Here is a 56,790-nt window from a genome sequence, read left to right as displayed (position 1 = left end):
CGGTGCGGTTCGTGCCGTGGGGCGCGCTCGCGGCCACCGCCGGGGCGGGGCTCGCGGCGCTGGGCGCCTGGTGGGGCGTACGACGTCACAGGCGTCGTACGACGGACGGCGGGACGACTGAACGGCCGCGTACGGAAGTCGAGTGGACGGGAGCGGTGTCGTGAGCGGAGTCCTGAGCGGCAAGGCGCGGATGTCGGCGCTGGTGGCGGCGCTCGCACTCGTCCTGGCCCCGCTGGCGGGACCGGTGTCCCCGGCGTCCGCGGCCGGGAAACCCGGTGTGAGCCTGTCCAGGTCCGAGGCAGGGACGGGCGGTTCGATCACCGTGACCGGCAACGGATGGCGGCCGAAGACCCTGCTGATGATGCTGATCTGCGGGCAGGCCGTGCCGTCCCGCGGGGTGATCGGCGGCACCAACTCCTGCGCCAACGCCGACGGCCGGGCCGTCACCACCGACGCGCAGGGCCACTTCAGCAAGGCACTGCCGGTCACCGAGCCGCCCAAACCGTGCCCGTGCGTGGTGCATGTCGCCACGGTCACGGGGGAGCAGGCGGAGGCCGACGCGATCTTCATGGTTGCCGGGCACTCGGTCGAACCACTGCCGAAGGAGGTGGGCGGGGGGCGGCTCTCGGTGCTCACCGACACCCGTCTCGACGGGTCGAGCGGGCTGCTGACCTGGTTCGGCGCGCCGGCCTCGCGCGAGCTCGTCTTCACCGTCGGCAACGTCGGTACCGCCGCCGTCAAGGACCCCGTCTTCCAGATCGGCACCTCCCACGGCGTGTTCGCGCCGCAGTGGGAGGAACAGGACTGGCGCGGCACGATCGCACCCGGCAAGAAGGCGCAGATCAAGCTGCCGGTCGAGCTCGCGGCCGGGGCGCACGGCGACTACACGGTCTCGCTGCGGTACGGCGGGAAGGTCCTCGCCGAGCAGCCCTGGGGGGTGGGCCGCCCCTGGGGGGTGACCCTCTTCTGGATCCTGCTCGCCGTGGTGGTGCCGGCCGCGGTCTTCCGGGTCGGGATGGCCGTGGTGGACCGGGTGCGCCCGCACAGGTCGGCGGGGCGGGCGGGGCGCCACCGGAGCCTGCGCCTGTCCGGACTCGCCTCCCGTGTGCCGAGGCCGGCCCCGTTCCGCATGGTCGGGGCGAGCCCGTCCCGTGTGCCCGGAGCGAGCGCCTCCGCGGCCACGCCCGTGCCACCCGGCACCGCTACGAACCCGACCCTGCCGTGGTTCGCGCCGGACAACGTTCCGGGGACCGCGGCGAACGGTCAGCTCTCCGCACCGCACGACACCAGTCCGACGACGAAGGGGAACACGTGAGCATGCGACGGAGAGTTGTGCCCGGAGGCCGCAGAACGAGTGCGGCCGGGGTGGCGCTGATGCTCGGCGGCGCGGGCATCCTGTTGGGAGTGGCCGCGGTCCCGGCGCAGGCCGCCGAGGTGTCGTACAAGACGGAGTGCATACCGCCCGCGGCCTCCGGCCTGGGCCCCGTCGAGGGCACCACCAAGGTGGAGATCACCGCACCGGCGACGGCGAAGGTGGGCGACGAGATCCAGGTCGTGTGGAAGTTCGTCCAGGCGGCGTCCAAGAATCCGGACCTCATCGTCCTGCCGAAGGATTCGGTCAAGCCCACGGGAACTCTCAAGGCGTCCGGTGCGCAGACCGCGGACATCGCGATGGAGGGGCCGCAGAAGAACCCGGAGATTCCCAAGGGCGGCGACATGGTGCTGTCCGACATGACGGGCAAGGTCAAGCTGACGACGGCGGGTGATGTCACGTTGACCCCGGACGCGTACACCATCACCGCCTACTCGACGGACACCAAGTGCACGCCCCAGGAGGCGGTGCCGGCCGCTGCCACCATCAAGGTGACGGCCGCCGAGGGCGGTTCGACGACCTCGGGCGGCTCGACCTCCGGCGGGACGACCACCTCCGGAGGCACGGCGACGGGTGGCGACACCGGCGGCACGACTTCGGGTGGATCCACGACCGGCGGTGGCACGACGTCCGGTGGCACGACGTCCGGTGGCACGACGTCCGGTGGTTCGACGTCCGGTGGTTCGACCTCCGGCGGCGATGACGGTCAGACCGACTTCGCCGGCAAGACCGTGACCACGTCCTTCGCCTGCACCTCGCCCGGCCCCGCCAAGATCGACTCTTCGGCGACGATCAACGCCAAGAAGAGCGGCGGGAGTTACGTCCTCACGGTGAAGACCGCCAAGGGCGTGATGAACAGCCCCGCCCCGTTGCCCGCGGGCGCGCTGAAGCCCTCCATGGTGATCACGGTCGGCGGCGATGACAGCGGCTCCCTCAAGGTCGAGGGCCCTGCCAACAAGGACGCCCTCAACACGGGCGACCCGGTCTCGCTCGGCGATATGACGGGCACGTACAAGCCCGGAGCGGACGGCAAGGCCACGCTCAGCCCAGGTGATCTGACGATCGTCGTGACGCTGAGTGCCGGATCCGATCCGATCACGATTCCCTGCAAGGCGACAAAGACCGCTGTCTCACTGGAGCTTGACGTCCAGAAGCAGTCGGGCGGCGTCTCCGGCGCGACGACGTCGGGCTCCGGGTCGTCCTCCGGGTCGTCGTCGTCCTCGTCCTCGTCGTCGTCTTCCGGCGGAGGCCTGGCCGAGACCGGTGCGAACGACCACGGCGGGCTTCGGGCACTCGGCTTCGTGGCCGGCACGGCGATCCTGCTCGGCGGAGCGGTCTTCGTCTTCCTGCCGCGCCGCCGCGTGCGCTGACGCTCCCTCGTACCGTCCGCACCTCGGGGTCCGCTTGGCCTGGACCCCGGGGTGCGGGTTTGGCGTCGGGGCATGCGGGTTGGCGAGTTGGCGCGCAGGACCGGAGTGACGGTCCGGGCGTTGCGTTATTACGAGGCGGCGGGGCTTGTCGTGCCCCGGCGGCTGACCAACGGATACCGGGACTATGCGCCAACGGCGTTGCGGCAGGTCGAGGAGATCCGGACGCTGACCGGGCTCGGGACCCCGCTCCAGAACGCGTCGTCGAGCGGGGTCCGCCGTCTCCTCCTCACCCGCCGTGCTCCTGCCGCAGATGCGCCCGCATCCGCACGTTCGCGTCGCTCACCGCGCTGTGGTCGAACACCGCGCGCGCCGCGTGGCGCCGTGCGGCGAACTCCCGGCAGGCCTCGCAACCGTCGACGGGAACGGGGGAGCGGCTCACGTCGTACGTCGGCCCGGTCATGGAGTACGCCCCTCTCCGTGTCTGCCGTGCGCCCGCAATTCCCGGTCGCATTCGGCGACTTCGCCTGTGCGGCCCGCCTCCTTCGCGGCCGTCCGCTGTGTCAGCAGCGCCGCGCACACGTCGCAGCCGCCGCCGTACGGGGGCCCGGGCGCCGCCACCGCCGTACGCGCCGTCATGCCGACCACTGCGCGAGCGCCGCCTCGATCGCCCGCAGCGCCGCGGGGGTCGGACGCGCCCAGCCGCCGGGCGGGGTCCAGGAGGAGGTGGTGCCGTGGGTACGGGTACGGGTGCGGCGGGGGAGTCGGGGGAGGGTCGTGGTGGTCATGGGGCTCACTCCTTGGTTGCGTGGTCGCGGACATGCCTGTGCGGAGCGCACCGGGTGAATTACGGTGCGTGTTCAGGCAGTACGAGCATGCCGCGTGAGCAGGGCGGAAATGCCGTGGAAGGACGCTGGTTCCACACCGGGCACTCCAAATTCCACAAATTCCACAGCCGCCGGAGGGGGAGGACGGGGATGCCGCAGAGACGGACGGTGACGAGCCGCAGCCAGGAGCCGCGCAGGCGATTCGCCGAGGAGGTGAGGGAGTTACGTGAGCGGAGCGGCGTCAGTCTGCGGCAGCTCGCGGAGCGACTGGGCTGGGACTGGTCGACGCTCGGGAAGCTGGAGACCGGGCACACCCTGGGAAGCCCCGAGGTGGCCCAGGCGCTGGACCGGCATTACGGGACGCCGGGGTTGCTGTTGGCGTTGTGGGAGCTGGCGGTGGGCGATCCGACGCAGTTCAAGGAGCAGTACCGCAGGTACATGCTGCTGGAGGCGGAAGCGGGGAGCTTGTGGCACTTCGGGGTCACGAGGGTCCCTGGCATGCTCCAGACCAGGGGGTACGCGACCGAGGTGCTCGCGGTGGGGGACATCCGGGGAGAGGAGCTGGTCCAGCAGGTTGAAGCGCGGCTCGGCCGCACCGGGTTGCTGACCAGAGACGGGGGGCCGAGCTTCCGAACCATCCTGTACGAGGCGGTGCTGCGCATGGCGCTGCGGGACACGGAGGCATGGCGCGAGCAACTGGAGTACCTGCTGGAGGCCGCCGAACGTCCGAACATCACCGTCCAGGTACTGCCGTTCAGCGCTGGGCCGTGCAGCCTGGACAGCACCGATGTGATGTTCCTGTGGTTGCCGGACGGGCGTACCGTGGCCTACACGGAGACCGCTTACCGGGGTGAACTCATCGAGGAATCAAGCTCGGTTGGGCGGTTGCAGCTCGCATACGATTCGCTGCGCGACCTGGCGCTGTCCCCGGCCGAGTCGCGGAAGTTCATCGGGCAGATGCTGGAGGAAGCACCATGCGATCCGTCGACCTGACAGCCGTGACATGGCGCAAGAGCAGCTACAGCAATTCGGACGGCGGCGAGTGCGTCGAGGTCTCCGACGACCTGCTGGCCACTGCCTCCTGGCGCAAGAGCAGCTACAGCAATTCGGACGGCGGCCAGTGCCTCGAAGTCGTCGACAACCTCCCCACCCCCACCCCCCTCGTCCCCGTCCGCGACTCCAAGAACCCCCACGGGCCCGCCCTCATACTCCCGGCGGCGGCCTGGGCGTCCTTCGTCACGGCCGTGCGACATGACGAGCTGCCCGGCGCCTGAGGCTCAGGGCTTGCCGATGCCGACGGCCCACACGCCCGTACGGTCGTAGGCCTCGATCGCGGCACGCCATGACCGCGTTCCTCGGCGAGCGTGCGCAACGCCGAAGGGCCGCCGCACCCCCAAAGGATGCGGCGGCCCTCCGGCAAGCCCTGGACCTACGTCAGTGGACGTCGCCCATCAGGACCTTGACCTTCTTGCGGTACATCCACACCGCGACACCGGCGATCACGGCGAGCGTGGCCTCCAGGGCGACGATGCCCGTCTTGTTGAGGTCGACGTTGGCGATGGACAGCAGACCCGTCGTGGCGTCACCGGCGGTGACGGCCAGGAACCAGACACCCATCATCTGGGAGGCGTACTTCGCGGGAGCCATCTTCGTGGTGACGGAGAGGCCGACCGGGGAGAGCGTCAGCTCGCCGACGGTCTGCACGAAGTAGATCGCGACCAGCCACATCGCGGCCGCCTTGTGACCACCCTCGGCGATCGTCAGCGGAGCCAGGAACAGGAAGAACGAGGCACCGATCAGGATCAGACCCGACGCGAACTTGGTGGCCGTGCTCGGCTCCTTGCCGCGCTTGTTCAGCGCCAGCCACGCCCAGGCGAACACCGGCGCGAGCGCCATGATCATGACCGGGTTGACGGACTGGTACCAGGAGACCGGGAACTCCCAGCCGAAGATCGTGTTCTCGGCGGAGGAGTCGGCGAAGATCGACATGGTCGAGCCGCCCTGGTCGTAGATCATCCAGAAGACGGCCGCGGCGACGAAGAACCAGATGTACGCGGACATCTTCGACTGCTCGGCGCGGTCGAGGTCCTTGTCCCGCTTGATCCGGGCGATGACCAGGACCGGGATGATCAGACCGGCGATGGTGATCGGGACCAGCAGCCAGTTCAGGGTGTAGTGACCCGAGAAGCCGACGATGCAGTAGAAGACCACCGCGACGGCCGCCCACAGCGCGGACTTGCGCAGCGTCGCGGCCTTCTCCTCGGCCGACAGCGGCGTGGGGACCTCGTGCGAGCGCGGGTTCAGGTGACGGCCGCCGAGCAGGTACTGGGCCAGACCCAGCGCCATGCCGAGCGCTGCGAGCGCGAAGCCCAGGTGCCAGTTGACGTTCTCGCCGACGGTGCCGATGACCAGCGGAGCGGCGAAGGCGCCGACGTTGATGCCGATGTAGAAGAGCGTGAAGCCACCGTCACGGCGCGCGTCGTCCGGGCCGTCGTAGAGGTGACCGACCATCGTGGAGATGTTGGCCTTCAGCAGACCGGAACCGATCGCGACGAGCCCGAGGCCGCCGTAGAAGGTGCCGGACGACGGCAGGGCCAGCGTGAGGTGGCCCAGCATGATGATGACGCCCGCGACGGCGACCGTCTTGCGGGGGCCGAGGACACGGTCGGCGAACCAGCCACCCGGCAGGGCGAGCAGGTACACCAGGGACAGGTACACCGAGTAGATCGCGGTCGCGGTGGCCGCGCTCAGGTGCAGGCCGCCCGGTGCCACCAGGTACAGCGGGAGCAGAGCCTTCATGCCGTAGTAGGAGAATCGCTCCCACATCTCGGTCATGAAGAGAGTGGCCAGTCCGCGGGGGTGGCCGAAGAAGGTCCTCTCGGAACCGGGGGTGCCCGGAGTCACCGAGTCCTTCGTCAGGCTGGACGCCATGGTCGTTCCTTGCTGGTCGGGACGCGCTGCTTGAGCGTTACGCGCCCGGTGGGGGGCGGCCGGCACCGGCGGGATTCGCCCGTCCTTCCCCACGCCCACGGGGAGTCCGCTCCGGATTGCGAAGCGGTGGACGGCGACCACCGGGATCCACGCCCATCGCGCATTGATGCGCTGGGGCCCGGCCACAGGTCATTCCTTTCAAAGGCTGGCGAACACCAGCCCGCACATGAAAGAGACCTTCAGCGGCAAGTACGCGCCAAAGGTCCCCTAGTGGTGCTACAGGCGTCTGGTCACCATACGACATCTCAATGTGGCATATGGAAGGACTTGAGACATGGATCACAGGTAATAATGGAACCACGGACACCTATTCGAAGGTGTCGGGCAAGATCGCTTCCCACAGCCGCAGGCAAGAAACCGTACAGCCCCGGGTAAGAATTACGGTTGGCGATCACACCACAGGCGCTGTCCGCGGCGGACTACCATCACCCCATGACCCGTGTACTGCTCGCCGAGGACGACGCGTCCATCTCGGAGCCATTGGCCCGCGCCCTGCGCCGGGAGGGTTACGAGGTCGAAGTGCGCGAGGACGGACCCACCGCGCTCGACGCCGGAATGCAGGGCGGCGTCGACCTGGTCGTCCTGGACCTGGGCCTGCCCGGTATGGACGGCCTCGAAGTGGCCCGCCGCCTCCGTGCCGAAGGCCATACCGTTCCCATCCTCATCCTGACCGCGCGCGCCGACGAGGTGGACACCGTCGTCGGTCTCGACGCGGGCGCCGACGACTACGTCACCAAGCCCTTCCGCCTTGCCGAACTGCTCGCCCGTGTCCGGGCCCTCCTGCGGCGCGGCGCCGCGGAGCCGCAGCAGCCGCCCGCCACGCACGGGGTGCGCATCGACGTCGAGTCGCACCGGGCCTGGATGGGCGAAGAGGAACTCCAGCTCACGGCGAAGGAGTTCGACCTGCTGCGGGTCCTCGTCCGCGATGCCGGCCGGGTCGTCACGCGTGACCAGCTGATGCGCGAGGTCTGGGACACCACGTGGTGGTCGTCCACCAAGACCCTCGACATGCACATCTCCTGGCTCCGCAAGAAGCTCGGCGACGACGCGGCGAACCCCCGCTACATCGCGACGGTACGAGGAGTCGGCTTCCGCTTCGAAAAGAGCTGAGGCCCCGCGGCGGCGGGTGGCGGGGGGACAGGGGGCGGCTCCGGGCGGGCCGGGGATGCGGGGCGAAGCCCCGCCCCAGGGGCGCGGGGAACTGCGCGCCCAGCCCCCACCGGCCCGCGGACAGGGAACGACCTCACCCGCACCCCACCCACCCGCGGCCGAAGAACCCCGGGTTACCCGAACGCCGTCCCCTGTCCCAGCCCAGCGCGGCGTCAAGGCACACTGGTCCTCGTACAGCCACCCGCCCGGAGGACCCCGTGCGTCGCCGTCTCATCCAGTCCACGCTCGCCGTCGTGCTCGTCGTGATCGCCGTCTTCGGCGTGTCCCTCGTGATCGTCGAGACCCGCACGATCAGCAACAGCGCCCAGGAACGCGTGGACTCCGAGGCCCTGCGCCTGGCCAGCATCGTCGACAGCCGCATCCTCGGCGACGAGCACATCAACGCGGAGATCCTCAAGAACCAGGTCGCGGAAGACCGGTACGCCGTGATCCGCATCCCCGGCCAGGCCCCCGTCGAGCTCGGCCTCCAGCCCAGCGGTGACGTCATCCACTCCACGGCCAAGGGCGAGGAGGGCGAGACGGTCACCGTCCAGGAGCCCCGCTCGGCCGTGACGCGCGAGGTCGGCCGCACCCTCCTGATCATCGCCGCGGTCGCGCTGCTCGCGATCGTCGCCGCGGTCCTGCTGGCCGTACGGCAGGCCAACCGACTCGCCTCCCCGCTCACCGACCTCGCGGAGACCGCGGAGCGGCTCGGCTCCGGCGATCCCCGCCCGCGCCACAAGCGCTACGGCGTCCCCGAGCTGGACCGTGTCGCCGACGTCCTGGACAGCAGCGCGGAGCGGATCGCACGGATGCTCACCGCCGAGCGCCGCCTCGCCGCGGACGCCTCCCACCAGCTCCGTACGCCGCTGACGGCCCTCTCCATGCGCCTGGAGGAAATCACCCTCACGGATGACCCGGACAACGTGAAGGAGGAGGCGACGATCGCCCTGACACAGGTCGAGCGCCTCACGGACGTGGTGGAGCGACTGCTCACCAACGCCCGCGACCCTCGTACCGGCTCCGCCGTCACCTTCGACCTCGACGAGGTCATCAAGCAGCAGCTGGAGGAGTGGCGCCCGGCCTACCGCAGCGCGGGCCGCGCCATCGTCAGCTCGGGCAAGCGGCATCTGCAGGCCGTCGGCACCCCGGGCGCGGTCGCTCAGGTCCTTGCCGCGCTCATCGAGAACTCGCTCATGCACGGAGGCGGCACGGTCGCCCTGCGCACCCGTGTCACGGGCAACCAGGCCGTCGTGGAGGTCACGGACGAGGGCCCCGGTGTCCCCACCGACCTGGGCGCCCGCATCTTCGAGCGCACGATCAGCGGCCGCAACTCCACGGGCATCGGCCTCGCGGTCGCCCGCGACCTCGCGGAGGCGGACGGGGGCCGTCTGGAGATGCTCCAGGCACAGCCGCCGGTGTTCGGCCTGTTCCTCTCCCGCACCCCGCTGAAGAGGCCACCGCTGGTGGAGGACGAGGAACCAACGGTCAGATAGCCCCGGACGGTCGGACAGCCCGGGACGGTAGGACAGCCCTGGACCGGCCCTGGACGGCTCAGTTCGCCCGTGCGCGTGCCCGGGACCGTCGAGACTCCGACTCCTCGTCGAGGAGCGCCTCCGCGCTCTCCAGGACCTCACGCGCCTCGTCCGGGACCGTACGGAACACCCACGTGCGGTACGACCAGAACCGGAACAGCGTCGCGATGCCGATGCCGAGGAACTTGAAGATGTTGCTCTGCAGCGGGCTGTCCCAGCCGAACCCGTACGTCGCCACGTACAGCACACCGTTCTCGATGACCAGCCCCACCGCGCTGAACAGCACGAAGAGGCCCATTTCCTTGGTGCGTCCGCCACGGTCACGGTCCCGGTACGTGAAGTAGCGGAACCCGATGTAGTTGAAGACGATTGCGACGATCGTGGCGATGACACTCGCCCGTACGACCTGCAGCCCGGTCGCGCTGCGCACCAGGTTGAAGGTCACCAGGTTGACGAGAAGCCCCGCTCCGCCGACTGCCCCGAACTTCGCGATCTCCCGGAACAGCTGGTCGAACCGGCGGCGAACCGCGCTGCGAGGCCGTACGTGAAGCCCCGAAGAAGCACTGCCCATGGTGTCGCCAGCCCCCGTAGGTCGGACATCGGTCGAAAAATTCAACCCAGCCACTCTAACCAGCGGGCCGCCCTCGTGCCTGTGGACGGTCCCACGGGACCGGAAAGAGCGTGTCACAGCGGGGAAAAAAACCGGGGCCGCGGCCGGGGCCGCAGACGGGATCACAGCCGGACCGCGGGCGCGGAAACCGGCCCCCATGGCGCGACCGATACCCTTGGAGCGTGACGTTCCCGGTAGTCGGCATGGTCGGCGGTGGCCAGCTCGCTCGTATGACACACGAGGCGGGCATCCCGCTCGGCATCAAGTTCAAGCTCCTCAGTGACACCCCTCAGGATTCCGCGGCGCAGGTCGTCGGTGATGTCGTCATCGGCGACTACCGCGACTTCGACACGCTGCGTGAGTTCGCGCGGGGCTGCGATGTGATCACCTTCGATCACGAACACGTACCCACCGAGCATCTGCGTGCCCTGGAGGCGGACGGCATCCCCGTCCGTCCCGGCCCGGACGCGCTCGTGCACGCCCAGGACAAGGGCGTGATGCGCGCGAAGCTCGACGAGATCGGCGTGCCGTGCCCACGGCACCGGATCGTGACCGACGTCGAGGACGTGGCCGCGTTCGCGGCGGAGGGCCTCGCCGAAGGGGCCGAGGGCGACGGTTTCCCGATCATCCTCAAGACGGTCCGCGGCGGCTACGACGGCAAGGGCGTCTGGTTCGTCCGGTCGATCGAGGAGGCGGCCGACCCCTTCCGGGCCGGCGTGCCCGTCCTCGCCGAGGAGAAGGTCGACTTCGTACGGGAACTCGCGGCGAACGTCGTCCGCTCCCCGCACGGCCAGGCGGTCGCGTACCCCGTGGTCGAGTCCCAGCAGGTCGACGGCGTCTGTGACACGGTGATCGCCCCCGCGCCCGGCATACCGGACGAGCTGGCCCTCCAGGCCGAGGAGCTCGCGCTGCGCATCGCCAAGGAACTCGGTGTCGTCGGTCACCTGGCCGTCGAGCTCTTCGAGACCGTGAGTGCCGACGGCGCCCGCCGCATCCTGGTCAACGAACTGGCCATGCGCCCGCACAACTCGGGCCACTGGACCCAGGACGGCGCGATCACCTCCCAGTTCGCCAACCACGTCCGCGCGGTCCTGGACCTCCCCCTCGGCGACCCGCGCCCGCGCGCCAAGTGGACGGTCATGGTCAACGTCCTGGGCGGCGACTACCCGGACATGTACTCCGCGTACCTGCACTGCATGGCCCGGGACCCCCAGCTGAAGATCCACATGTACGGCAAGGACGTGAAGCCCGGCCGCAAGGTCGGCCACGTCAACACCTACGGCGAGGACCTGGACGACGTCCTCGAGCGCGCCCGCCACGCAGCCGGTTACCTGAGAGGCACGATCACCGAATGAGCCCCGTCGTAGGCATTGTCATGGGGTCGGACTCCGACTGGCCCGTCATGGAAGCGGCCGCGCAGGCGCTGGACGAGTTCGAGATCCCCTACGAGGTGGATGTCGTCTCCGCGCACCGCATGCCGCACGAGATGATCGCGTACGGCGAGCAGGCCGCGGAGCGCGGGCTCAAGGCGATCATCGCGGGCGCCGGCGGGGCGGCCCATCTGCCCGGCATGCTCGCGTCCGTCACCCCGCTGCCCGTCATCGGCGTGCCGGTCCCGCTGAAGTACCTCGACGGCATGGACTCGCTGCTGTCGATCGTGCAGATGCCGGCCGGTGTCCCGGTCGCGACCGTCTCCGTCGGCGGCGCGCGCAACGCGGGCCTGCTGGCCGCCCGGATGCTCGCCGCGCACGACGAGGAACTCCTCACCCGCATGCGGGAGTTCCAGCAGGAGCTGAACGACCAGGCCACCGAGAAGGGCAAGCGGCTGCGTGCCAAGGTCGAGGGCGCCGGCGGCGGCTTCGGCTTCGGCTCCGGGAAGTGACGCGCATGGCCTCCTCCACGCCGTCCGCCACGTCGTCCGTCACGTCCACGGCACCCCTCGACGAGGCCCGCGCCCTCCTCGCCGACTTCCCCGTCGTCGACGGCCACAACGACCTCCCCTGGGCGCTGCGCGAACAGGTCCGCTACGACCTCGGTGCCCGCGACATCGCCGCCGACCAGAGCGCCCACCTGCACACCGACCTGGCCCGGCTGCGCGCCGGCGGCGTCGGCGCGCAGTTCTGGTCGGTGTACGTCCGCTCGGACCTGCCGGGCGCGGTCACCGCGACACTGGAACAGATCGACTGCGTACGGCGGTTGATCGACCGTCACCCCTCCGACCTGCGGGCCGCGCTGACCGCCGCCGACATGGAGGCGGCGCGCGCGCAGGGCCGTATCGCCTCCCTGATGGGCGCGGAGGGCGGCCACTCCATCGACAACTCCCTCGCCGTGCTGCGGGGGTTGTACGCGCTGGGTGTGCGCTACATGACCCTCACCCACAACCACAACATCGCGTGGGCGGACTCGGCGACCGACGTGCCCGCCGTCGGCGGTCTGTCGGCCTTCGGCCGTGAGGTCGTGCGGGAGATGAACCGCGAGGGCATGCTGGTCGACCTCTCGCACGTCGCGGCGACGACCATGCGGGACGCGCTCGACACGAGCTGCGCGCCGGTGATCTTCTCCCACTCCTCCTCGCGCGCGGTGTGCGACCACCCGCGCAACATCCCGGACGACGTGCTGGAGCGGCTGCCCGCCAACGGGGGAGTGGCGATGGTGACGTTCGTACCCAAGTTCGTCCTCCAGGCGGCGGTCGACTGGACGGCCGCGGCCGACGAGAACATGCGCGCGAACGGCTTCCACCACCTCGACACCACCCCCGAGGGCATGAAGGTCCACCGCGTCTTCGAGGAGTCCCACCCGCGTCCCGTCGCCACGGTGTCGACGGTGGCGGACCACCTCGACCACATGCGCGAGGTCGCCGGCGTCGACCATCTCGGCATAGGCGGTGACTACGACGGCACGGCGTTCACCCCGGACGGCCTCGACGACGTCTCCGGCTACCCGAACCTGATCGCCGAACTGCTGGACCGCGGCTGGTCGAAGACCGACCTCGCCAAGCTGACCTGGCAGAACGCGGTACGGGTGCTGGGTGCCGCGGAAGACGTGGCGCGCGGTCTTCAGGCCACCCGCGGTCCGTCCGTCGCGACGATCGAGTCCCTCGACGGCGACGGGGCCTGAGCGTCCAGGGCGGGGTAGTCGGTGTAGCCGTCCGCCCCGCCCACGTACATCAGGTACCGGTCCCGGACCGGGTTGAGCGGGGCGCCCAGGCGCAGCCGTCGCACCAGGTCCGGGTTGACCAGGCTCGCCGAGCTGGGCGCGGCGGGCGGCCTGTGCATGGTGCCGCTGACCGCCGAGCAGACCGGCCCGACGGTCCGGGACGTCGCCAACCACCTCGACCATGTCCGCGCCGTGGCCGGCCCCGGGTGTGTCGGCCTGTCCGGCACCTACGACTCCGGCGCCACCCACCCCCGCGACCTCGGGGACGCCTCCCGCTATCCCCACCTGATCGCAGAGCTGCTCCGCCGGGGCTGGTCCGAGTCGGAACTGTCCCTGCTGACCTGGGGCAACGTCCAGCGCGTCCTGCGCGGCGCGGACTTCACGGCCCGCGCCGCGCAGTGCCGCCGGGAACCGTCGACCGCGAGGATCGCCGAACTGGACGGCTAGGTCCCCTCGGCCGCGCCCGCGCGCTTCTCCTGCTCGTCCTCAGCAGGCGCAGGGAACACTCGTCCTCAGCAGGCGCAGAGACAGAAGGGGTGCCCCGCCGGGTCGGCGTACACCCGCCAGGTCCGTGAACGGTCCTCGGTGTCGAGTGCCCGCGCGCCGAGCGCCAGCACGCCCTTCTCGGCGGCGTCCAGGTCGTCGACGGTCAGGTCCAGATGGAACTGCTGCGAGTCCTCGGGCGCGGGCCACTGCGGCGGTACGTGGCCCGGGGCGGCCTGGAAGGCCAGCGAGGGCCCGTCGGACACCTTCAGGTCGACCCAGTCCCCGTCCCCCTCGACCGTGCCGCCGAGCACCTCGGCGTAGAACCCGGCGAGGGCGCGCGGATCGGGACAGTCCAGGACGACGACACCCAGCTTGGCGAGAGCCATGACTTCCTCCGAGGGGTTGGCAACGACACCGACGAGTTACCTCTAGACCTCTTCAAGAGGTAACGGTTACTGCATGCTCCCGCATAGGAGGTAACGTCGCAACCATGAATGACCGTGCGCCCGCACCCGGCGGTCTGGCTCTGATCCAGTCGCTGGTGAACACCCTGGACATCGAGTCGGGCGCGGACTTGCTGGACACCGCCGAGGGCCGGGCGTCCTTCGGCCTCACGGAGAGCGAGGCCGAGGCGGCCCGCGAGCTGCGCGAGTCGTTGCGCGCGGCCTGCCTGGCGCACGCGGGCCACCCGGCGCACCGCGCGGTGACCCCCCTCGGCGAGCTGCTGGCCCGGGCTCCGCTGCACGTGACGGTCGACGAGCACGACGGCGCGGCGCGGCTCGTCCCCGCGGCGGCCTCACTCGCGTCGCGTGTCGCGGCGGCCCTCGCGCAGGCGCTCGTCGAGGGCACCTGGCTGCGGTTGAAGGCCTGTGAGGCACCGACCTGCCACTGGGCGTACTACGACCGCTCCCCGGCGGGCCGCGGCCGCTGGTGCTCGATGTCGGTCTGCGGGGCGCGCGCGAAGATGCGCCGGTACCGCGCGAAGTAGCCCGTCCGTGGGCGCGAAGTGGGACAACCGGCCACACCGGTCGCCGGGAGCGTGGAGAATGTGTGCTGACGGCGGTCCGGCCGACTGAGCCTCGGCCGGACCGCCGTCACCTGCGAAGCGCTACGGGGTCACCCGCGAAGCCCCACCAGGGCCACTGGTAGGGACTGTTATCAGGGACTGTCCGGCCCTAGGCGGTCGGGCGACCCATCGCCCGGTACGTCCATCCGGCCCGGCGCCACACCTCGGGGTCGAGCGCGTTGCGGCCGTCCAGGAGAACCCGGGCCGAGGCGGCCTCGCCCAGCACCGCCGGGTCCAGCTCGCGGAACTCCTGCCACTCGGTCAGGTGCAGGACGACGTCGGCGCCGCGTACGGCCCCGACCGCGGAGTCGGCGTACCCGAGCGTCGGGAAGAGCCGCTTGGCGTTGGCCATGCCCTTCGGGTCGTAGACGGTGACCTGGCCGCCCTGGAGGTGGATCTGCCCGGCGACGTTCAGCGCGGGCGAGTCCCGGACGTCGTCCGAGTCGGGCTTGAAGGTCGCGCCGAGCACGGCGATCCGCTTGCCGAGGAACGATCCGCCGCCCAGCGCCTCCCGGGCCATCTCCACCATCTGGCCGCGACGGCGCATGTTGATGGAGTCGATCTCGCGCAGGAAGGTCAGCGCCTGGTCCGCGCCGAGCTCACCGGCGCGCGCCATGAAGGCGCGGATGTCCTTCGGCAGGCACCCGCCGCCGAACCCGATCCCGGCCCGCAGGTACTTGTTGCCGATCCGCTCGTCGTGCCCGATGGCCTCGGCCAGCTTGGCCACATCGCCGTCGGCCGCCTCGCACACCTCGGCCATGGCGTTGATGAAGGAGATCTTGGTCGCGAGGAAGGAGTTCGCGGAGGTCTTCACCAGCTCGGCGGTCGGGAAGTCGGTGACGACGAAGGGCGAGCCCTCGGAGACGGGCGTCGCGTACACCTCGCGCAGGATCTTCTCGGCCCGCTCGCTGCGCACGCCGGCCACGAGACGGTCGGGGTGCAGCGTGTCCTGGACGGCGAAGCCCTCGCGCAGGAACTCCGGGTTCCAGGCGAGCTCGGCGTCCTCACCGGCGGGGGAGAGCTCGATGAGCGTGCGCGCCAGCCGCTCCGCGGAGCCCACCGGCACGGTGGACTTGCCGACGACGAGGGCGGGCCCCTTCAGGTGTGGGGCGAGTGTCTCGAACGCGGCGTCGACGTACGACATGTCGCACGCGTACTCCCCGTGCTTCTGCGGCGTGTTCACGCAGACGAAGTGGACGTCGCCGAACTCCCCGACCTCGGCCCAGTCCATGGTGAAGCGCAGCCGGCCGGTGGATCCCTCGATGCCCGCCACATGCTTGCGCAGCAGTTCCTCGAGTCCCGGCTCGTACATCGGGACCTCGCCCCGCTGCAGCATCTCGATCTTCTCGGGGACGACATCGAGCCCCAGCACCTCGAACCCGAGCTCGGCCATGGCCGCGGCGTGGGTGGCGCCGAGATAGCCGGTGCCGATCACGGTGATCTTGAGGGCCATGGGTGCTCCTGGGGTGAATGGCTTCAGTGCGCTGCCCGAGCATAGTCGGGGCATGTTCGGGCCCCTCATCGGGCAGGTTCCCTCCTGTCGCCAAGCTCACGTATCCCTCCCGTGGGCGGACCCCTAAAATTTGGGTTACTTAACGGTAATTAGCGTCTTTGGAGCGTGAGAGACCTTGGCCGGATCGGCTGATTTCGACCTGTACCGCCCGTCCGAGGAGCACGACATGCTCCGTGACGCGATCCGCTCGCTGGCCGAGGCGAAGATCGCGCCGTACGCGGCCGTGGTGGACGAGGAAGCCCGTTTCCCGCGGGAGGCCCTGGACGCTCTGGTCTCCTCCGATCTGCACGCCGTGCACGTACCGGAGACGTACGGCGGCGCGGGTGCCGACGCGCTCGCCACGGTGATCGTGATCGAGGAGGTGGCGCGTGTGTGTGCCAGCTCCTCCCTGATCCCGGCCGTGAACAAGCTGGGCTCGCTCCCGGTGATCCTCTCCGGTTCCGAGGCCCTGAAGCAGAAGTACCTGACCCCTCTCGCCAAGGGCGAGGGGATGTTCTCGTACTGCCTCTCGGAGCCGGACGCGGGCTCGGACGCCGCGGGCATGAAGACGAAGGCCGTCCGCGACGGCGACGACTACGTCCTCAACGGTGTGAAGCGCTGGATCACCAACGCGGGCGAGTCCGAGTACTACACGGTGATGGCGGTCACCGACCCCACCAAGCGCTCGAAGGGCATCTCGGCCTTCGTCGTGGAGAAGTCGGACGAGGGCGTCTCCTTCGGTGCCCCCGAGAAGAAGCTCGGCATCAAGGGCTCCCCGACGCGCGAGGTCTACCTCGACAACGTCCGCATCCCGGCCGACCGCATGATCGGCGAGGAGGGCACCGGCTTCGCCACGGCCATGAAGACCCTGGACCACACCCGCATCACGATCGCCGCGCAGGCGCTCGGCATCGCGCAGGGTGCCCTCGACTACGCCAAGGGCTATGTCCAGGAGCGCAAGCAGTTCGGCAAGGCGATCGCCGACTTCCAGGGCATCCAGTTCATGCTCGCCGACATGGCCATGAAGATCGAGGCCGCCCGCCAGCTGACGTACGCCGCGGCGGCCAAGTCCGAGCGCGGCGACAAGGACCTCACCTTCCAGGGCGCCGCGGCCAAGTGCTTCGCCTCGGACGTGGCCATGGAGGTCACCACGGACGCCGTCCAGCTCCTCGGCGGCTACGGCTACACCCGCGACTACCCGGTCGAGCGCATGATGCGCGACGCCAAGATCACCCAGATCTACGAGGGCACGAACCAGGTCCAGCGCATCGTGATGGCCCGCAACCTGCCGTAACCCACGTCCGCACCACGGACTTGAGGGGCACCCCGCCGGGGTGCCCCTCGTTCTTGTCCCCGGGCGGCCTCACAGGCCGTTCAGGGCGCCCCGCAGATCCTCCGGCGTGCGGTAGTGGACGGTCCGCATGCCGAGTGCGGCCGCCGCCTCCACGTTCTCCAGGGTGTCGTCCACGAACAGGCAGCGCTCCGCCGGGACGCCGGCCCGTTCGACGGCGATGTCGTAGATGCGCCGGTCGGGCTTGGCGATGCCCACCCGCGCGCTGCTGACCACATGGTCGGCGAGGTCCGTCAGACCCAGGGCCTCCAGGTCCTCCTCCAGCTGGACCGAGGTGTTGGTGACGAGGACCAGGGGCATGTGGGCGCGGGCCCGGCGCAGCAGCGCCACCACCGTCTCGTCGGCGTGGAACGGCGAGCGTACGAGCGCCGTGCTCAGCTCCACCGCCGTCCCGTCGGGCACCAGCCCGGTCAGGCCCTCCAAGATCGACCCCGCCCACTCGTCCGGTGTGATCCGGCCCAGCACCAGCGGAAGCACCGTCTCCGGTGCGAAGGCCACCTTCATGGTGGTGCCCTCGGCCAGCCCGGCGGCGCGCTCCAGCGCGTACAGGCGGTCCGGTTCGTAGACGCGGATCACGTTGTCGACGTCACAGAGCACCGCGTCGAAGAGGCGTCCGCCGGAGGCGGACGGGGTGGCGGGGGAGAGGGTCATGACGTCACCCTGACATCCGCCCGGGAGCCACTGTCGGCCAGGGCCACCGGCCAGGGTGACTTCCCGGCCCGGTCCTCGGGCGTCCGGCATCACCGAACCCCTGGTTCTTCCGGCCCTCGCATCCCTACTAGTCCAGCCCCTCCGCCGCCCGCTTCTCCCGGAGCTCCATGATCGCCCGGCGGCGTGCCAGCCGGTGGGTGCGCCGGATCTGCGCCTCCTGGTAGCGCCGCTCGTCGCGCTCGGTCTCCGGGTGGACGGGCGGCACGCGCCGCGGCTTGCCGTCGGCGTCGACCGCGGCGAAGACGAGATAGGCCGAACCGACCTGCTGGGGCGGCGTCGACTCGTTCCAGCGCTCGGCCAGCACGCGCACGCCGACCTCCATGGACGTCCGCCCCGTCCAGTTCACCTGGGCCTTCACATGGACGAGGTCGCCCACCCGGACGGGCTCCAGGAAGACCATCTCGTCCATGGAGGCGGTGACGGCGGGCCCGCCGGAGTGCCGCCCGGCCACCGCGCCCGCCGCGTCGTCGACGAGCTTCATGATCACTCCGCCGTGCACCGTGCCCAGAAGGTTGGTGTCGTTGTGGGTCATGATGTGGCTGAGGGTGGTCCGGGACGCGGAGGTCGGCTTGCCCGGAATATCGGATTCCGGGTTGGGCGCCAGGTCTGTCATGCCGTCCACCCTATGCGGGGGCATGCGGCGGTCTCTTTGCATCAGCTCTGCAACAGGCGTGACCCAGATCTCCCCGGTCTCTTGTTAGGCACACCGTGTGGACCTGCACACTGGTCCGCATGAACGATTGGCCCGACGGGTGGTCCGACAGCAACCGCAGCGACCGTTACGGACGCGGCAGCGCAGGCGCTCAGCCTGAGGGTGCCCGCGTCATGCGGCAGGTTCAGCGTGGCCCGGGAACGCCCGGTCCGCGCCCGTCCGCCCCGCCGTACGGCGGGGTGCCCCAGCAGCCGACGTACGACGACGGCCAGGGGTATGACAACGGGTACGGCTCCGATTACAACACCGGGCAGGTCTACGGTTCGCCGGGCGGCCCCGGTGGTCCGCAGGGTCCCGGCGGCCAGGGCGGCCGTGGCCCGCGCCCCGCGCCGAACTGGCGGCGGCGGATCAAGTGGACCGCGATCACGCTGGTCACGCTGCTGGTCGTGGTCTCCGTGGGCACCTACTTCTGGGCCGACTCCAAGCTCCACCGTGACGTGGATCTCTCGCAGGTCATAGACCGGCCCGAGGCGGGCAAGGGCACCAACTACCTGATCGTCGGTTCCGACAGCCGCGCGGGCATGTCGGCCGCGGACAAGAAGAAGCTGCACACCGGGTCCGCCGAGGGCAAGCGCACGGACTCGATGATGATCCTGCACGTCGGGGACAACGGCGACACGCTGCTCTCCCTGCCCCGCGACTCGAACGTGACGATCCCCACGTACAAGGGATCCGCGTCCGGCAAGACCTTCCAGGGCACGGGCCGTCAGGTGAAGCTGAACGCGGCGTACGCGGAGGACGGGCCGACGCTGCTGGTCCGCACCATCGAGTACAACACCGGCCTGCACATCGACCACTACGTGGAGATCGGTTTCGCCGGGTTCGCGAACATCGTCGACGCGGTCGGCGGCGTGGAGATGACCCTCGACCAGGGCTTCAAGGACAAGTACTCCGGCGCCGACTTCAAGGCGGGCAAGCAGACCCTCAACGGCGAGCAGGCTCTGGCCTTCGTCCGTACCCGCCACGCCTTCGCGGCCTCCGACCTCCAGCGCACCAAGAACCAGCAGAAGTTCCTGTCCGCGCTGGCCCACCAGGTCGCGACCCCCGGGACCGTCCTGAACCCCTTCAAGCTCTACCCGACCATGGGCTCGGGCCTCGACAGCCTCACCGTCGACAAGGACATGAGCCTGTGGGACCTCGGCAGCATGTTCTGGGCGATGAAGGGCGTCACCGGCGGCAGCGGCAAGTCCATGAACATGCCGATCTCCGGCTCCACGGGCGGCAACCTGGTCTGGGACAAGGCCAAGGTCAAGACGCTGGTCGACGAGCTGAAGAACGACCAGACGGTGACCGTGTCGGGCAACTGACCCGTACCACCACGAAGGGCCCCGCCGGACGAATCGGCGGGGCCCTTCGCATGTCCCCTGGACGCGCGCGCCACCTACGTACACACCACCTGATCCCCCGTCACCACCCGGGTCGCCCCCTGGTAGGGATCCTGCACCCGGACCCGTGTGACCTCCTTGAAGTCCGCCCCGGCGATCACCTTCAGCAGCGGCCCCCGCCCCTTGACCTCGTGCAGCTCGCTGCCCGGGAGGGCGGCGGCGAGGGACTTCGCGGAGCGGTCCCAGCGCGGGTCGTAGACGATGACGTTGTGCCGGGCGGTGCGGTCCTGGGCGTTGACGGGCCGGCCCGTCGTGCGGAACCCGGTGGCGGCCAGGGCGCCGTCCATGCGTTTGCCGAGGCCGTCCGTGGGCGTCCCGTTCTCCACCTGGACCTGGATCTGCTGCGGGTCCACCTCGACGCGCACGGTCCTGGCGGGCGCCGCCTTGTGCGGGGGAGCGAGCGGCTTGTCGTCGCGCAGCGACTGGAAGAGCGCGGCGGCCTTGTTCTCGTCCCACTTCAGTGTGGAACCGATGCCCTTGGCGGCGTAGGCCATCTGCCCGATCGGCACGGTCGTGAACTCGGAGGAGGAGGGGGAGAAGTTCCGCATCGCCCGGCCGAGGTCCAGCAGCTCGTCCGTGCCGAACCCCTGGTCCGCGCGGACCGAGCCGAGCACGGCCCGGGTGACATCACGGAACTTCATCGGGTTCAGCAGCACCCCCGACGACGTGGCCCGCTCGATCAGCGCCGCCAGGAACCGCTGCTGGCGCTGCATCCGGCCGATGTCGGAGGCGCCGTCGACATGCCGGGAACGTACGTACTGGAGTGCCTGCCCGCCGTTCAGCGTGTGCGTGCCGGCGGTCAGGTCGAGTCCGGTGTACGAGTCCTTCAGGGGATGTGCGGTGCAGATGCTCACGCCGCCGAGCACGTCCACCGTCCGCATGAAGCTGGTGAAGTCGACCTCCAAGTAGTGGTCGATCTTCACGTGGGTCATGTTCTCGACGGTGCGCACGGTCAGCTGCGGGCCCCCCTCCGCGTACGCCGCGTTGAGCTTGATCGGGTGGGGGCCGTGCTCGGCGCCGGTGGTCTGGTCGGTGTGCGCGGGCACCTCGGCGTACGAGTCGCGCGGCAGGCTCACGACGCTGGCCCGCTCCCTGTCGGCCGCGATGTGCACGATCATCATCGTGTCGGTGCAGTGGCAGGGGGCACCGCCCAGACGGTATTTCCGCCGCTCCTCCTCCGTGATCTTGTCGCGGCCGTCGGTGCCGACCAGCAGCACGTTCATGCCGTGGCCCGCCGCGGGGCGGTTCTTCATGTCCTTGAAGGGGTCGACCCGGGCGATGTCCTCGCCCAGGCTGGTGACCACCGCGTGCCCGATGCCCGCCGAGGCGAGGACCACCACCGAGATCGTGGTGACCACCCGCATGGCCCAGCGCGGCTTCTTCCTCCGTACGGGGGGCCGTACGGTGGACCGCTCCGGAGGCCGCCGGGAGCGGGGCGGCTTCGGACGGCTCTGGGGGCGGGGCTGCGGGCGTGCGGCGGAGCGGGGCGGCGTGGGCAAGGGGGGACACCTCCGCGGGGGTGAACGTGGGGATCCGTGAGCACCGTAGGCCCATACGATCTGCTGCCCGGCCCGCGGACCGGGCGGCGCGCGCCCGTGTCCCCCATTCGCGGTAACGTGACGTCCGATGAGCGAGAAGTCTGACGTGCGGCCCCCCGCCGTTTCTGTGATCATGCCCGTCCTCGACGAGGAGCGGCATCTGCGCGGGGCCGTCCAAGCGATCCTGGCGCAGGAGTACGACGGCGAGATGGAGGTGGTGATCGCCATCGGTCCGTCCTCGGACCGTACGGAGGAGATCGCCGCCGAGCTCGTACGCGAAGACCCGCGCGTCCACACCGTCCCGAACCCGACCGGTCGCACCCCGGCCGCGCTGAACGCGGCGATCAAGGCGTCCCGGCATCCCGTCGTCGTGCGCGTCGACGGGCACGGCATGCTTTCGCCGAACTACATCGCGACGGCCGTACGCCTCCTGGAGGAGACCGGCGCGCAGAACGTCGGCGGCATCATGCACGCCGAGGGCGAGAACGACTGGGAGCACGCGGTCGCCGCCGCGATGACCTCGAAGATCGGGGTCGGGAACGCCGCCTTCCACACGGGTGGCGAGGCCGCTCCCGCCGAGACCGTGTACCTCGGTGTCTTCCGGCGCGAGGCCCTGGAGCGTCAGGGCGGCTACAACGAGGAGTTCATCCGCGCCCAGGACTGGGAGCTGAACTTCCGGATCCGGGAGGCGGGCGGCCTCATCTGGTTCTCGCCCGAGCTGAAGGTGTCGTACCGGCCCCGGCCCTCGATCAAGGCGCTCGCCAAGCAGTACAAGGACTACGGGCGTTGGCGCCATGTCGTCGCCCGCTATCACGAGGGCTCCATCAACCTGCGCTATCTCGCCCCGCCGACCGCCGTGTGCGCGATCGCGGCGGGCGTCGTGGTGGGCGTGGCGCTGACGCCCTGGGGCTTCCTGATCCCCGGCGGCTATCTCGCGGCGATAGCCGGGGGCTCGCTGCCCGCGGGCAAGGGGCTGCCCCTGAAGGCCCGCCTGCAGATCCCCGTCGCCCTCGCGACCATGCACATGTCGTGGGGCTTCGGCTTCCTCACCAGCCCGAAGGCACTGGCGAAGAAGGTCATCGCCTCCCGCCGCCCGGCGGTGCTCGGCTCCACGGAACCCGCCAACTGAGCCCCATCCATTGACAGTTGGGCCCTCTCGAGGTCGAGAGGGCCCAACTGCTTTTCCATCAACCGCCTACGACCAGGTGTAGTCCTTGTTGACGTGCATACAGGCGTCGGCCTTGGCGCCGTTGAGCACGTCCGCGGACTCCGGCGTCGTGTTGTCCTGCGCCTTGGCCTTGTACGCCGTGCCCTCGCGCCAGTCGGCGCCGACCACGAGCGTGACGCCCGAGACGTCCGTCGACTTCTTCACCGCGCTCAGCGGGACCCCCAGCGCCTTGGCGACCGCCTGGGCGTCGCCCTGCAGGTCGGCGCTCGGGTAGCGGATCACCGTCGTCTCCTCGACGGTCGCCGCCGAGGTGTCCGCCTCGGCCTTGGTGAAGCCCTTGCCGACGAGCAGCTGGGACACCGTGCGCGCGCGTCCGCCGACCGGGCCCAGCGTGGCCGTGCGGGTGCCGTTCTGCACGGTCACCCCGATCTGGTCGTCCGCGGCGGCCGGGTCCGTGGAGGCCTTCACTGCGGTCGCCGTCTTCTTCTTGTCCTTGCCGTCGAGCGCGATGTCCTCACGGACGAGACGGAACAGCTGCTCGGCCTCGACCGGCTTGGGCTCCACGCGGTTGCTGTCCGACACGGCCCACTGCCAGGGCATCGTGGTCATCGTGATGCGCTTCGGCTCGACCTTCTTCAGCTCGTTGCCGAGGTCGTAGAGCTTCAGCACGCTGCCCAGGCCCTTGTCGACGGTCAGTGCCTTGGTGGCCGTCTCCGCGAGGCTGCGCAGCTTGCCGGGGTTGCTGATCGTGGCGTTCTCGCGCAGCTGGCGGACCATCGAGTTCATGTACTGGTGCTGGGCCTTGGTCCGGCCGATGTCCGTGTTGTCCTCGAAGCCGTACCGCGTCCGCAGCCACGCCAGGGCCTGCGTGCCCTTGACGGGGGTCGTGCCCTTCTTGAGTTTCAGCCCGGAGCCGTGTCCTTGCCTGTCCTTGGAGTAGACGTTCGCGTCCACGCAGACCGGGACGCCGCCGATCGCGTCCGCCATCGACACCACACCCGAGAAGTCGATCTTCATGAAGTGGTCGATGTGGATATTGGTGAGCTTCTCCCAGGTGGCCACCGTGCAACCCGGGCCGCCGCGCCCGAGCGAGGTGTTGGTCATCACCAGTCCGACGGTCGCCGGGTAGACCTTCTTGGTGTCCGGGTCCGTGCACTTGGGCATCTTCAGCAGGGTGTCGCGCGGCATGCTGATCACCGACATGTTGCTGCGGTCGGCGGAGAGGTGCAGCAGCATCTGGACGTCCGCGAGCGGGGTACCGCCGAAGGTGTCCTTGGCGCCGCCGAGAGCCTGGTTCTCCTTGGTGTCCCGGGCGTCCGAGCCGATCAGAAGGATGTTCAGGGGGGTCTGCCCGGCCGCGTTCGCCTTGCTCTTGGCCGCCCGGTCCTTCTCGTCGCCGAGGTTCAGGTCGTCCTTCTTGATGTTGTCGTTCAGGTGCTGGTAGTAGAGGTAACCGGCGCCCGCGGTGCCAAGTATCAGAACCGCCAGGACCGACGCCGACCAGCGCAGTACGCGGCGTCTGCGCCGCGGGTGCCCGCCGTCGCCGCCCCCGCGCCGACGCCCGCCGCCCCCGCCGTGCCGGCCCTGCCCATGCGGTTCGGCCGACGCGTCGTCGCCGCCCTTGTCGACCGGACGCCCGTCGCGCCCGGTGTCTCTACTGGTGGAGCCACTGTCTTCACTGGTGGCACCGCCACCTCTGCCGCCGGAAGCTCCGCCTCCGTCGGTGGGATCGCCGTTCTCGTCGTACAGGCTGTCGTCCCAGCCCAGATCGTCGGCCTGCCGGACACGTGGTCGAGCCCCCTCCCCACGCACACCGCTTCGCGCCATCTCCCTGCCCCTCCCCACCCTGCGCCTGACAAACGGGTCCGTCCCGCGCCCGATCGGACGCGTACGTCTGGCCGGACACCCCTTGCGTCCGGCCCGGACGCCCCCGCGTCCTGTTAGACGTCTGACAGACCCGTTAGGTCATCAACTGGCGCACACTGTCTTGTCCGCCGTGGACTTGTTGACCTCGGGCGCCTTGGTCGGAGTGGTCAACGACACCCCGGCACCCTTGAAGTCCTTGCCCAGGGTCAGCACGAGCGCGGGCAGACCCTGTGAGTTCTTCTCGCTCTTGCCAGGCTTCAACGCCGAGGCGGACAGCCCCATGAGGTCCGCCAGCTTGCGCGCCTGATCGGCCTGGTCGGGAGAGTACTCCAGGGTTGTCTTGCTCAGTGTTGCGTCGGCGTTACCGAGCTGGCTGGACTTGGGCACGCCCTCAGTATTCTGCAGCCAGTTAAGAGTCTCCTGTGCGCTGCCGCCCGGGGCGCCGCCGTTGTAGATGTCGACGCGGATGTCGGCGGCGGCGGAACGGGTGCCCTTGAGGCGGGCGGCGACCTCGGCCTTCTCCTTCTTCTCCTTCTGCTTCACGGCGGTGAAGGAGACGTCGTTGCTGATCGCGTCGAAGACCTGCTGGCTCGTCGTCGGATCGACGATGACCGTCTTGTGGACCACACCGTCGGCCGGGTTGTCGCGCACTGGCACGGTCAAGAAGCTGATGTTCTTCGGCGGCACCTTCTTGAGCTCCAGGGCCACGTCCTTGAGGGTGCTGACGTTTCCTATGCCCGTGTCCACCGTGAGTGCCTTGGTGGCGGCCTCTGCCAGGCTGATCAGCTTGGTGGGGCTGGTCAGCGTGTCGCTGGAGCTCATCTTGCGCATCAGGGAACTCAAGAACTGTTGCTGCACCTTGATGCGGTCGAGGTCGCCCTGGTTGCCGAAGCTGTGCCGGGTGCGGACGAAGGCCAGTGCCTGCTCGCCCTGGATCGTGTGTTTGCCGGCGGAGAGCTTGAGGTGCGAGTCGGGGTCGTTGACGTCCTTCGCGAGGCAGACCTCCACGCCCTGCACCGCGGTGGTCAGAGTCTTGACCGCGTTGAAGTCGGCCATCATGAAGTGGTCGACCGAGATGCCGGTGACCGCTTTGACGGTACGCATCGTGCAACCCGGGTCCCGGCCGTCCTGGCCGAGGCTCGTGTTGAAGCGGACGTTCTGGGTGCCCGGAATGACCTTCTCGGTGCCGTCCGGTTGCTTCGTCGGACAGTCCGGCACGTCGACGATCAGGTCACGCGGAATGCTCAACGCGGTCGCGTTCGTACGGTCCTTGGAGACGTGCAGCAGGATGTTGGTGTCGGCGTGCCCGACGCTGCCCTTGTCGCCGTAGCCCTCGTTGCCCTTGCCGGTGCGCTTGTCGGTGCCGATGATCAGGATGTTGAAGGCCTCGTCCTTGCTGAAGCCCTTCTTGCCCGCGCTGCCGACGTCCGTCGTGCTGACGTTGCCCTCAAGGTGCTTGAGGTAGAGATACCCCGCGGCCGAGACGGCGACCAGCACGAAGGCCATCGTGCCGCCGGTCCACAGCAGTATCTTCTTCGCCTTCGACTTCTTCGGCTTCGTCCGCCCCTTGCGGCGCCCCGGCGGTGGTTCGGCCGGCGCGCCACGGCGCCGGCGCGGCCCGGGCACGTCGGGGCCGGGCGTCGCCGGACTCTCTCGTTCCGGCGCCCGGCGCGCGCGTGTCCCCGCTCCCGGTCCCGGTCCCGCGTTCGCGGGGCTGCCCCGCCGCGGTCTCGGGACTCCCGACTGCGGAGCGGAAGGGGTCAGTCGCAGTTCGTATTCGCCGGTGTTCGGGTTGAGTACCCACTGGTCTGCGGGGTCGATGTTGTCCGCCCGCCCACGGCCTTGCGCGTCCACGGTTGTCTGAATCCTCCGTCGGGGCCACGCGGCGCTCTTCCCCCTCAAAGAGCGCTCGGGTCTCGGTCAGCGGTGCGCGACCCCCAGGACGGACCTCGTGGCCGGGTGCACCGGATCGCTCACACTATCCGGCCGGTTCAGGGTCAAGCGACGGTGGTGACAAATTCCACCTTCCTACAACTGGGCAATCCGCCCTATTTCTCAGAGACTTCTCAGCTCGGCAGTTCCCGCCTTGGCGCACGCTTTACCCGCAGGCGTCCTCGGCCGCCGTGTTCCCGCGGAAAGTCGGCGCGGGTGTGGGAGTGGTGGGCCGTTTTCCCCTCGACTTCCCGTTGCCGTGCGACTCCTCTTCGTAGTCGAATGCCGAGTCGTACGTACCTTCGCCACCACCCTCGTACGAGTTCTTGCGTTTCGCAGGGGAATCCGCCGGATGGTCCGTCGGAAGACTCGTCGGAACGCCGCTCGACGGGTCCGTCGGAAGGCCGCTCGGCGGGTCCGTCGGAAGGTCCTTCGCGACCGCCACCGAAGCGTCCGCGCGCAGCAGGGCGAAGAGTTTGTCGGCCGCGGGTTTCACGAGCTGGTCGCGATTGGCGTTGTAGATGTACGACGTTCGCGGCACCGTCAGGAATTGGACACGTTCCGTGGGGATATTGCGCATGCCGCGGACCAGGTCGTACAACCCGCGCAGGCTCGCCAGATCCGGGTCCGTGGTGAGCGACGAAGTGGCCGCGTCGAGCACGGGATAGAGCCGTGCCGGATTGAGCAGGACGTCGGTGCTCTGCACCTTGTTGACGAGCGCGCCGAGGAACCGCTGCTGGCGTTCCATCCGGTCGGTGTCGCTGCCGTCGCCGATGCTCTTGCGGGCGCGGACGTAGCCGAGGGCCTGTGCGCCGTCGAGCACGACCTTGCCGGCGGGCAGCTTCAGCTTGGCCGCCTTGTCGTCGATGGGCTCCTTCAGGCACACCTCTACGCCGTGCACGGCGTCGACCATGTCCTTGAACCCGTGGAAGTCGACGACCACGTGGTGGTCGACACGGATGTTCGTGAGCTTCTCGACGGTTCGGATCGTGCACGCCGAACCGCCCGCCTCGAAGGCGGAGTTGAACATCGCGAACATGGGCCGGGTGCGGGTGCCGTCCGGACGCCGGCAGCTCGGCACGTCCACCATCAGGTCGCGGGGCAGGGAGACGGCGGTGGCGCTGCGCCGGTTCGCGGACAGGTGCAGCAGGATCGTGGTGTCGGAGCGCTCGGTCCCGGAGTCCCTGCCGTACTCCCCGTTCCCGTCCCCCGACCGCGAGTCCGAACCGATCAGCAGGATGTTCTGCGCGTCGCGCACCAGCGCGGTGGGCCGCTCCTTCTCGTAGCGGGCGAGCTCGGCCGCGGCTTCCTCGTCGGCCGTGATGTTCCGGCTCAGCTTCTCGTACGCGGCCACGCCGACGCCGACGGCACCGAGGACCACGACCGCGACACCGAGCGCCGAGTACTGCACCCAGCGTCGCCGTCGCCGTCGTACGAGCCCGGCACCGGTGGGCGAAGCCCCCGCTCCCGGCCCTGTCCTGTCGGTCACGTCGGAGTCCACCCCTCATGGCGTGCGAGCGTGCGGTGCTCCTACGACCATGGCTCGGAGGACCGGCGAGGGCGGCAGATAAGGGGCCGAACGGGTGACGGGACCCGTCAGGTGCGCGGGGCCCCGGCCGGTACGGATCCGCGGCGGGGCGCCGGGCACGACCGGCACCCACGGGGCCGCCCCGACAGGCGACCGGCCCCCACGGGCCGGCCCGGACGGCGGCCGGCGACTACCGAACCGTCGAGGTCACCCGCTCGCTCTCGATCCGCTTGGCCAACGCGTTCTCGCCCAGTTGCTCCAGATGACGACAGAGCACCACGGACCCCCCGGAGGCGAGCGGTGCGTACAACCCCGCGCTCAGCCCCTCCCAGGTGTCGTACGGCAGCGCGGACAGGATCCGCGACCCGGGCCCCGTCAGATCCAGCGAGGCCGCCTCCGCCCGGGCCCGCTCGACGACCTCGGCCCCCGTGTGCTCGGCCCCGGCGACGATCAGCGCGGCCTCCTCCGGGTCCACCGGTGCGTACGGCTGGAAGCGGTCGCCCTGGCTCGGCACCTCGACCGCGTAGTCGGCGTACCCGGCGGGCGGCGTCGAAAAGCGGCGCCCCAGCGGCGCGAGCGAGAGGGCGACGCGCTCGCCGGAGCAGGCGAGCCCGGCCTCGAGCGCGTCGGGCCCCGCGACGACGAGGTCGGCGGCACCGGGGGCGCCCCCGACATCCGCGACGACCCCCACCGAGGAACACGCGAGCAGCCACACCGCCGTCTGCCAGTGCGCGGGCAGCAATAGCGCGACCCGGTCGCCGGGCTCGGCGGACAACTCGCCCTGGAGGAGGTTGGCGGTCTTGGCCACCCAATTGGCGAAGGTCGCGACGGACAATTCGACACGTTCGCCCGTGGCGTCGTCGTAGAAGGTCACCAGGGGGCGCGCGGGGTCCGCGGCGAGCGCGGATCGTAGCAGGTCGGCAGGGGTGCGGTCGGTGGCGTTCACGCGCGCAAGCGTACGCGGGGGTGTCCGGCGGGACGCGGCACCCGAGCCACCGGTTCGGCGGAGCGTGACCCGACGGTACGTCAAATCCGCAATGGACAGATATGTATGACTATGTCCACGATCGGGGGCATGCATCATGGAATCCTTGCTTCCTCGGTCGGCGTCACCTGCGCGGCCGCACTCACCCTTCCGCTGGCCCTGTCCACTCCGGCACAGGCCGGACCCCAGGCGTCGAGGACCGAGCCTGCCGTGACGGGCAGCACCCAGTCCCTCCCCCTGGTCCCGCTCTCCGGCGACCGCTCGCTCGGACCCGCCGCGCCCGAACAGGGCCTCGGCAGACGGAGCGTTCGGTCGTTCTCGCTGGTCGGTGTCGTCTGGGACGACCCCGACACCGAACTGCGCGGCCGCGTCCAGGTCCGTACCCGCGCCACCGGAGGCAACCGCTGGTCCGGCTGGCAGGACATCGAGACCCACAACCACGAGCACGCGGCCGACCCGGACACCGCCGAGGGCGGCTCGGGCCGGGTGCGCGGCTCCACGGCTCCGCTGTGGGTGGGCGACTCGGACGGGGTCGAGGTCCGCGTCCAGGCACAGGTGGACGAACGAGCCACGGCGCCCGGCGAGTCGCCGCTTCCCAGAGGCATGCACCTCGAACTCGTCGACCCCGGCGCGGAACCCGCGCCCCGGGGCGCGCCGACGGGCGTCGGGAGCGCGGGCGCGGAGAGCGCCGAGACGTATGCCACCTTCGCCACCAACGCCGATCTCGCCCCGTTCGGCGCGACCGAGATCCCGGCACTGTCCAGGGCCGAGACCGAGCGCGAGCTCCCGGCCCTCCGCAGCGGCGCCCCGCTCGTGGAGCCGTACATCGGTGAGCGCCCACGCATCGTCACCCGGCGCGGCTGGGGCGCGGACGAGAACCTGCGCGAGGGCGGCTTCGTGTACACCAAAAAGGTGAAGGCCGCCTTCGTGCACCACACGGCCTCGGGCAACAACTACCTTTGCTCCCAAGCCCCTTCGCTCATCCGCAGTATCTACCGCTACCACGTGGTGAGCAGTGGCTGGCGCGACATCGGCTACAACTTCCTCGTAGACAAGTGCGGAAACATCTACGAAGGCCGCGCCGGGGGCGTGGCGAAGCCCGTCATGGGTGCCCACACCCTCGGTTTCAACGACGACACCATGGGGATCGCGGTCCTCGGCAGCTACGGCAAGACCAAGCCGGCCGCCGCCGCGGTGACCGCCATCGCGCGGCTCACGGCATGGAAGCTCGGTCTCTCCGGAGCCGATCCGCGCGGCAAGACATACCTGAAGTCCGGCGGTGGCAATCTCTACCGAAAAGGTAAGAACGTACGACTGAACGTGATCTCCGGCCATCGGGACGGGTTCGCCACGGAGTGCCCGGGGAGCCTTCTGTACGGCAAACTCGGCTCGGCCAGAACGGCCGCGGCCCGCTACCAGGGCCGCTGAGGTCTGCGCGGAGCCATCGAGGACACCCCACTGCCGTCGAAGGCCTCTTACTACGGACTGCATACACTGGCCGGCCGAACCACCCTTCGGCCGGTCCCGGCAGGAAGCAGAGACGACAGGTGACAGAAGCGATCCTCCTGGTCGGGGGCAAAGGCACCCGACTGCGCCCGCTCACGGTGAACACCCCCAAACCGATGGTTCCCGCGGCCGGGGTCCCGTTCCTCACGCACCAGCTGGCGCGGGCGAGAGCGGCGGGCGTCGAGCACATCGTCCTGGCGACCTCCTACCTGGCCGAGGTCTTCGAGCCGTACTTCGGCGACGGTTCCGCGCTGGGCCTCCACATCGAGTACGTCACCGAGGAGGAGCCCCTCGGCACGGGCGGCGCCATCCGCAACGTGGCCGCGCGCCTGCACTCCGGCCCCGACGAGCCGGTCCTGATCTTCAACGGCGACATCCTGACGGGCCTGGACATCCGGGCCCTGGTGGCGACCCACGAGACGACCGGCGCGGACGTCTCCCTCCACCTCACCCGTGTCGAGGACCCCCGGGCGTTCGGCCTGGTCCCCACGGACGCGACGGGCCGTGTGACGGCCTTCCTGGAGAAGCCCCAGACCCCCGAGGAAATCGTCACCGACCAGATCAACGCCGGGGCGTACGTCTTCCGCCGCTCGGTCATCGACACGATCCCGGTCGGCCGCCCGGTCTCGGTGGAACGCGAGACCTTCCCCGACCTCCTGGCCACCGGCGCCCACCTCCAGGGCATGGTGGACTCCACCTACTGGCTCGACCTGGGCACCCCCCAGGCCTTCGTACGAGGCTCCGCGGACCTCGTCCTGGGCCGCGCGCCCTCCCCGGCCGTCCCGGGCCGCTGCGGGGACCGCCTCGTCCTGCCCACGGCCAGGGTCGCCCCCGACGCCAAGCTGACCGGCGGCACGGTCGTCGGCGACGGCGCGTACATCGGCGAGGGAGCCCGCATCACCGGCAGCGCGATCCTGTCCGGCGCGGTCGTCGAACCCGGCGCCGTCATCACCGACTCCCTCATCGGCGCCCGCGCCCACATCGGCGAACGCACCATCCTCTCCGGGGCGGTCATCGGCGACGGCGCGGTGGTCGGCCCCGACAACGAACTCCGCGAGGGCGTAAGAGTCTGGTGTGAGGCCAAGATCCCAGCGGGGGCGCTCCGCTTCTCGTCGGACCAGTAGAGCTGGCAGCCGGCAGCCGGCAGCCGGTAGAGATCGAAGTGCGGGTGGGCGGGGGCTGGTCGCGCAGTTCCCCGCGCCCCTGAAAGCCTCGGTCCGCCCGGCGTCGCGAGTCCGGGGCCGTATCCCACCCACCCCGCCGGGATTTGTTCGGCTGCGGGTGCGTGGGGGCCGGTCGCGCAGTTCCCCGCGCCCCCAAAAAACCTCGGCTCGCCCGGCGTTCAAGAGCGAGCCCGGATCCCGTCGCCCCACCCACCCCGGCCCGCGCTTCCAGCCTGTCCGGCGTTTGAGGACGAGCCCCGGGGGTGTATCCCACCCCCCTCCACCCCACCCACCCTAGCCAGGCCGCGTCTTCAGCCCGTCCGGCGTTTGAGGACGAGGCCGTTCAGGCCGATGCGGGGGTCCAGGGGGCGCAGCGCCCCTGGCGGGGGCGAAGGGGCGGAGCCCCTGGGGGATGGGACGGGTAGGGGCGGCGGGGGCGAGAGACTCCCGGCCCGCACCCGGGGGCGACTACAGCCGCCCGATATCCCCCCGCGGCATCCGCGGAACCCGCCGCGCAGGCGTCCGCCCCGACAACAGAATCAACCGAGCCGCCCGATGCCGCTGCCCGGCATACGGCTCCAACAGCGAAAGCATCACGGAGTCGTCCGCATCCCGATCCCCCGCCAGCGCATACCCCACGATCCCCGGCAGATGAAGATCCCCCACGGTCACCGAATCCGCCGCCCCATGACTCCGCTGCACGGTCTCCGCCGAGGTCCACGGCCCGATCCCGGACACCAACTCCAACCGAGCCTGCGCAGCCCCCGGCTCCATCCCCACCGCCTCCTCAAGCCGCCCCGCCACCCGAACGGCCCGCAGAATCGTCGACGCCCGCTTGTTGTCGACCCCGGCCCGATGCCACTCCCAGGAGGGAATCAGCGCCCACGTCCGCGGCGCCGGCATGACGGACATCCGCTCCGGCGCGGGCCCCGGCGCAGGCTCCCCGAACTTCCGTACGAGCAACCGCCACGCCCGATACGCCTCGTCCGTCGTGACCTTCTGCTCCAGAACGGACGGAATCAGCGACTCCAGCACCAGCCCGGTACGCGTCAGCCGCAACCCCGGCCGCCGATGCCGCGCGATGGCGACCAGCCGATGACGAGGCTCGAAGGCATCGGGATCGTCGGCCGAGCCGAGCATCTCGGGGAGCTGTTCGAGCAGCCATTCGCTCCCCGGCCCCCACGCCTCACCCCGCACCACCCCGCCCCGCGCCGAGACCCGCAGCGTCCCGGCCCCGGCGGGCGTCCGACTGGTCCGCCACACGGCCCCGTCCGGCGTGGCACGGAAGGTCGGATCGCCGGGCCCACGGCGCAGCGGCCCGAGCACGAGCCCGAGATCGACCGGCCAGGGCGGCGTCCAGGTGCGGGTACGCCCAGGTGCGACCGCCTGCCGAGGCACCCCGCCGGAGGCGTCCGCGGGCACGGCGACATGCCCGCCGCGCACAGTCGTACGCGTCGGCCGAGGAGCGAAACGTCCAGCCACGAAAAGGGTCCTAGGAAACTCGGGGTGCCCTACGAGAGTAGGCGCTCACCCTCTCCGAACACCCGACCCTCGACACACACCACTCGCGACACACACCACTCGCGATGCACACCACTTGCGACGCACACCACTCGCGAGGCACACCACTCTCACCACACCTGGCCGAAGACTCTCCGCGCTCCTCGACAAGGGCCGTCACCACACCTCGGCAGCCACTCTCACCGCACCTCGACAAACGCCCCGGCATCCCGCTCGGGCCGAGCCCGCGGCTCCTCCGCCGCATGTCCGACCGCCACGGCCCCCATCGGATCCCACCCCTGCGGCAGCTCCAGCACGTCCCGTACGACATCCCGGCAGAACATCGTCGACGACACCCACGCGGACCCGAGCCGCTCCCCGGCCAGCGCGACGAGGAAGTTCTGCACCCCCGCGCCGACGGCGACCACGAACATCTCCCGCTCGGCCCCGTCCCGCCGCGGATCGCCGTACGTGTGCGACCCGTCCATGACGAGACACGGCACCACGAGGTGCGGAGCGTTGCGCAGCACATCACCGCGCCGCACCCGCTTGGCGATCGACTCCTCGCTCTTCCCGTCCCGCCGCAGATCCGCGATCCACGCGTCCCGCATGGCGTCGAGGAGCCGCGTACGCGACTCCTCGGACTCCAGGAGCACGAACCGCCAGGGAGTGGTGTGATGCGGCGCGGGAGCGGTGACCGCCGCGGCCACGGCCCGCCGCACGGCGGCCGGATCCACCGGCTCGTCGGTGAACGCCCGTACGGTACGCCGCTGGGTCACGGCCTCCCGTACGGCCTCCGAGGTGCCGAGTCGGAACATGTCGTCGCGCGCGCCCCGCACCATCGCCCGCGTCCCCTCCCCGTCGTCCTCGGCCACTACATGGGGCAGCCCGCGCACGACGGCGACGGGCAGCCCGGAGGCCTTGCCCTTGACCAGGTCACCGGCGGCGGCGAGCTCGTCGGCGGTGGCGACGACGGTGGCGCTCAGCGGATTGCCGTGCGCGTCGGTGCCGCCGCGCAGATCGTCCAGCACCCGTACGCCCGCGGCGCCGATGGCGACATCGGTGAGCCCGGTGCGCCAGGGCCGTCCAAAGGTGTCGGTGATCACGACGCCGACGTCGACCCCGAGGGTGTCGCGCAGCCCGTCCCGGATGGCCCGCGCGGACGCGTCGGGGTCCTCGGGCAGCAACAGGACGGTCCCGGCGGGGGTGTTGGAGGCGTCGACCCCGGCGGCGGCCATCACGAGCCCCTGCCGGTTCTCGACGACCCGCAGGGTCCCGCGGCGCGCCACGACCCGTACGGTCTCGGCGTCGATGGCGGCCTCCCGGTCGGCGGCCTCGACCAGGCGCCCCTCGGCCTTGGACACGATCTTCGAGGTGACGAGGAGAACGTCCCCGTCGACCAGCGCGGGCTCGGCGACGGCGATCAACTTGCCGAGGTCGTCACCCTGTCGGACCTCGGGGAGCCCGGGCAGCGCCCAGACCCGGTAACCGGGGGAGAGCTCTCCGCTCAAGACGTCCGCACCTCCTCCGCCAGCGTCAGCGCCTCACGCGCCATCTGTGCCGCGGTGTCCAGGTCGGACATCATCAGCGGCACGGCCCGGCACCGGATCCCGGCCGCCTCGACCCGCTCCACGGCGGACGCGTCCACCGTGTCGACGAGCCAGCCGTCGAGGAGCCCCGAGCCGTAGTGCTCGGCGACCGCGGTGGCCGTGGACTCGACACCGACCGCCGCCAGCACCTTGTCGGCCATGCCCCGCACGGGCGCGTCGCCGACGATGGGGGAGAGGCCCACCACGGGCACGCCCGCGTCGGCGATGGCCTCCCGGATGCCGGGCACGGCGAGGATCGTGCCGAGGGACACGACCGGGTTGGACGGCGGGAAGAGGATGACGTCCGCCTCCGCGATGGCTTCCAGGACACCCGGTGCGGGCTTGGCCTGCTCGGCGCCGACCGGCACCACGGCCTCGGCCGGCACGGAGGCGCGCAGCCGCACCCAGTACTCCTGGAAGTGGATCACCTTGCGCTGGCCGTCGATCTCGACGGCGACATGGGTCTCCACGCGGTCGTCGGACATGGGGATGAGCCGGACGCCCGGTTTCCAGCGGTCGCACAGGGCTTCCGTGACCGCGCTGAGCGGATAGCCCGCGCTCAGCATCTGCGTCCGCACGATGTGCGTCGCGAAGTCGCGGTCGCCGAGCCCGAACCACTCGGGCCCGACCCCGTAGGCCGCGAGTTCCTCCTTGAGGTGGAAGGTCTCGTCGGTCCGGCCCCAGCCCTGTTCCTCGTTGATGCCGCCGCCGAGCGTGTACATCACCGTGTCGAGGTCCGGGCAGACCTTCAGGCCGAAGAGATGGATGTCGTCGCCGGTGTTGCCGATGACCGTGATGTCCGCGTCCGGCACGGCCCGCTGGAGACCACGCAGGAACCGGGCACCACCGATACCGCCTGCCAGAACCACAATGCGCATGGGGTTCAGTCTGGCAGGCGGGTACGACAACGCGTGAGGCGGTTACGAGACCGCGGGCGCCCTCAGGCCGTGACGACGGCCGGGGCGCACTGGGCCGAATGCATCGGCATCTCGGTAAGACCCGGGTAGTAAACGTGCAGGCTCACGGCCGGTTCCAGGGAGTCGTTCACGACCTCGTGGATGTACCCCGGCGCGAACACCCGCTGGGATCCTGCCCCCAACGCGCGGGTGTCGCGCTCCGTGCGCTCGGTCAATGCGCCCTCCAGGACGGTGAGTACGCCGGAGGAGCGCCCGTGGTCGTGGAGTCCGCTGCCCTGTCCGGGCACCCAGGACAGCAGCCACACCTCGTAGCCGGGTCCGGTGCGCAGCCGGTGGTACCAGCGGGAGGTCGCGTCGTACTGGACGAGGTGCTCCCACTGTGAGCGGTCGGCGGCGATGGAGCGGGCCAGGCCGACGAACTCGGACACGGTGGCGGGGTGCTCGCGCGGCGGCTGGAGCAGGTGCGGTACTTCGAGGATGTCGCCGGCGATCTGGAGGTCGCTGTCGCTGTTCATGGGTGCGGTGGTTCCTCGGCGGAGAGCTGGGGTGTCGCGGGGCCGTTTCCGTCCGGATCACGGACGGGGAGGGTGCCCTGGTACGGGCGATCGCCCCGGAAGCGGGGCGGGGATTCGCCTCAGTGGCGGCGAGGCAGCCGGAGCGCGGTACGGCTCAACAGCTGGGACAGCAACAACAGCTACAGCGAGCGCGGGCAGCACCGTGGGACCCGGCGGTGCGGGTCGAGGTGAGTGCCAAGTTCGCGAGCATGCCCATAAGGACATCGGTTCACACCTCGGCTGTCAACTTCATGTCCGCTATGTGAGAGATGTTTCACCTCATCCGGTTCATCTGTGTGGCGAAAGGTTTGCTCTGGGGCCACCCCGGACACATGGCGCACAACCGGGCGCGCAAACCTCGATGCGATCCCGTGATCCAAATGTGATCCGGTTCGCTTCGGAGTCCGCGTCGGAACGAGATCGAACTTCTGGGCGTCCTTCCCAGTAGCGGGTCGGAAGTCCGTGCGGGCCCTTTGAGGCTGTCGGGGTTTATGCCGATTTGAACACTTTCCGCATAGCCTTGGTTCCGCAGAGTGAATAAGGGGCCCAATAGCAGATCTCGGCTTGACTGGCCCGGATCGGCACACTTGTAATTTCACTCGTGTCGTTCAGCCGAAATCGGTAACGGCAGCATCACGGGGACGCGAAAGACAGACGAGGGGCGCACATGACCGAGCTGGTGCAGCAACTGCTGGTCGACGACGCGGACGAGGAACTCGGCTGGCAGGAGCGCGCGCTGTGCGCCCAGACCGACCCCGAGTCCTTCTTCCCCGAGAAGGGCGGCTCCACCCGCGAGGCCAAGAAGGTCTGTCTCGCCTGTGAGGTCCGCTCCGAGTGCCTGGAGTACGCGCTCGCCAACGACGAGCGGTTCGGCATCTGGGGCGGTCTGTCCGAGCGCGAGCGCCGAAGGCTGAAGAAGGCCGCCGTCTGACCGCACGGCGCGCACCCCTCGTACCGATACCGGCAGGTAAGAACGGCCCGTCGCAGGTGGGTTATCCACAGGCGGCGGGCCGCTGTGTTGCCCAGCCGTTAGTGTGGGCCCTCGTCCGAGACGTCCCGCTGTCCCCGCCGGACACAGGCGTCCACCGCAGTCCATCGAACCGGGGCCCGTACCTCGATGTCCGTGCACAGCCATTCGGCAGTCCCACACGACGCCGCCACACCTGAGTATCCGCGCCACGTGGTGACCGCGGTCCTCGTCTCCCACGACGGCGCCCGCTGGCTGCCCGAAGCGCTCGCCGGGCTGCTCGGCCAGGAGCGCCCGGTGCAGAACGCGGTCGCGGCCGACACCGGCAGCGCGGACGACTCCGCCCTGCTGCTGACCGACGCACTCGGCGCCGACCGGGTGCTGCACCTCGCCCGGCGCACCGGCTTCGGCCAGGCCGTCGAGGAGGCCATCCGCGGCGTCGGCATGCTCACCCCGGACGACCTGCCCTATCTGAAGCGCCCCAGCGGCTGGGACCCGGTCACCCGGACCTGGCGCGACGACGCCTACGACATGCCGGAGCTCCCGCACGGCGAGCCCGTGCAGTGGCTCTGGCTGCTGCACGACGACAGCGCCCCCGAGCCCGACGCCCTGGCTCAGATGCTCCGGGTCGTGGAGAGCGAGCAGGAGTTCGGCAGGGAAGTCGCCGTGGTCGGCCCCAAGCTGCGCGGCTGGTACGACCGGCGAGCGCTCCTGGAGATCGGCGTCACCATCGCCAACTCCGGCCGCCGCTGGACGGGCCTGGACCGCCGCGAGCAGGACCAGGGCCAGCACGACCACGTCCACCCCGTGCTCGCCGTGTCCACCGCCGGCATGCTGATCCGGCGCGACGTCTTCGAGGAACTCGGCGGCTTCGACCGCCGACTGCCCCTGATGCGTGACGACGTCGACCTGTGCTGGCGCGCCCAGGCCGCCGGGCACCGCGTCCTCGTCGCCCCCGAAGCGGTCGTCCGGCACGCCGAGGCCGCCTCCCGCGAGCGCCGCGCCGTCGACTGCGTGGGCCGCACCGCCGCCTCCCCGCACAAGGTCGACAAGGCGGGCGCCGTCTACACCCTCCTCGTCAACGCGCGTACGGCACAGCTGCCCTGGATCCTGATCCGGCTCGTCCTCGGCACCCTGCTGCGCACCGTCGCCTACCTCGTGGGCAAGGTCCCCGGACAGGCCGTCGACGAGATCCGCGGCCTGCTGGGCACCCTGTTGCGCCCCGAGCGGATCCTCGCGGGCCGCCGCAGACGCGGTCGCCCCCAGGTCGACAAGGGCGAGCTGCGCGCCCTGTTCCCGCCGCCCGGCGCCACCGTGCGGGCCACGGTCGAGCAGGTCGCGGGCAACTTCATGGGCAGTGACGACCCCGACGCCACCACCGGCGCCGGACGGCACGGCGGCGCGGTCGAGTCCGGACCCGGCGGCGACGACGCCGACTTCCTGCAGATCGAGCAGTTCGCCCGGCTCAAGCGCATCGCCCGCAACCCCGGCCCGATGCTCTTCCTGGTGCTGTTGTTCGTCTCCCTCCTGGCCTGCCGCGCCCTGCTCGGCAGCGGGTCGCTCGCGGGCGGCGCGCTGCTGCCCGCGCCCGCCGACGCCTCCGAGCTGTGGTCGCGCTACGTCGACGGCTGGCACCCGGTGGGCGCCGGCGGCACGGAGACCGCGCCGCCGTACCTCGCGCTCGTCGCCCTGCTGTCCTCCCTGCTCCTCGGCTCCACCGGGCTCGCGGTCACCGTGCTCCTGGTGGCCTCCGTCCCGCTGGCCGGCTTCGCCGCGTACTTCGCCTCGCGCCCCCTCGTCGAGTCGCGCCTGCTGCGCGCCTGGGCGTCCGTGGCGTACGCCTTCCTGCCCGCCGCAGCCGGCGCCCTCGCCGGCGGCCGCATCGGCACCGCCTTCCTCGCGATCCTGCTGCCACTCATCGCGCGCGCGGGCATCGCCGCCAGCGGGCTGGCGCACTCCTCCGGAGCGCGCGGCAGCTGGCGCGCCACCTGGGCGTACGCCCTCCTGCTGACGTTCACGACCGCGTTCACGCCGATCGTGTGGCCCATCGCGCTGGTCCTCGCAATCGCCCTCCTCGTAGTGCGCCGAAAGGAGATCACCGCCTACGGGCCGCGTTTCCTGGCCCAGCTCGGCACCCCGCTGCTGGTCCTCGCCCCCTGGTCGCTGACGCTGCTCCCGTTCGGCTTCTTCAAGGAAGCCGGGATGCCCTACGGCGCGAGCGCGGCCTCCGCGCTCGACCTGCTCGGCGCCAGCCCCGGCGGTCCCGGCACGGTCAGCGGGCTGATGCTCATCGGCATCGTGCTGGCGGCCCTGGCCGCCCTGATGCGCAGCGAGCGGCAGCGAGCGGTGTGGGTCGCCTGGGCCGTCGCCCTGGTAGCGCTCGTCTTCGCCGTGCTGTCCAACAAGTCGGCCTGGGCGGGACCCGCCACCCTCGTCTACGGCCTCGCACTGCTCGCCGCCGCCACGCTCGGCGCCGACGGGGCACGCGCGCGGGTGGCCGAGCAGAGCTTCGGCTGGCGTCAGCCGGTCGCCGCGCTCATCGCGTTCGCCTCGGCCGCCGGCCCGCTGCTGGTGGCCGCCGGATGGGTCCTCGGCGGCGCCGACGGACCCGTGGAGCGCCGCGACCCGGTGCAGGTGCCCGCGTTCGTCGCCGAGGAGAGCGGCACCCGCGACCAGGCCCGCACCCTCGTCCTCGACAGCGACTCCGGCGCCCGCGTCGGCTACACCCTCGTCCGCGGCTCCGGCGCCCGCATGGGCGACGGTGAACTCGCGGCCGAGGCCGGCGAGAACAAGAAGCTCGACAAGGTCGTCGCCAACCTGGTCGCGGGTTCCGGCGCCGACCAGGCCAACCAGCTCGGCGGCTTCGCCGTGCGCTACGTCCTGGTCCGCAAGGGCGCGCCCCGCGAGATGAGCCGCGTCCTGGACGCCACCCCGGGCCTGACCCGGCTCAGCCAGCAGGACGGCAGCGCCCTGTGGCGCCTGGACAGCCAGGTCTCGCGCGCCTCGATCGTCCCCAAGTCCGGCGAGGCCCTGTCCATCGCCGCCGGACCCGTCGAACTGCACACCACCATCCCCTCCGGGGGAGAGGGCCGTGTGCTGCGCCTCGCCGACACGGCCGACGTGGGCTGGACGGCGACCCTGGACGGAAAGCCGCTCACCCGCACCACCGTCGACGGCTGGGCGCAGGGCTTCGAGCTGCCCGCGAGCGGCGGCAGGCTGGACGTCACCTTCGAGGCCCCGATGAGCCACACCGGCTGGCTGTGGGCCCAGGGCGCGCTCTCCGTCGTCCTCGTGGTCCTCGCCCTGCCCGGGCGGCGCCGTGACGTCGACGACGACCTTCCCGAGGAGCCGGTCGTCCCGGCCCAGGACGCCACGGGCGAGGGCCGCCGCGCCCGCCGTCTGCGCGCCCAGGCCGAGGCCGAGGCGGAGCAGTCCGACCAGGTCGTCCAGGAAGAGGGCGCTCTTCCTCCTCCGGAGGAGGAGGCCGAGCAGACGCCCGCGTCGGTCCCGCAGCAGCAGGCGTACGACGAGTGGGACTCATCGACCTACGCGGGCGCCGAGTACGGCACCTACGGCGGCGAGCAGTACCAGGGCCGGCAGCAGTACCCGGCGGGCACCTACGAGCAGCAGCCGTACCAGGCGGACCCCTACCAGGCGGGCCAGTACGACCCGTACGCCTACGGGGGCACGGCACCGTACGACCCGATGCAGACGTACCAGGGCTACGACGGGACCGGCCAGGGCTACGACGCCGCCTACGACCCGAACACGCCCCCGCAGCCGCCGCACGGCACCGACAGTGAGCGCCCCGACGGGAGCCAGCAGTGAACCGCACCACCCTGTCCCTGATCGCCGGCGCGACCGCGCTCGCCGCCGTCACCGGATTCGCCTCGCTCAACGCGCCGGCCGCCTCCGGCGACCACACCGCCAAGGCGGCCACCCAGCAGCCCGTGGAGCGCACCAGCCTGCTCTGCCCGCAGCCCAGCACCTCGGAGATCGCGGAGACGGCGTACACGTCGTTCACGCCAGTCACCCAGGGCGCCGCCGACAGCGGCAAGGCCGAACTGCAGGCCGCGGCCGAGGAGTCGGCGGACTCCGCGAGCGGCAAGAAGACCGGCAAGAAGACCGTGAAGGCCGCCCTGAAGCCGGCGGAGCCCGGCAAGCCGGCCACCGGTGACGGCTCCGGAGCCGAGCCGCCCGCCCTCGTCGGCACCGCCGAGGGCAAGTTCGCGCCGGGCTGGACCGTCCAGGAGACCACCGCGGTCGCCGCGGGCACCGGCCGCGGTCTGCTCGGCATCAACTGCACCGCCCCGGACACCGAGTTCTGGTTCCCGGGCGTCAGCACCGCCACCGGCCGCACCGACTATGTGCACTTGACCAACCCCGACGACTCGGCGGCCGTCGTCGACGTCGAGCTGTACGGCAAGGACGGCACCCTCAAGTCCACGGTGGGCGAGGGCATCACGGTCCAGCCGCACGCCAGCGAGCCGCTCCTGCTGAGCACGCTCGCGAGCGGGCAGCAGGCCGACCTCACCGTCCATGTGACCGTCCGCAGCGGCCGAGTCGGCGCCGCCGTCCAGGCCCTGGACGACAAGATCGGCGGGGACTGGCTGGCCGCCTCCACCGACCCGGCGGGCAGCCTCGTCATGCCGGGCATCCCCAAGGACGCCACGGCCGTGCGGCTGGTCGCCTTCGCGCCCGGCGACCAGGACGCCGACCTGAAGATCCGCCTCGCCTCGCCCTCGGGCCTGATCACACCGGCCGGGAACGAGACGCTGCACGTCAAGGCCGGCATGACCGCGGCGGCCGACCTCGGTGACGTCACGCGCGGCGAGGCGGGCTCCCTGGTGCTCACCTCCACCGGAACCTCGACTCCGGTCGTCGCGGCCCTTCAGGTGGTGCGCGGCAAGGGCAGCAAGCAGGAGATGGCGTTCATCCCGGCCACCAGCCCGGTCGGTGCGCGGGCGACGGTCGCCGACAACAGCTCCAAGGGCACCACACTCGCCCTGTCCGCCCCCGGCCGGAGCGCCCAGGTCAAGGTCACCGCGTCCGCCGGCAGCGAGGGCGGTACGGCGGCGACGAAGACGTACACGATCAAGGGCGGTACGACCCAGGACATCGACGCACCGGTCCCGGCCGGTCTCAAGGGGACGTACGCCCTGACGGTCGAGTCCGTCTCCGGAGGCCCCGTCTACGCCTCCCGGACCCTCGCCTCCGCCCGGGAGGGTGTCCCGGGGTTCACGATCCAGACCCTCCCGGACGACCGCGGGACGGTGGCGGTGCCGGAGGCGGACCAGGATCTGTCGGTGCTGCTGAAGAAGTGATCCCGTACGGGTGATCCACCGGGTCCTCAAGGGGGACCCGGTGGCGCTCCGACCGCGCTCCCGGTAGTGCTCGGGCGGGCCTCAGTCCTCGCCGTAGCGCGGGTCCACCGTCTCCGGTGTCAGTCCCAGAAGCTCCGCGACCTGCTCCACGACGACCTCGTGCACCAGCGCCGCGCGCTCGTCACGGCCCTTGGTGCGGATCTCGACCGGGCGGCGGTAGACGACCACGCGCGCGGGATGGTCCTCGAACGCCGGGATCGTGCCCCCCAGAGGCACCGCCTCGTCGCTCCAGCCCTCGCCGGAGCCGCCGAGGCGGGGCACTTCGAGGACCATGAAATCGATGTCGGCGAGTTGGGGCCAGCGCCGCTCCAGCCGCTCCACGGAGTCCTGCACCAGGTCCGCGAAGACCTCGGCGCGGCTCGCGGCGAGCGGCACCTGGGGCGGCGCGACGGGGCCGCGCATGCCCCTTCCGTGGCGATCACGACGGCGGGGCCCGGGTGCGGCGGCGGTGGGCGGTACGGGGGTGTCCATCACTGACGAAGAGTAGTCCCCACGAGGTCCGCGCGCCCGGCCCCCACGCGGCGGCCCCGCGGCCCGGGGCAGAAAGCCCGGCGCACGTTCCGGATGTCGCAGGATGACCATTCCAGCCAAGCTTGGGCTCGATTCCGTATCCCTCCAGGACCGTCGCTCACATGGTAATTGACGTGGTTTGCACCAAGTGGTGACCGGATTCAGGTCTGTTCGGCATCTCGCCACGGGATGTCGCCCCAGGTCAGAGCGGGCGACCCGAAGGCTTGTGCGGGCGGACTCACAGCACGACACGGTGGGGTGACCTGGGGGAGAGTCGTCGCGGCCCGTTCAAGAGTGCGGTACCGTCCAACGTCGTGAGCCCTGTACGTCGCTGTTCGCGAACCGCTTGCGGCCGTCCCGCCGTCGCGACGCTGACGTACGTCTACGCCGACTCGACCGCGGTCCTCGGCCCGCTCGCCACCTACGCCGAACCCCACTGCTACGACCTGTGCGCCGAGCACTCCGAGCGCCTCACCGCGCCGCGCGGCTGGGAGGTCGTCCGGCTCGCCGACGCCTCCGCTCCCTCCCGCCCCAGCGGTGACGATCTGGAAGCGCTCGCCAACGCGGTGCGCGAGGCGGCCAGGCCGCAGCAGCGCACCGCCGAGGCCGGTGGCGGCGCCCGCTCGGCGGACCCGATGGAGGTCGCGCGCCGCGGCCACCTACGGGTGCTGCGCTCGCCGGACAACTGAGCGTCCGCCCCCTCCGTATCCAGGGTCGACCCCACTGAGCTTCCTCCCTCGGCTCCATCGAGTCGTGCACGCCCATTGACGAGGGCTTGTCGCGGACACGACGATTTTCTCGTCCGCGAGAAAACGCTTTCCGCATCGCGGAATCCCCCGCGTGGCGGAACCCGGGGAGGCGCCGGTGTACGTCCAGAAACTGGAACCCGTGGCCCACTCGCTGGGCCTCTCCGCCCTCGTGGCGACCCTGCCCCTCGTCATCGTCCTCGTGCTGCTCGGCGGCGTCCGCATGAAGGCGCACCGAGCCGGACTCATCGGCCTCCTGGCCGCGTCACTGGTCGCCTGGCTCGCATACGGCATGCCGGTCGGCCAGACACTCTCCAGCGCCGCCCAGGGGGCCGTTTTCGGCCTCTTCCCCATCCTGTGGATCGTCGTCAACGCCCTGTGGGTGTACCGGATGACCGTCCGCACCCGGCACTTCGACGTCCTGCGCCGCTCGTTCGGGCGACTGTCCGACGACCCGCGCATCCAGGCACTCGTCGTCGCGTTCTGCTTCGGCGCGCTTCTGGAAGCCCTCGCGGGCTTCGGCGCGCCCGTCGCGATCTGCTCGGTGATGCTGGTCGCGCTCGGCTTCGACCCGGTGCGCGCGGCCGTGGTGGCGCTCGTCGCCAACACCGCACCGGTCGCCTTCGGCGCGATGGGCACACCGGTCGTCACACTCGCCCAAGTCACCGGCCTGCCACTGGATTCCGTCGCCTCCGTGGTCGGCCGTCAGACCCCGCTGCTGGCCCTCGTCGTGCCCCTTGTACTCGTCGGGCTGGTCGACGGCCGGCGCGGGCTGCGTGAGACCTGGGTGCCCGCCCTGGTGTGCGGAGTAGCCTTCGCCGCCGCCCAGTTCGCCGCCTCGAACCACGTCTCCGCGCAACTCGCCGACATCGGCGCGTCCTTGGCGGGCGCCGCCGCCCTGGTCGCTGTACCGCATGCGCGCAGGCCCGCCGCCGAGCCTGTACGAGCGGCGGTCCTGACCGGCGTACGAAGCGAGGATCTGGACCAGGAGGACCCGCGCCCCGAGGTCGTGCGCGCGTACGCCCCGTACGCGCTGGTCGTCGTCATCTTCTCGATCGCGCAGATCCCGGCGGTCAAGGACTGGCTGGCGCACGCGACCCGTACGTACGACTGGCCCTTCCTGGACGTCGTCACCCCCGAGGGCAAGCCGGTCGGGGGCAATGTCCTCACGCTCCCGCTCGTGTCGACCGGAGGCACCCTCGTCCTGCTCGCCGGACTGTGCGCGGCCGTCGTACTCGGGGTGCACGCGCGTGTGGCGGTCGAGGAATGGGCGGCGACGGTGCGCGAGTTGAGGTTCGCGATCCTGACCGTGACGTCCGTGCTGGCCCTCGCCTACGTCATGAACCTCTCCGGACAGGCGGCCACGATCGGCCACTACGTGGCGGCGGCCGGGGCGGGGCTCGCCTTATTGTCACCCGTTCTGGGCTGGTTCGGCGTGGCGGTGTCCGGCTCCGACACCTCGGCGAACGCCCTTTTCGGTGCCCTCCAGGTGAGCGCGGCCCACGAGTCGGGGCTGTCTCCCGAACTGCTCGCCGCCGCCAACAGTTCCGGCGGAGTGCTCGGCAAGATGATCTCGCCGCAGAACCTGACCATCGCGTGCGCGGCGGTCGGGCTCGCGGGCCGTGAGGGCGACCTGCTGCGCAAAGTGCTCCCGTGGAGCGCCGGGCTGCTGCTGATCATGTGTCTGATCGTGCTGGGCCAGAGCTCGCCGGTCCTCGGCTGGATGCTGCCCTGACGGCCGGATTCGACCCCGCGCGTTACCCCCGGGTGACGTCTGGGGCTCCCAGATGACGGGTGAGCGTCCGATCGGCCCCTTCACGGCGGGCTGTCAGCCGGTACGGGTAGTTTGGGGCGACCGAAGTGGACTTATGGAAGGTTGGCCGTGACTGCTGATCTGTCGCAGCTCGTGAAGGCGTACGACGTACGCGGGGTGGTCCCGGACCAGTGGGACGTGTCGATGGCCGAGCTGTTCGGGGCGGCCTTCGTCCAGGTGACCGGAGCGGACGCCATCGTGATCGGGCACGACATGCGGCCCTCGTCGCCCGGCCTGTCGCGGGCCTTCGCACGCGGAGCCGCGGCACGCGGTGTCGACGTGACCGAAATCGGCCTGTGCTCCACCGATCAGCTGTACTACGCGTCCGGTGCGTTCAACCTGCCGGGCGCCATGTTCACGGCCTCGCACAACCCCGCCCAGTACAACGGCATCAAGATGTGCCGCGCGGGCGCCGCCCCGGTCGGCCAGGACACCGGCCTGGCCGAGATCCGCGAACTCGTCGAGTCCTGGCTCGACTCGGGCCTCCCGGCCTCCGACGCGACGCCGGGAACGATCACGCAGCGTGACACGTTGGAGGACTACTCGGCGTACCTCCGCTCGCTCGTCGACCTGACCGACATCCGCCCCCTGAAGGTCGTGGTCGACGCGGGCAACGGCATGGGCGGCCATACGGTGCCGACGGTCTTCGAGGGCCTTCCCCTCGACCTCGTACCCATGTACTTCGAACTGGACGGCACGTTCCCGAACCACGAGGCGAACCCGCTGGACCCGGCGAACATCGTGGACCTCCAGCAGCGCGTGCGCGAGGAGAGCGCCGACATCGGCATCGCCTTCGACGGGGACGCGGACCGCTGCTTCGTCGTCGACGAGAACGGCGACCCGGTCTCCCCGTCCGCGATCACCGCCCTGGTCGCCGCCCGCGAACTCGGCAAGCACGGCGGCGGCACGGTCATCCACAACCTCATCACCTCCTGGTCGGTGCCCGAGGTCGTCCGCGAGCACGGCGGCACCCCGGTCCGCACCCGCGTCGGCCACTCCTTCATCAAGGCCGAGATGGCCCGCACCGGCGCGATCTTCGGCGGCGAGCACTCCGCGCACTACTACTTCCGCGACTTCTGGAACGCCGACACGGGCATGCTGGCCGCCCTGCACGTCCTCGCCGCCCTCGGCGGCCAGGAGGGCCCGCTCTCCGAGCTCGTCGCCGAGTACGACCGTTATGTCGGCTCCGGCGAGATCAACTCCACGGTCGACGACCAGGCGGCCCGTCTCGCCGCGATCAAGGCCGCGTACGAGGGCCGCGAGGGTGTCACCATCGACGAGCTCGACGGTCTGACCGTCACCTCGGACGACTCGTGGTTCAACGTCCGCCCCTCCAACACGGAGCCACTCCTCCGCCTGAACGCCGAGGCGAAGGACGAGCCGACGATGGCGAAGGTACGCGACGAGATCCTGGAAATCATCAGGGGCTGAACACCCCGATTGCCGTCTCGCCCCCGACGGTTGTTCGCCCACGGGGCGGGCGGGGATCCGCGCGCGCAGTTCCCCGCGCCCCCAAAAGCCCCGGCCCACACGGCGTTACGAGCCCGGGGCCGGGACCGAAACCAACCCCCACCCGGCGCGTAAGGACAAACCCAAAGGCCGAACCCCACCCACCCCGGCCCACACCTCCAGCCCGTCCGACGTTTGAGACCGAGACGGGAGGCCGTTGCCCCACCTACCCCGGCCTGCATCTTTCAGTCCGTCCGGCGTTTGAGGCCGAGGTCGGAGGCCGTTGCCCCACCCACCCCGGCCTGCATCTTTCAGTCCGTCCGGCGTTTGAGACCGAGGCGGGAGGCCGATGCCCCACCGACCCTGGCCAGGCCGCGTCTTCAGCCCGTCCGGCGTTTGAGGACGAGGCCGTTCAGGCCGATGCGGGGGTCCAGGGGGCGTAGCGCCCCTGGTGGGGGTGAGGGGGCGGAGCCCCTGGGGGATGGGACGGGTAGGGGCGGCGGGGGCGAAATCACCACGTCCACACACCCCGGCACCCCACCCCCCACAGCGGTACGCTGACCAGGCCGCATCCACCCTGTTCGAAAGGACACCCCATGCCGCTCGAAGCCGGCCTCCTGGAGATCCTCGCCTGCCCGGCCTGCCACGCCCCGCTCAAGGAGCAGGAGAGCGAGCTGCTCTGCACGGGCCAGGACTGCGGTCTCGCCTACCCGGTCCGGGACGGCATCCCCGTACTCCTCGTCGACGAGGCCCGCCGCCCCGGGTAAACACCCCCGCCGGCGACACCCACCCCACAGGCGAATCAGGCGACAGAGGCAACACACCGGCGATCGGGAGGCTGCCGACCCATGCTCGACGAATCGCTGCTCGACGACCCAGAGGCGCTCGCCCGCGCCGACCGTCGCGAGCTGCTCCGGGGCGCCGCGGAGGCCGGCGCCCGTGTGCGTACCGCGGTCCGGCACGCCACGGAAGCCGGAATCGCGGAACTGAAGCCGGACGGCCGCCCACGCGCCGTCCTGATCGCCGGCCCCGGCCTGGCCGCCACCGGCGTCGCCGAACTGCTCGGCACACTCGCCGGAGCCAGCTGCCCCATCACCCGGCTCACCCCCACCGGCGTCGCCCCCGCGTCCGGCGCCCTCCGCTGGGAGCTGCCCGGCTGGGCGGGCCCGGTGGACCTCCTGCTGATCGCCACCCCCGACGGCAGCGAACCAGGCCTCGAACTCCTGGTCGAGCAGGCATACCGGCGCGGCTGCTCCGTCGTAGCGGTGGCCCCCACCGGCACCCCGATCGTGGAGGTGGTGCAGGGCACGCACGGCCTGTTCGTACCGATGGCGACCGCCCCGTACGAGCCGATCGAACCCCTCGCGGCCTCCGCCCCCGGCGTCCTGTGGGCCCTGCTCACCCCGTTGCTCGCACTGCTGGACCGCACCGGCCTGGTCTCCGCCCCGCCCGAGGCGCTGGAGAAGGTCGCCGACCGCCTCGACCGCGTCGCCGAACGCTGCGGCCCGGCCATCGCGCCCTACAGCAACCCGGCCAAGACGCTCGCCGCCGAGCTCGCCGAAGCACTCCCGGTGATCTGGACGGAAGGCACCTCCGCGGGCCCCGCGGGCCGCCGCTTCACCGCCGCGCTCGCGGAACTGGCCGGCCGCCCCGCCCTCACCGCGGAACTCCCCGAAGCGCTCGCCGCCCACAGCGTCCTGCTCTCGGGCGCGCTGGCCGCGGCCGCCGACCCCGACGACTTCTTCCGCGACCGCGTAGAGGAGCAGCAGGTCCTCCACGCACGCGTGGTCCTCCTGCGTGACCGCCCGGCCGGCGGCCTCACCGCCGGGCCCGCCGCCCGCGAGCTGGCCCTCAGCCACGACACCGCGATCAGCGAGCTCGAACCCGAGGAGGGCGGCGACCTCGAAACCCTCGCGGAACTGATCGCCGTCACGGATTTCGCCGCCGTTTACCTGGCGCTCGCTTCAGGGGCCTGATCTTGTAGCCAGGCATCCCGATCGGCCCCGGCCGACCCGGGACTCTTGACCAGCGCAGCGCACGTACGGAGAGAACGACACACATGGACCGCCTCGACAACACCGTCCGCCCCTACGCCTGGGGCTCGACCACCGCCATCCCGCGGCTGCTCGGCGTCGAGCCGACCGGTGAACCGCAGGCGGAGATGTGGATGGGCGCCCACCCGGGCGCTCCCTCCCGCACGGCGCGCGGTCCCCTCGACGAGGTCATCGGCGAGGACCCCGAGAAGGAACTCGGCCGCGCGGCCGTCGCCAAGTTCGGCCCCCGCCTGCCGTTCCTGCTCAAGATCCTCGCCGCGGGCGCGCCCCTCTCCCTCCAGGTGCACCCCAACCTCGAACAGGCGAAGGAGGGGTACGAGGACGAGGAGCGCCGCGGCATCCCGATAACCGCCTCGCACCGCAACTACAAGGACGCCAACCACAAGCCCGAACTGATCTGCGCCCTCACCGAGTTCGACGGCCTGTGCGGCTTCCGCAGCCCCGACGAGGCCGCCGAAGTGCTCGCGCGCCTGGACGTCGACTCCCTCAAGCCGTACGTCGACCTCCTGCACGCCCACCCGCAGGACGCGGCGCTGCGCGAGGTCCTGACGGCGGTGCTGAGCGCGGACCCCGACGACATGGCCCACACGGTCACCGAGGCCGCGGCCGCCTGCGACCGTCTCGGCGGCGCCTACGCCCCCTACGCCGACATCGCCCACCACTACCCGGGCGACCCCGGCGTGATCGCCGCGATGCTCCTCAACTACGTCCAACTCCAGCCCGGCGAGGCCCTGTTCCTCGGCGCCGGCGTCCCGCACGCCTATCTGAACGGCCTCGGCGTCGAAATCATGGCCAACAGCGACAACGTCCTGCGCTGCGGCCTGACCCCCAAGCACGTCGACGTCCCCGAACTCCTGCGCATCGTCCGCTTCGAGGCGAGTGACCCCGGCGTCCTGCGGCCGGAGGCGTCCCCCGACGGCGAGGAGGTCTACGCGACCCCCATCGACGAGTTCCGCCTCTCCCGGTACACCCTCGCGGAGGGCGCCGCCCCGCACGACCTCACGCGCGACACCCCGCAGATCCTGCTCTGCACGGCGGGTTCCGTACGTGCCGACGGCAACACGCTCGCCCCCGGCGAGTCGGTCTTCGTACCGGCGGGAGAAAAGGCGGAGGTGTCCGGGTCCGGCACGATCTTCCGTGCGACAGTGGTGGCCTGACGAGGCGACTGTGACGGCCAGACGTACCGCCGTCGGACCGGGCTGCAACAATGGCCCACCGTAAAGGGCGGGCAAAGCCCGGACCGGCGTACGAGGGTACGAACGGGGCCCGGACGGCGTACGAAGGGACAGCAGGAGCACATGAGCGCTTCAGGCGGCACCAAAGCGATCGTGGCGGCACTCGGCGCCAATCTCGCGATCGCGGCATCGAAGTTCGTGGCGTTCGCCTTCAGCGGCTCGTCCTCGATGCTCGCCGAGGGCGTCCACTCGCTCGCCGACTCCGGCAACCAGGCGCTGCTCCTGATCGGCGGCAAGAAGGCCCAGCGCGAGGCGACCCCCCAGCACCCCTTCGGCTACGGCCGCGAGCGCTACATCTACGCCTTCCTCGTCTCGATCGTCCTCTTCTCGGTCGGCGGCATGTTCGCCGTCTACGAGGGCTACGAGAAGATCAAGCACCCGCACCAGATCGAGCACTGGTACTGGCCGGTGGGCGTCCTGGTGTTCGCGATCATCGCCGAGGGCTTCTCCTTCCGTACGGCCATCAAGGAGTCCAACGAACTGCGGGGCACGCACTCCTGGTCGCAGTTCATCCGCCGCGCCAAGGCCCCCGAGCTGCCGGTCGTCCTCCTGGAGGACTTCGGCGCGCTCATCGGTCTGGTCCTCGCCCTCGGCGGCGTCGGCCTCGCCCTGCTCACGGACGACGGCGTCTGGGACGGCATCGGCACGCTCTGCATCGGCATCCTGCTCATCCTGATCGCGCTCGTCCTCGCCGCCGAGACCAAGTCCCTCCTGCTGGGCGAGGCCGCGGGCGTCGAAGAGGTCAAGAAGATCGAGGCCTCGATCGTCGACGGCCACACGGTCACCGGCATCATCCACATGCGCACGCTCCACCTCGGCCCGGAGGAGCTCCTGGTCGCCGCGAAGATCGCCGTCCAGCACGACGACACGGCCGCCGAGGTCGCCACCGCGATCAACGCCGCCGAGTCCCGCATCCGCGCCGCCGTCCCGATCGCCCGCGTGATCTACCTGGAACCGGACATCTACAGCGAGGCGGAGGCCGCGAAGGGCCCGAACCCCGAAGCGACCCCCGGGGGCCCCGCCCAGACACCGTCCGAACACTGACCCACCCGGCACCCACCCGCCCAAAGACGAGCGCCGCGCCTTGTCCGGGAACGCCCGTTGGCCGGAGGCGGACTGGGGCGGCCCGGGGCGACCGGTGTAGCTTGGTGGCTGAGCCAGACGTCGCTGCTGATGGCGGTCGGGCGGTCCCACCGCGGACCGGCCGAGGGAGAGAGGGCCTCCGACGGACTGCGCTGCGCGCACCAGGCACACCTGTGTCCTGCTGTGGGGCACGTCCGTGCCCTGCTCGGGCATGCGTATGTCCGCGCCGCGCAGACAGCGGTATCCACCTCGCCCCAATCCAGACCACGAGGAGCAGCTCGCAATGACGACTGTCGACAACCGACAGGACTTCAAGGTCGCCGACCTCTCCCTGGCCGAGTTCGGCCGCAAGGAGATCACCCTCGCCGAGCACGAGATGCCCGGCCTGATGTCGATCCGCAAGGAGTACGCCGCCACGCAGCCCCTCGCGGGCGCCCGCGTCACCGGCTCCCTGCACATGACGGTGCAGACCGCGGTCCTCATCGAGACCCTGGTCGCCCTCGGCGCCGAGGTCCGCTGGGCCTCCTGCAACATCTTCTCCACCCAGGACCACGCCGCCGCCGCCATCGCGGTCGGTCCGAACGGCACGCCCGACAACCCGCAGGGCGTCCCGGTCTTCGCCTGGAAGGGCGAGACCCTGGAGGAGTACTGGTGGTGCACGGAGCAGGCCCTGACCTGGCCGAACACCCCCACCGGCGGCCCGAACATGATCCTGGACGACGGCGGTGACGCCACCCTCCTCGTCCACAAGGGCGTCGAGTACGAGAAGGACGGCAAGGTCCCGTCCGTCGACACCGCCGAGTCCGAGGAGCACCGCTTCGTCCTCGAACTCCTGCACCGCACCATCACCGACGGCTCGCAGAAGTGGACCCAGCTCGCCTCGGAGATCCGCGGCGTGACCGAGGAGACCACGACCGGTGTCCACCGTCTCTACGAGATGCACCGCGACGGCACCCTCCTGTTCCCGGCGATCAACGTGAACGACGCCGTCACCAAGTCGAAGTTCGACAACAAGTACGGCTGCCGCCACTCCCTGATCGACGGCATCAACCGTGCCACCGACGTCCTCATCGGTGGTAAGACCGCAGTCGTCCTCGGCTACGGCGACGTGGGCAAGGGCTGCGCGGAGTCCCTGCGCGGCCAGGGCGCCCGCGTGATCATCACCGAGATCGACCCGATCTGCGCCCTGCAGGCGGCGATGGACGGTTACCAGGTCACGACCCTCGACGAGGTCGTCGACAAGGGCGACATCTTCGTCACCACGACCGGCAACAAGGACATCATCATGGCCTCGGACATGGCCAAGATGAAGCACCAGGCGATCGTGGGCAACATCGGCCACTTCGACAACGAGATCGACATGGCCGGCCTCGCGAAGATCCCGGGCATCGTCAAGGACGAGGTCAAGCCGCAGGTCCACACCTGGAAGTTCCCCGACGGCAAGGTGATCATCGTCCTGTCCGAGGGCCGCCTGCTGAACCTGGGCAACGCCACCGGCCACCCCTCGTTCGTGATGTCCAACTCGTTCGCGGACCAGACCCTGGCCCAGATCGAGCTGTTCACCAAGCCCGACGAGTACCCGACCGACGTCTATGTGCTGCCCAAGCACCTCGACGAGAAGGTCGCCCGCCTCCACCTCGACGCCCTCGGCGTCAAGCTCACCACGCTCCGCCCGGAGCAGGCCGCGTACATCGGCGTAGAGGTCGAGGGCCCGTACAAGTCGGACCACTACCGCTACTGAGCACCCCGCCGAGCAAGCGGTACCACCGCTCGGCGTACGGATGTCAGCAGGCCCCTGCCCCCGTGGCGGGGGCCTGTCCCCGATGAGGACCTGAACGCCCATGCCCCGCGGTCGTTATTCGCTCCATGATCCGCACGATCACACCCCCCTCGCCGAAGAACACTTCCACTGCGCGCCCGGCCCCTCCGGCTGGCGCTATGTCTCCCAACTGACCACCCCTTCTGGCGACCATGCCGGCTCCGTCGACCTCGCCCTCGACGAGCTCGGCCGCCCCATCCGTCTCGAACTGCACGCCGCGAGCTGGCAGGTGCGTGGCGCCGCCCTCGACGGCGTGACGTGGGTCCGCACCGACCCCACCGGCACCGAGGCCACCGAAGGCAACGTCCGCGCCCACGCCTTCACCGGCACATCCCCCGCCTTCCTCGTCGCCACCGCCCGTCTCCTGCGCCTCACCCCCGATGCCCCCGCAACCCGCGTACGCCTCGTCGCCTTCACCGACCCGGTCCTCGCCCCGCGCACCGTTGACCAGTCCTGGGCCTTGATCTCGAGAGAAACACACGCCACTGACAACGGCCCCCTGACCGTGGACGAATACCAGGTCACAGCCCTGGACACGGGGGATCAGTACGCCGTGCACCTCGCGGGAGACGTGGTCCTGGCGGCGCCCGGCGTGGAGCTCGAGCACCTCGAATCCCCGCCGTCGGTCTTCGCCTGACGACGCCGGGACGCGGTTCGGAGCGGGTTCAGGCGGGCGGCGCGAACCCGGTCGACGGGCGTTCGATCGGCGACGGGCGTTCGACCGGCTCGTTCCGCGGTGCCGCGGGCGGCGCCTGCTGCGCCGACGCCGCCGGGCCCTCCGAGGCCGGGGACGCCGAGGGATACGGGTCCCGCGCCGAAGCGGGCGAGGAGGCACCCGCCTGCGGATAGGCCTGCGGATAGGAGTGAGCGCCCGGCTGCCCCATGACAGGGCCGCCGCCCGCGCCGGGCATCCCGGCGACGAACCCGCCCGGGGCCCCGGGTACCGCTGGAGCGCTCCCACCGCCGAAGGCCCGCCGAGCGTCCCGCGCCTGCCGTTCCTGCACCACGGCCGCCAGATAGGCGGCCGCCGGCACCCCCTGCGGCGCCGGAGCCCCCGTACGGGCGGCCAGATCGGACGCGAGCCGCTCCGCCATCGCCCCGCCGACCTGAGGGTCCAGCTGCCGCATCCGCGTCAGGTACTGACGAATGGCCAGCCACAGGCCGTCCGGCACGGCCGACAGATCAAGTCCGGAGAACCGCCCCGCCAGCCAGGGCGGCGGCGGAGGCACGAAGGCCGTATGTCCGACGGGAATCCGTTCCCGCACGACGAGGGTCCCCGCGAACACGTCACCGAGCCGCCGCCCCCGAGCCGACACGAGCGAGGCGATGCACGCGATGATCCCGAACGTCATCAGAATCTCGACCACACCGATCGCACCACGCACCAACGCGTGCCGGAACCGGATGGGTCCCCCGTCGTCCCGCACCACCCGCAGCCCGAAGGCCAGCTTCCCCAGCGAACGGCCGTGACTGAGTGTCTCCACCGCGATCGGGCCGCCCACCAGCAGCAGAACGAAGCTCGCGATCGACACCGCGATCCGCGCCGCATCGTCCAAGGCCGCCGTCGCGGCCAGCAGGCCGATGGTGACGATCAGATAGGCGGTCATCGACACGGCCAGATCGAGCAGCACGGCCAGCGCCCGGCTCGGCAGTTTCGCGGGGCGCAGCTCCAGCGCCACCGCCTCGCCCGTCACTAGCTCACTCACACTCGCCGTCCTTCCCCTGACCTGCCCTGAGAACGGTCAGTCTGCCAAGCTGAGGGCACATCGCGCCGCAGTACGACAAGCTGACACGCAGTACGAGAGGACGAGGAGCAGCAGAACCGATGGACCTCGACGTCTTCGTGTCCGCCCACCGCGCCGAGTGGGACCGTCTCGACGCCCTGCTGCGCCGCCAACGCCGGCTCACCGGAGCCGAGGCCGACGAACTCGTCGCCTTGTATCAACGTACGGCCACGCACCTCTCCCTGATCCAGTCCAGCGCGCCGGATCCACAGCTCACCGGGCGTCTGAGCCAACTGGTGGCGCGCGCGCGGGGGGCCGTGACAGGCAACCGCCGCGCCTCGTGGCGCGATGTCACCCGCTTCCTCACGCACGGTTTCCCGGCGGCGGTATACCGATCACGACACTGGTGGGTCCCCACGGCGCTCCTGTCGACGCTGGTCGGCGTCGTCCTGGGATGGTGGATAGGCACGCATCCCGAGGTCCAGTCCTCGATCGCGGCCCCCAGCCAGCTGCGCCAGCTCACACGCCCCGGCGGTGAGTACGAGACCTACTACTCGAGCCACCCGGCCGCGTCCTTCGCGGCTCAGGTCTGGACGAACAACGCCCAGGCCGCCGCGATGTGCCTGGTCCTGGGCATCTTCCTGGGGCTACCGGTTCTCTGGATCCTCTTCCAGAACATGCTCAACCTCGGCGTGGGCATAGGCCTGATGTCGTCGGCGGGTCGCCTCGACACCTTCCTGGGCCTGATCCTTCCGCACGGCCTCCTGGAACTGACCGCCGTCTTCGTGGCTGCGGGCACCGGCCTGCGACTGGGATGGACCCTGATAGACCCGGGCCCCCGCTCGCGCCGCACCGCACTCGCCGAAGAGGGTCGCGCCGCTCTCGGCATGGCGATCGGCCTGGCTCTGATCCTCTTCGTCTCGGGCGCGATCGAAGGCTTCGTCACCCCGTCCGGCCTCCCCACCTGGGCCCGTGTCGGCATAGGAATCGCCGCTGAACTGGCCTTCCTCGCGTACGTCTATGTCCTGGGCGGTCGAGCGGTACGGGCCGGCGACACCGGTGACGTCGACGAGTCCGAGCGCAGCGCGACTCTTCCGACGGCCGCCTGATGTGCGTTCACCCCCGTTGACCTGCTAGTCTCCACTTCGCCCCACAGGAGCCGTTGACACGGAGCCGGTGGGGAGGTAGATTCTAACAGTTGCCTAGAGCTGGACAAGTCCAGACGGTGGCAGTTAGGATCTGTCAGCTTCTCGAGAATGCGATTCCCGAGAAGCACCTCTCGACTATTCAGGACTGGGCGGCCGGCGAGGCCGGTCAAAAACTTCTGATAAAGTCGGACTCGCCGAAAGAAAGCCGGAAGGCAATCAAATAGGCAAAGGCCCCTCCAACGGCCACCGGAAATGAATTCCGACCGGAAACGGAACGGAAAACGGATCTGGTAAGGTTGGAAACACAGAAGGGAAGCGCCCGGAGGAAAGCCCGAGAGGGTGAGTACAAAGGAAGCGTCCGTTCCTTGAGAACTCAACAGCGTGCCAAAAATCAACGCCAGA

Annotated in this window: 48 protein-coding genes and 3 pseudogenes (1 of these 51 only partly in view); 31 read left to right on the top strand and 20 right to left on the bottom strand. The window is 70.6% G+C overall.

Translation table 11 applies throughout. The annotated features are described in order from the left end of the window. The 4 genes and pseudogenes from ACFZDJ_RS40120 to ACFZDJ_RS40105 form a co-directional block, all read left to right on the top strand. A protein-coding gene (locus ACFZDJ_RS40120; protein WP_391066558.1) for a hypothetical protein crosses the window boundary here: on the top strand, window positions 1-164 show its 3' portion. 784 nt of this gene lie to the left of the window's left edge; only the last 164 of its 948 coding nucleotides appear in the window; the start codon falls outside the window, past its left edge; its stop codon occupies window positions 162-164. Between the two features lie 8 nt (window positions 165-172). Then, a complete protein-coding gene (locus tag ACFZDJ_RS40115; protein ID WP_391066858.1) occupies window positions 173-1,315 on the top strand; it encodes a hypothetical protein in 1,143 nt (380 codons plus the stop codon). A gap of 2 nt (window positions 1,316-1,317) precedes the next feature. Next, window positions 1,318-2,742: a hypothetical protein gene (locus tag ACFZDJ_RS40110; protein ID WP_391066555.1), complete on the top strand. Its 1,425-nt coding sequence runs from the start codon at window positions 1,318-1,320 to the stop codon at window positions 2,740-2,742. A 72-nt stretch (window positions 2,743-2,814) separates the two neighbouring features. Beyond that, a pseudogene (locus ACFZDJ_RS40105) lies at window positions 2,815-2,988 on the top strand (MerR family transcriptional regulator); the annotation flags it as partial. Between the two features lie 40 nt (window positions 2,989-3,028). Here ACFZDJ_RS40105 and ACFZDJ_RS40100 read toward each other — a convergent pair. Further along, entirely contained in the window at window positions 3,029-3,202 is a 174-nt protein-coding gene (locus ACFZDJ_RS40100) for a hypothetical protein (protein WP_159055457.1), read from the bottom strand. A 172-nt stretch (window positions 3,203-3,374) separates the two neighbouring features. Beyond that, window positions 3,375-3,527 (bottom strand): hypothetical protein, encoded by a 153-nt coding sequence (locus tag ACFZDJ_RS40095; protein ID WP_391066876.1) that lies wholly within the window; start codon window positions 3,525-3,527, stop codon window positions 3,375-3,377. A 189-nt stretch (window positions 3,528-3,716) separates the two neighbouring features. Between ACFZDJ_RS40095 and ACFZDJ_RS40090 the strand changes: the two genes are divergently transcribed. Both ACFZDJ_RS40090 and ACFZDJ_RS40085 read left to right on the top strand, forming a co-directional pair. Continuing rightward, entirely contained in the window at window positions 3,717-4,559 is an 843-nt protein-coding gene (locus ACFZDJ_RS40090) for a Scr1 family TA system antitoxin-like transcriptional regulator (RefSeq protein WP_390930066.1), read from the top strand. Continuing rightward, entirely contained in the window at window positions 4,541-4,840 is a 300-nt protein-coding gene (locus ACFZDJ_RS40085) for a DUF397 domain-containing protein (RefSeq protein WP_391066552.1), read from the top strand. The genes ACFZDJ_RS40090 and ACFZDJ_RS40085 overlap by 19 nt, the downstream gene beginning before the upstream one ends. Window positions 4,841-5,000: 160 nt before the next feature. Here the strand turns inward: ACFZDJ_RS40085 and ACFZDJ_RS40080 are convergent, their stop codons facing one another. Continuing rightward, window positions 5,001-6,497 (bottom strand): oligopeptide:H+ symporter, encoded by a 1,497-nt coding sequence (locus ACFZDJ_RS40080; protein WP_391066549.1) that lies wholly within the window; start codon window positions 6,495-6,497, stop codon window positions 5,001-5,003. 492 nt (window positions 6,498-6,989) lie between these two features. Between ACFZDJ_RS40080 and ACFZDJ_RS40075 the strand changes: the two genes are divergently transcribed. Both ACFZDJ_RS40075 and ACFZDJ_RS40070 read left to right on the top strand, forming a co-directional pair. After that, on the top strand, window positions 6,990-7,667 hold the full coding sequence (locus ACFZDJ_RS40075; RefSeq protein ID WP_235457590.1) for a response regulator transcription factor: 678 nt from the start codon (window positions 6,990-6,992) through the stop codon (window positions 7,665-7,667). Between the two features lie 257 nt (window positions 7,668-7,924). Continuing rightward, window positions 7,925-9,202, top strand: a complete 1,278-nt coding sequence (locus ACFZDJ_RS40070; protein WP_390930062.1) for an ATP-binding protein — start codon at window positions 7,925-7,927, stop codon at window positions 9,200-9,202. A gap of 58 nt (window positions 9,203-9,260) precedes the next feature. Here the strand turns inward: ACFZDJ_RS40070 and ACFZDJ_RS40065 are convergent, their stop codons facing one another. Further along, window positions 9,261-9,812, bottom strand: a complete 552-nt coding sequence (locus ACFZDJ_RS40065) for a GtrA family protein (RefSeq protein WP_391066546.1) — start codon at window positions 9,810-9,812, stop codon at window positions 9,261-9,263. A 221-nt stretch (window positions 9,813-10,033) separates the two neighbouring features. Between ACFZDJ_RS40065 and ACFZDJ_RS40060 the strand changes: the two genes are divergently transcribed. The 3 genes from ACFZDJ_RS40060 to ACFZDJ_RS40050 are packed head-to-tail and all read left to right on the top strand — an operon-like array spanning window position 10,034 to window position 12,968. Continuing rightward, window positions 10,034-11,206 carry a 5-(carboxyamino)imidazole ribonucleotide synthase gene (locus tag ACFZDJ_RS40060; RefSeq protein ID WP_384908351.1) on the top strand — a complete coding sequence of 391 codons (1,173 nt, stop codon included), beginning with the start codon at window positions 10,034-10,036 and terminating at the stop codon, window positions 11,204-11,206. Continuing rightward, window positions 11,203-11,733 carry a 5-(carboxyamino)imidazole ribonucleotide mutase gene (gene purE / locus ACFZDJ_RS40055; protein ID WP_079065408.1) on the top strand — a complete coding sequence of 177 codons (531 nt, stop codon included), beginning with the start codon at window positions 11,203-11,205 and terminating at the stop codon, window positions 11,731-11,733. Before ACFZDJ_RS40060 ends, purE begins: the two co-directional genes overlap by 4 nt. A 5-nt stretch (window positions 11,734-11,738) precedes the next feature. Beyond that, complete coding sequence (locus ACFZDJ_RS40050; RefSeq protein ID WP_391066542.1) at window positions 11,739-12,968, top strand: membrane dipeptidase; 1,230 nt, start codon at window positions 11,739-11,741, stop codon at window positions 12,966-12,968. On the opposite strand, the pseudogene ACFZDJ_RS40045 reads toward ACFZDJ_RS40050, so the two are convergent. Next, window positions 12,908-13,090: pseudogene (locus tag ACFZDJ_RS40045) on the bottom strand (alkene reductase); the annotation flags it as partial. The gene ACFZDJ_RS40050 and the pseudogene ACFZDJ_RS40045 sit on opposite strands and share 61 nt — an antisense overlap. Before the next feature lies 1 nt (window position 13,091). On the opposite strand from ACFZDJ_RS40045, the pseudogene ACFZDJ_RS40040 reads away from it, so the two are divergent. Continuing rightward, a pseudogene (locus tag ACFZDJ_RS40040) lies at window positions 13,092-13,454 on the top strand (membrane dipeptidase); the annotation flags it as partial. 65 nt (window positions 13,455-13,519) lie between these two features. Here the strand turns inward: ACFZDJ_RS40040 and ACFZDJ_RS40035 are convergent. Further along, entirely contained in the window at window positions 13,520-13,879 is a 360-nt protein-coding gene (locus ACFZDJ_RS40035) for a VOC family protein (protein WP_168509019.1), read from the bottom strand. 104 nt (window positions 13,880-13,983) lie between these two features. Here ACFZDJ_RS40035 and ACFZDJ_RS40030 point away from each other — a divergent pair, with 104 nt between their 5' ends. Then, window positions 13,984-14,481 carry a CGNR zinc finger domain-containing protein gene (locus ACFZDJ_RS40030; protein ID WP_391066539.1) on the top strand — a complete coding sequence of 166 codons (498 nt, stop codon included), beginning with the start codon at window positions 13,984-13,986 and terminating at the stop codon, window positions 14,479-14,481. A 187-nt stretch (window positions 14,482-14,668) separates the two neighbouring features. On the opposite strand, the gene ACFZDJ_RS40025 is transcribed toward ACFZDJ_RS40030, so the two are convergent. After that, window positions 14,669-16,012, bottom strand: coding sequence for a nucleotide sugar dehydrogenase (locus tag ACFZDJ_RS40025; RefSeq protein WP_391066536.1), 1,344 nt, complete (start codon window positions 16,010-16,012; stop codon window positions 14,669-14,671). A gap of 175 nt (window positions 16,013-16,187) precedes the next feature. Between ACFZDJ_RS40025 and ACFZDJ_RS40020 the strand changes: the two genes are divergently transcribed. Beyond that, entirely contained in the window at window positions 16,188-17,345 is a 1,158-nt protein-coding gene (locus ACFZDJ_RS40020; RefSeq protein WP_391066533.1) for an acyl-CoA dehydrogenase family protein, read from the top strand. 69 nt (window positions 17,346-17,414) lie between these two features. On the opposite strand, the gene ACFZDJ_RS40015 is transcribed toward ACFZDJ_RS40020, so the two are convergent. Both ACFZDJ_RS40015 and ACFZDJ_RS40010 read right to left on the bottom strand, forming a co-directional pair. Continuing rightward, window positions 17,415-18,053, bottom strand: coding sequence for an HAD-IA family hydrolase (locus tag ACFZDJ_RS40015; protein ID WP_391066530.1), 639 nt, complete (start codon window positions 18,051-18,053; stop codon window positions 17,415-17,417). Window positions 18,054-18,180: 127 nt separating this feature from the next. Continuing rightward, a complete protein-coding gene (locus ACFZDJ_RS40010) occupies window positions 18,181-18,726 on the bottom strand; it encodes an acyl-CoA thioesterase (RefSeq protein WP_168509014.1) in 546 nt (181 codons plus the stop codon). A gap of 119 nt (window positions 18,727-18,845) precedes the next feature. Here ACFZDJ_RS40010 and ACFZDJ_RS40005 point away from each other — a divergent pair, with 119 nt between their 5' ends. Then, entirely contained in the window at window positions 18,846-20,132 is a 1,287-nt protein-coding gene (locus ACFZDJ_RS40005) for an LCP family protein (protein ID WP_390930047.1), read from the top strand. 74 nt (window positions 20,133-20,206) lie between these two features. On the opposite strand, the gene ACFZDJ_RS40000 is transcribed toward ACFZDJ_RS40005, so the two are convergent. Beyond that, a complete protein-coding gene (locus ACFZDJ_RS40000) occupies window positions 20,207-21,709 on the bottom strand; it encodes an LCP family protein (RefSeq protein WP_391066526.1) in 1,503 nt (500 codons plus the stop codon). Between the two features lie 127 nt (window positions 21,710-21,836). On the opposite strand from ACFZDJ_RS40000, the gene ACFZDJ_RS39995 reads away from it, so the two are divergent. Continuing rightward, window positions 21,837-22,877, top strand: coding sequence for a glycosyltransferase (locus ACFZDJ_RS39995; protein ID WP_390930043.1), 1,041 nt, complete (start codon window positions 21,837-21,839; stop codon window positions 22,875-22,877). Window positions 22,878-22,943: 66 nt separating this feature from the next. Here the strand turns inward: ACFZDJ_RS39995 and ACFZDJ_RS39990 are convergent, their stop codons facing one another. The 4 genes from ACFZDJ_RS39990 to ACFZDJ_RS39975 all read right to left on the bottom strand — a co-directional run bounded on the left by ACFZDJ_RS39990 (window position 22,944) and on the right by ACFZDJ_RS39975 (window position 29,188). After that, window positions 22,944-24,743 (bottom strand): LCP family protein, encoded by a 1,800-nt coding sequence (locus tag ACFZDJ_RS39990; protein WP_390930042.1) that lies wholly within the window; start codon window positions 24,741-24,743, stop codon window positions 22,944-22,946. Between the two features lie 141 nt (window positions 24,744-24,884). Then, window positions 24,885-26,636, bottom strand: coding sequence for an LCP family protein (locus tag ACFZDJ_RS39985; RefSeq protein WP_391066524.1), 1,752 nt, complete (start codon window positions 26,634-26,636; stop codon window positions 24,885-24,887). Between the two features lie 244 nt (window positions 26,637-26,880). Further along, a complete protein-coding gene (locus ACFZDJ_RS39980; protein WP_390930038.1) occupies window positions 26,881-28,203 on the bottom strand; it encodes an LCP family protein in 1,323 nt (440 codons plus the stop codon). A 229-nt stretch (window positions 28,204-28,432) separates the two neighbouring features. Next, the gene (locus ACFZDJ_RS39975) at window positions 28,433-29,188 is read right to left on the bottom strand and encodes a TIGR03089 family protein (protein ID WP_168509008.1); all 756 of its coding nucleotides are present in this window, start codon (window positions 29,186-29,188) and stop codon (window positions 28,433-28,435) included. Window positions 29,189-29,299: 111 nt separating this feature from the next. On the opposite strand from ACFZDJ_RS39975, the gene ACFZDJ_RS39970 reads away from it, so the two are divergent. Beyond that, a complete protein-coding gene (locus tag ACFZDJ_RS39970) occupies window positions 29,300-30,655 on the top strand; it encodes an N-acetylmuramoyl-L-alanine amidase (protein ID WP_391066855.1) in 1,356 nt (451 codons plus the stop codon). A 119-nt stretch (window positions 30,656-30,774) separates the two neighbouring features. Continuing rightward, window positions 30,775-31,857: an NDP-sugar synthase gene (locus tag ACFZDJ_RS39965; RefSeq protein ID WP_168509007.1), complete on the top strand. Its 1,083-nt coding sequence runs from the start codon at window positions 30,775-30,777 to the stop codon at window positions 31,855-31,857. A gap of 507 nt (window positions 31,858-32,364) precedes the next feature. Here the strand turns inward: ACFZDJ_RS39965 and ACFZDJ_RS39960 are convergent. From ACFZDJ_RS39960 to ACFZDJ_RS39945, 4 genes are all read right to left on the bottom strand, one after another. Then, window positions 32,365-33,378: a DNA-3-methyladenine glycosylase family protein gene (locus ACFZDJ_RS39960; protein WP_391066520.1), complete on the bottom strand. Its 1,014-nt coding sequence runs from the start codon at window positions 33,376-33,378 to the stop codon at window positions 32,365-32,367. 218 nt (window positions 33,379-33,596) lie between these two features. Continuing rightward, window positions 33,597-34,907, bottom strand: coding sequence for a coenzyme F420-0:L-glutamate ligase (locus ACFZDJ_RS39955; RefSeq protein WP_391066518.1), 1,311 nt, complete (start codon window positions 34,905-34,907; stop codon window positions 33,597-33,599). Then, a complete protein-coding gene (gene cofD / locus ACFZDJ_RS39950) occupies window positions 34,904-35,863 on the bottom strand; it encodes a 2-phospho-L-lactate transferase (protein ID WP_391066515.1) in 960 nt (319 codons plus the stop codon). Before cofD ends, ACFZDJ_RS39955 begins: the two co-directional genes overlap by 4 nt. A gap of 62 nt (window positions 35,864-35,925) precedes the next feature. Continuing rightward, entirely contained in the window at window positions 35,926-36,417 is a 492-nt protein-coding gene (locus ACFZDJ_RS39945) for a cysteine dioxygenase family protein (protein ID WP_054229209.1), read from the bottom strand. A 706-nt stretch (window positions 36,418-37,123) separates the two neighbouring features. On the opposite strand from ACFZDJ_RS39945, the gene ACFZDJ_RS39940 reads away from it, so the two are divergent. From ACFZDJ_RS39940 to ACFZDJ_RS39930, 3 genes are all read left to right on the top strand, one after another. Further along, window positions 37,124-37,387, top strand: coding sequence for a WhiB family transcriptional regulator (locus ACFZDJ_RS39940; RefSeq protein WP_003975777.1), 264 nt, complete (start codon window positions 37,124-37,126; stop codon window positions 37,385-37,387). A gap of 186 nt (window positions 37,388-37,573) precedes the next feature. Beyond that, window positions 37,574-41,251, top strand: a complete 3,678-nt coding sequence (locus ACFZDJ_RS39935; RefSeq protein WP_391066512.1) for a glycosyltransferase — start codon at window positions 37,574-37,576, stop codon at window positions 41,249-41,251. After that, entirely contained in the window at window positions 41,248-42,747 is a 1,500-nt protein-coding gene (locus ACFZDJ_RS39930) for a DUF5719 family protein (RefSeq protein WP_391066509.1), read from the top strand. The genes ACFZDJ_RS39935 and ACFZDJ_RS39930 overlap by 4 nt, the downstream gene beginning before the upstream one ends. An 81-nt stretch (window positions 42,748-42,828) precedes the next feature. Here the strand turns inward: ACFZDJ_RS39930 and ACFZDJ_RS39925 are convergent, their stop codons facing one another. Beyond that, window positions 42,829-43,278, bottom strand: coding sequence for a metallopeptidase family protein (locus tag ACFZDJ_RS39925; RefSeq protein ID WP_168501073.1), 450 nt, complete (start codon window positions 43,276-43,278; stop codon window positions 42,829-42,831). A 353-nt stretch (window positions 43,279-43,631) separates the two neighbouring features. Between ACFZDJ_RS39925 and ACFZDJ_RS39920 the strand changes: the two genes are divergently transcribed. The 9 genes from ACFZDJ_RS39920 to ACFZDJ_RS39880 all read left to right on the top strand — a co-directional run bounded on the left by ACFZDJ_RS39920 (window position 43,632) and on the right by ACFZDJ_RS39880 (window position 54,153). Further along, the gene (locus ACFZDJ_RS39920) at window positions 43,632-44,006 is read left to right on the top strand and encodes a DUF3499 domain-containing protein (RefSeq protein ID WP_211118721.1); all 375 of its coding nucleotides are present in this window, start codon (window positions 43,632-43,634) and stop codon (window positions 44,004-44,006) included. Window positions 44,007-44,181: 175 nt separating this feature from the next. Further along, on the top strand, window positions 44,182-45,798 hold the full coding sequence (locus tag ACFZDJ_RS39915; protein ID WP_391066852.1) for a lactate permease LctP family transporter: 1,617 nt from the start codon (window positions 44,182-44,184) through the stop codon (window positions 45,796-45,798). A gap of 147 nt (window positions 45,799-45,945) precedes the next feature. Beyond that, on the top strand, window positions 45,946-47,307 hold the full coding sequence (locus tag ACFZDJ_RS39910; RefSeq protein WP_385386970.1) for a phosphomannomutase/phosphoglucomutase: 1,362 nt from the start codon (window positions 45,946-45,948) through the stop codon (window positions 47,305-47,307). 614 nt (window positions 47,308-47,921) lie between these two features. After that, a complete protein-coding gene (locus tag ACFZDJ_RS39905) occupies window positions 47,922-48,092 on the top strand; it encodes a Trm112 family protein (protein WP_075027380.1) in 171 nt (56 codons plus the stop codon). Between the two features lie 81 nt (window positions 48,093-48,173). Beyond that, on the top strand, window positions 48,174-49,301 hold the full coding sequence (locus tag ACFZDJ_RS39900) for an SIS domain-containing protein (protein ID WP_391066506.1): 1,128 nt from the start codon (window positions 48,174-48,176) through the stop codon (window positions 49,299-49,301). Window positions 49,302-49,384: 83 nt separating this feature from the next. Then, window positions 49,385-50,536, top strand: a complete 1,152-nt coding sequence (gene manA / locus ACFZDJ_RS39895; RefSeq protein ID WP_384925439.1) for a mannose-6-phosphate isomerase, class I — start codon at window positions 49,385-49,387, stop codon at window positions 50,534-50,536. A gap of 141 nt (window positions 50,537-50,677) precedes the next feature. After that, window positions 50,678-51,658: a cation diffusion facilitator family transporter gene (locus tag ACFZDJ_RS39890; RefSeq protein ID WP_101404835.1), complete on the top strand. Its 981-nt coding sequence runs from the start codon at window positions 50,678-50,680 to the stop codon at window positions 51,656-51,658. A 322-nt stretch (window positions 51,659-51,980) separates the two neighbouring features. Then, window positions 51,981-53,438, top strand: a complete 1,458-nt coding sequence (ahcY, locus tag ACFZDJ_RS39885) for an adenosylhomocysteinase (protein WP_054230216.1) — start codon at window positions 51,981-51,983, stop codon at window positions 53,436-53,438. A 100-nt stretch (window positions 53,439-53,538) separates the two neighbouring features. After that, entirely contained in the window at window positions 53,539-54,153 is a 615-nt protein-coding gene (locus ACFZDJ_RS39880; protein WP_168509000.1) for a hypothetical protein, read from the top strand. A gap of 28 nt (window positions 54,154-54,181) precedes the next feature. On the opposite strand, the gene ACFZDJ_RS39875 is transcribed toward ACFZDJ_RS39880, so the two are convergent. Beyond that, window positions 54,182-55,222 carry an RDD family protein gene (locus ACFZDJ_RS39875; protein ID WP_390930025.1) on the bottom strand — a complete coding sequence of 347 codons (1,041 nt, stop codon included), beginning with the start codon at window positions 55,220-55,222 and terminating at the stop codon, window positions 54,182-54,184. 119 nt (window positions 55,223-55,341) lie between these two features. Here ACFZDJ_RS39875 and ACFZDJ_RS39870 point away from each other — a divergent pair, with 119 nt between their 5' ends. Then, window positions 55,342-56,349: a stage II sporulation protein M gene (locus ACFZDJ_RS39870; RefSeq protein ID WP_101404839.1), complete on the top strand. Its 1,008-nt coding sequence runs from the start codon at window positions 55,342-55,344 to the stop codon at window positions 56,347-56,349. The last annotated feature ends 441 nt before the right edge of the window (window positions 56,350-56,790 follow it).

The organism is Streptomyces sp. NPDC007896 (assembly GCF_042959425.1).
Lineage (GTDB): Bacteria > Actinomycetota > Actinomycetes > Streptomycetales > Streptomycetaceae > Streptomyces.
Note: the sequence above shows the minus strand (reverse complement) of the source record. Positions and strands in the feature narration are given on the sequence as shown.

Excerpts from the sequence above, each read along its gene's own strand:
- ACFZDJ_RS40110 (WP_391066555.1), top strand. The coding sequence starts at position 1,318 with ATGCGACGGAGAGTTGTGCCCGGAGGCCGCAGAACGAGTGCGGCCGGG.
- ACFZDJ_RS40100 (WP_159055457.1), bottom strand. The coding sequence starts at position 3,202 with ATGACCGGGCCGACGTACGACGTGAGCCGCTCCCCCGTTCCCGTCGAC.
- ACFZDJ_RS40095 (WP_391066876.1), bottom strand. The coding sequence starts at position 3,527 with ATGACCACCACGACCCTCCCCCGACTCCCCCGCCGCACCCGTACCCGT.
- ACFZDJ_RS40090 (WP_390930066.1), top strand. The coding sequence starts at position 3,717 with ATGCCGCAGAGACGGACGGTGACGAGCCGCAGCCAGGAGCCGCGCAGG.
- ACFZDJ_RS40085 (WP_391066552.1), top strand. The coding sequence starts at position 4,541 with ATGCGATCCGTCGACCTGACAGCCGTGACATGGCGCAAGAGCAGCTAC.
- ACFZDJ_RS40080 (WP_391066549.1), bottom strand. The coding sequence starts at position 6,497 with ATGGCGTCCAGCCTGACGAAGGACTCGGTGACTCCGGGCACCCCCGGT.
- ACFZDJ_RS40075 (WP_235457590.1), top strand. The coding sequence starts at position 6,990 with ATGACCCGTGTACTGCTCGCCGAGGACGACGCGTCCATCTCGGAGCCA.
- ACFZDJ_RS40065 (WP_391066546.1), bottom strand. The coding sequence starts at position 9,812 with ATGGGCAGTGCTTCTTCGGGGCTTCACGTACGGCCTCGCAGCGCGGTT.
- purE (WP_079065408.1), top strand. The coding sequence starts at position 11,203 with ATGAGCCCCGTCGTAGGCATTGTCATGGGGTCGGACTCCGACTGGCCC.
- ACFZDJ_RS40050 (WP_391066542.1), top strand. The coding sequence starts at position 11,739 with ATGGCCTCCTCCACGCCGTCCGCCACGTCGTCCGTCACGTCCACGGCA.
- ACFZDJ_RS40035 (WP_168509019.1), bottom strand. The coding sequence starts at position 13,879 with ATGGCTCTCGCCAAGCTGGGTGTCGTCGTCCTGGACTGTCCCGATCCG.
- ACFZDJ_RS40030 (WP_391066539.1), top strand. The coding sequence starts at position 13,984 with ATGAATGACCGTGCGCCCGCACCCGGCGGTCTGGCTCTGATCCAGTCG.
- ACFZDJ_RS40025 (WP_391066536.1), bottom strand. The coding sequence starts at position 16,012 with ATGGCCCTCAAGATCACCGTGATCGGCACCGGCTATCTCGGCGCCACC.
- ACFZDJ_RS40015 (WP_391066530.1), bottom strand. The coding sequence starts at position 18,053 with ATGACCCTCTCCCCCGCCACCCCGTCCGCCTCCGGCGGACGCCTCTTC.
- ACFZDJ_RS40010 (WP_168509014.1), bottom strand. The coding sequence starts at position 18,726 with ATGACAGACCTGGCGCCCAACCCGGAATCCGATATTCCGGGCAAGCCG.
- ACFZDJ_RS40005 (WP_390930047.1), top strand. The coding sequence starts at position 18,846 with ATGAACGATTGGCCCGACGGGTGGTCCGACAGCAACCGCAGCGACCGT.
- ACFZDJ_RS39995 (WP_390930043.1), top strand. The coding sequence starts at position 21,837 with ATGAGCGAGAAGTCTGACGTGCGGCCCCCCGCCGTTTCTGTGATCATG.
- ACFZDJ_RS39990 (WP_390930042.1), bottom strand. The coding sequence starts at position 24,743 with ATGGCGCGAAGCGGTGTGCGTGGGGAGGGGGCTCGACCACGTGTCCGG.
- ACFZDJ_RS39970 (WP_391066855.1), top strand. The coding sequence starts at position 29,300 with ATGTCCACGATCGGGGGCATGCATCATGGAATCCTTGCTTCCTCGGTC.
- cofD (WP_391066515.1), bottom strand. The coding sequence starts at position 35,863 with ATGCGCATTGTGGTTCTGGCAGGCGGTATCGGTGGTGCCCGGTTCCTG.
- ACFZDJ_RS39945 (WP_054229209.1), bottom strand. The coding sequence starts at position 36,417 with ATGAACAGCGACAGCGACCTCCAGATCGCCGGCGACATCCTCGAAGTA.
- ACFZDJ_RS39940 (WP_003975777.1), top strand. The coding sequence starts at position 37,124 with ATGACCGAGCTGGTGCAGCAACTGCTGGTCGACGACGCGGACGAGGAA.
- ACFZDJ_RS39935 (WP_391066512.1), top strand. The coding sequence starts at position 37,574 with ATGTCCGTGCACAGCCATTCGGCAGTCCCACACGACGCCGCCACACCT.
- ACFZDJ_RS39925 (WP_168501073.1), bottom strand. The coding sequence starts at position 43,278 with ATGGACACCCCCGTACCGCCCACCGCCGCCGCACCCGGGCCCCGCCGT.
- ACFZDJ_RS39905 (WP_075027380.1), top strand. The coding sequence starts at position 47,922 with ATGCCGCTCGAAGCCGGCCTCCTGGAGATCCTCGCCTGCCCGGCCTGC.
- ACFZDJ_RS39900 (WP_391066506.1), top strand. The coding sequence starts at position 48,174 with ATGCTCGACGAATCGCTGCTCGACGACCCAGAGGCGCTCGCCCGCGCC.
- manA (WP_384925439.1), top strand. The coding sequence starts at position 49,385 with ATGGACCGCCTCGACAACACCGTCCGCCCCTACGCCTGGGGCTCGACC.
- ACFZDJ_RS39890 (WP_101404835.1), top strand. The coding sequence starts at position 50,678 with ATGAGCGCTTCAGGCGGCACCAAAGCGATCGTGGCGGCACTCGGCGCC.
- ahcY (WP_054230216.1), top strand. The coding sequence starts at position 51,981 with ATGACGACTGTCGACAACCGACAGGACTTCAAGGTCGCCGACCTCTCC.
- ACFZDJ_RS39880 (WP_168509000.1), top strand. The coding sequence starts at position 53,539 with ATGCCCCGCGGTCGTTATTCGCTCCATGATCCGCACGATCACACCCCC.
- ACFZDJ_RS39870 (WP_101404839.1), top strand. The coding sequence starts at position 55,342 with ATGGACCTCGACGTCTTCGTGTCCGCCCACCGCGCCGAGTGGGACCGT.